We start from the raw sequence: 57671 nt of genomic DNA on the forward strand, positions 1-57671 counted from the left end.
TCTGTTGGTTTTTGATCTTGCGACATAAGAATTCTCAAATATTTTTTAATACATAGCGTGACATCATGGATCATCTGATCTAGAAATAGCCTGAGATCTGTCTAACTGCTATTGAGGAGCTGTTGCTGTTTTTTGAGTTGATAGCGTGTCCAAGCAATATTAAAGCTACTCCAAATCAACAGTAAAATGGCGAAAATTCCATTTAATGCAATCACATCATTATAGGCACGCACTTGCGCTTCTCGTGTCACAATCTGGTTTAAATTGCGATAAGCTTGGTTCTGTTCAAGTGCTACATCTAAAGTATATTTATTGGCTGCTTGCTGATAGGCTGCAAGTCGTTGTACCACCAATGGATCAGTTGGTGACAAGTCACTGACAATTTCAGCCCGATAATTTTGGGTGCGTAATTGTTGATAGGTTGAAAAAAATGAATTTCCAATTAAACCACCAAAGCTTTGTGTTGCAGAGAACAACACCACAAAAGTGACCATGTGTGATGGGCCTTTTTGTAAGGCATTAATAATCCCTGTCAGTAACAATGGTCCAATAAACATACCACTGGCAAAGCCAACGATAAATTGGCTGCGGTAAAAATTTTCTGGTCGTACATCACTGGTGAGGTGATAGTCTAGAGCGCAGGCAATAAGAACCAAGACCACAGCACCGACCAAGTGCCATGAGATGCGTTCTCTTTTAAAGGTCATGGCGCTAAAAACCGTGCCGAGCACAATGCCAAGAAAAATTACGCTATACAAGGTAACGAACTGATCAGGTCCCATGCCCATAGTTTTTAAAAAGTTAACAGCCGCATAACTTTGCTCAGACATAAGCAAACGAATTGCCAATGCACCAAACACAAACTTAAGTGTGGTGGCTGAGCCTAGCCAACGAGTGATGATAAGTGGATTGACACGGTAATGTTCATAAGTCAGTCCTATAATAATAAGACTGAATCCAGCAATTAAGGCATAACCTAACCATTTGACTTCAAACCACCAAAGGATTGGGCCTTGGGTCAAGACGATACATAGCAGCGCAAAACCGGGTGCAAGTAAGGAAAAAGTGAAAAAATCCTGTTTTTCAAAGACTTCGATTCTTAAGCTGCGTGGCAGTTTTAAAGAAACCACCATTGCCAAACAACATATCGCTAAACCTAACTCAAAGGTATAGAGCACAATCCAGTCATTTACATCGACCAGAGATGGGGAAATGATCCATGCTAGTGGAATACCCAATTGCTGAAAGCCCAGTGCGAGATAAATTCCTCGCCCAAAGTTTTCTCGTTTAAAGGCCTGCATGATGTAATACATGCCTAAAGAACTAAGAGGGGCAGCAACTAAACCACTGATCACACGGACAAATAATGCCATTTCAAAGGTATGCACAAAGATATGCAGCAGCAATACACAAATAAAAAGCACTAAACCAATTTCAGAAAAAAGCCGTAATCCATATTGTTGTCGAGCTTTAAACAGAATCATGTTGGAACTAATATTTGCCATCACATAAGCTGCGGGAATCCATGCGGCTTCTGAAGGCGTTAGCGAGTATTCACCCTGAATAAGTGGTAAATTTGCGGTAATAAAACCATTACTTAAACTGCCTGAAATGGCAACAAACAGACCAATAAAAAAATAAATCAGTTTTTTATGTGTTGGATGAGCGATAGCCGCAGGTGAACCTGGTAAGGTTGGACGCTCTTCAGGTGTCCAATCTGGAGCGGGTTCAAGTAAACGTGGCGATTTATCCATAACTGCCTCAATTACGCCTTGATGCCATCAATTAGTAAGTCGACTGCCCGTGCGGCCAGTTGAACTTGCTCTTCATCGGTTAATCCTTGAAAGGAAGCTCTTAGAATACCCGTAATCAGCGCATAATCTTTTGGGGTGAGATCTGGTCGGCAAATATGATGGTTAATGGCTTGATCAATCAGCGGTTGAAGAATTGCATCACGCCGTTGGTAAATATCCACCATACTTGGGTCATTACGATCAATCACGCGCCAATATTCCATCAATGCGGTGAGATAAGGCAGATTCTCGACATGGTTGCGAATTAACCGAATCAAACCATCAGGATATTCTGAAAAGCTTTTTGCACGTTCGTCTAGACGAGTTAATGCTTGTTCCATTAAGGCGATGACCAACTCACGGCGATCTTGAAAATTTCGATAAAAGGTTGCTCGTCCAACACCAGCTTCATCAATCACAAGCTGTAATGGCGCACGAATCCCTTGTTTACGGAATATTTTCAGTGCAGCATTGAGCAAATCTTCGCGATTTTGTGCCGCTTGTTTTTGACGTATACGCATAGGGAAAATTGCATTAAATTTTATTATGATATTTAACGGACATTTTTGTCCGTTGTAAATTACTAACTCTGTGGATTTTTGTAAATAGCAGCTTTAAAGTGAATGAGATTGGTTAGAATGACTTATGGCAATGATTAATAAATCGTATAAATAGGTTTAGATTTCTAAATATTTACCCTTTAAAATAAAACAATAAGTGTGCTGAAATTGTGAAAATTTTTAAAAATATTGTTATTTCGATCTGCTGCATCGGTGTATTAGTTTTCAATGCCTGTACGCCATCTGAGAAAAAAGCAGATCAGGCCACATCTTCAAGAAAATCATCAGATCAACAGATTGAACAACAATTCAAGCTTTGGAAGGCGCAACAAGACCCCCAATTATTGGCAGATTATTATCAGTTTATGTCGCAGTATTTAAAACACCCGCCTAGTCTGATGGAGCTGACAACCAGCCGAAACTATATGCCAGAACAGTGTTACTCAAAACGTTTTGCCATTCCACCTAAAGCCTTTTGGAAAAATGTGGTGAGTAGTTTACAATTGGTAGAAAAATTAAATCGAAATGACTATTTTAAAACATATACGATTTCAGCGATCTATCGTGCCCCTGAATTAAATAAATGCATAGGTGGGGCTGAAAAAAGTAAGCATTTAAGTAATTATGCAGTTGATTTTCATGTGCTATCTCCCAAAGAAACGATTAAAAAAGATCGCGAAGTATTACTTAAAAAAATGTGTCATTTTTGGCAAGTGGAAGGCAAAAGTTATAAAATGGGTTTAGGCGTTTATGGTAATAATCGCTATCATATTGATACTCAAGGATATCGTACTTGGGGTAAGGACTTTAAATCGAAAAGTTCGCCGTGTGTAAAAAGTTAAAATTGTATTTTTTGAGCAAGAATTGAACTTGCATCTATATTAAAAAATGTTGAGATATCGGGAACGTTATTTATGTTGAAAATAATAAAGAGTTGTTTATTTGCTCTGCCTTTTTTGAGTAGCTGTTCTGCTTTTGCGCAAGCTGATACTGCTGTCGAAGTTGATTCTGAATACGAAGTATTGGGGCGTGCAGGAAAACTGAAAATTCAAAAAGAGTCGTGTACTCAGTATGGTTCTAGTTGTGACTATGTGCTCTATGATGCGAAAGGAAAGAAGCAGGTATTAATGGAAAAATGGAGTAAAACCGCAAATGTTTATCAATTTAATCCAAATTTAATGGGTTTTTTGTTGGGGGTAACAGGAAGTGAGTATAATCTCACTGTGATTAACGATAAAAACCAACAAAAAGATTATGGCAGTTTTCTTGCGATGAATGCGCAGCAAAGTTGTTTTACAACTTTTGAATCGAATTTAAAAAATATGCCAAATTCATTGGTATTTTATAGTATTCCTGATTTTCGGGTACGTTTAGTGCTCAATAACAAAGTGCCGCAATTTAAAAAACTGAACTATCCTACAACGGCGAATTTTGAGGATAATGGTGATTTTTCATTTAACTATAATATCAAGATCGGAAACGAGATGGGGGTACAGGATGTCATCATTCAAAACCCGTGTCAGTCTGATTATCGGGTGATCATGAGCTAACAATAAAATAAAGTTATTAATTTTATTAAAATTCATTATTTTTATTTTTAAATTGAGTTGTCTATTGTAGTTTTATTCAACAAGAAGGACACGATAATGACCACTCAACAGCAAGTTAATCAGTCACAATATCAAAATAAATCAGAAGCATACTTAAATAGCCAAGTACATGCACAAGGCATTGAGTTTGAAAAAATGCAAAATTTAATCCAACAGCATCAATTAAAGCGAGTTTTGGATCTTGGCTGTGGCGGTGGGCATGTGACTTATCAGATTGCAGCATTGACTGAGCAAGTGATTGCTTATGATATTACGCCTGAAATGGTCAATCTTGTGACTGCGCAATCTCAAAACAAGGGATTCAATCATGTCATAGGGCAGGTTGGTGCGGCAGAACAATTGGACTTTCCTGTTGAGCATTTTGATTGTGTGATCAGTCGTTATTCTGCGCATCATTGGCAAAGTATCACTCAAGCGATTCATGAAATTTATCGTGTATTATGCGCTGATGGTAAAGTAATCTTGTTTGATATTATTGGTAATTCTAACCCTATTTTAGATACCTTTATTCAGACTATTGAAACCATTCGTGATCCAAGCCATGTTCGAAATTATAGTTTGGCGGAATGGGTAACAATCGTTGAACAAGCGAGCTTTAAGGTAGAAACCATTGAAAAGCAAAGTTTACAGTTAAATTTTCAAAGTTGGGTAGAGCGTATGCAAACACCCGTAGAGGGGATCAATACCATTCGCTATTTACAGTCCAAAGCCGCTGATCAAGTACAACAGTATTATCAGATTCAGCAAGATGGTACATTTACCAGTGAGGCTGTATATTTGGTATTGAGTAAAACTTGATTAGAAGTCTGATGCCAAAAAAAATAATCAATACAATATTTCCGATATTATCTAGCATGATGGCTTATACAAGCAGTAGTTATGCTGAGCAGATTCATCGCACAGTGGCGAAGATAGGACAATTTTCAGTCATTCAGCAAACATGCGATGAAGATGCAAATTATCATTGTGATTTTGTACTCTATGAAGGTGATGATTATAGATTGCCCTTGGTCATGGATTGGGAGCGTGGTTTAAATGTCGAAAACCAAACCGAGGATTTCTTGCATTTAAGCTATGGCTATACTTTTAATGTTCATCATAGTCTTTTCATTTCGAAGGTGGGGATTGTTCAGGCTTTAGACAACGTTGTTGCTGTGGATGAAAACACCGGATGTATCGCTCGATTTGAATTAAAAGATGCGCCTATGATTATTTTCCAAAAAGCATTTACCGCGAAAATTTTAAACAAAATTCAACTTCAGCCAGAGCAACACCCTAAAATTGAGTCTGTAAGTGTAGATGCTTTTCAATATTTTAGTGACATGGAGTTTGATGGAAATGGTGGCTTTCACTACCGTTACAAAAATAAAAATGGTGAAGATCAAGCTGTTTTAATGATACATTCTTGTGATGTATAGCTACTTTCTATAGATAGACACCTTTTGAAATAAAAAATAGCTGTATTTTTAATCAGAACTGTTATGCTCGAACTATAAATAAAACAAAAAATGGAGGAGATGCTATGAAAAAGCTAGCCATCAGTGTGAGTGTAATACTTGCAGTATTTTTGGTTGGGTGTGAAAAGAAACCACCTACACCAACAAAAACTGAAGTTCGTTCAATCCATATTGCAGGTATGCCTGTGTATGAAAAAGATTATCGTCTCAGTGCTCGTTCAGTGGATTCACAACCTTGATTTGTATTCAAAATATAAAAACGAGTGCATCAAAAGAGGATGCACTCGTTTGGTTTTAATTCTATTTAACTCAGTTGATTTTAAATGAATTAATGAAAAACAGTTTCTAAAGCTTTTAATCCGACTTTAGGATCAAGTAATCCATTATAGATCTCAGGAATTTTACGTTCTACGCCAAAGAACTCATAAATTGCAATCATGGCACCACGAACAGAATATTCAACAGTAAAAACCACATCATCTTCAATTTCAACAAATTGGCCCAAGAATGCGAAGTTTTTTGCACCTTGTGGAATAACCTGTGGGCGGTCACCAGGCTTACGACAGGCAAATAACGCCGATGCATAAGGCATCATTGCAGTTGTTACAATGGTATTTGCTAGAACATGCTCAAGAATGTCATCAAAACCGAGTTGTAGAATTAGTTCAGTAAGTATTTCATTACCTGTTGCTTGTGACATTGGTTTTTTGATGTAGTCACCAGTTTGATCAATTTGAAAACCATAACCCCAGAGGGTAAATGTGCCTTTTGGCAAATTTGCAAAATGAGGTTGAGCAGGTACTACAATTGATAAATGCCAGCCCGATTCAAACCAAGTCATCAGTGCCCCAGTACCTGGCTGGTTGCCTGTGTAATCAATGATGCGATTTAACAGAACATCATCTTTCATGGTGAGGGTAAAAGACTCCCATTTATGTTCATCAATGTTGCCATAAAAGGTCATTGGTCGACCAAAGTCAGGTGCTTTTTTCGCAAGGGTTTCCCATAGCGTCCAACCATGATCAAGTCGATCACGAATAAGCGCTGGAACATCATCATTCCCTGCATAACGAGAATCTGCTGTAATTGAACCTAAAGTAAATATGGCTAGATCATTCTCTTGAAGGTCAATTTGCTCTGTACCTTCAGGAAGGTTGACATACAAGCGTGTTGCACGACGCTCTAGGGTTGCTTCATCGGTTTGAAAGTCTGCATCTGTCACATAATTGCTAAAACGAACGTCTACGCCTTGTGCAATCAACCAACGTTGTAGCGGCAAAATCATTGAATCATATTGGTTGTATTTAGTTCTTTTTACTCCAGCTAGGGTATGAATGCGTGGTAACTCTTGGATAAAACGTAAGAAATAGCGACGAAGTTCTGCAGCACTGTGCCATTTTTGGAAGGCAAATGTAGTGCGCCACATACGCCAAAAGTTCGTTTCAAAGAAGGTCTCATCAAAAAACTCATCAATACGACGACTGCCAATTTTTTCTTCTTTCGCTGCCAATAAGCGTAGCATCTGCGCACGATGGCGTGTATTTAAACCCAGTTTAGCGGCGTCTGAAATCACATGTTGCGCATCAATTAAACGGGCTTGTGCATGAGTTTTGACTTGTTCATTGAACTCACGACATTCTTCACGAACAGAAATTTCAGGATTTTCTAAGGATGGAATACTCGAAAATAAGTCCCAAAGGCATAAATATGTTTCATCTGTTAGCATCCGCCCACCACGGGTAACCCATGCTTGCGCAGCATGTGGTGTATGACCGCCATCCATTGAACCACCTGAGACATCTAACTCTTCGAGAATGTGGATATTTTTAGCGGGTACTTTAGCATCACGTATGGCAAATGCGGCAGCTGCCATTCCTGCAATTCCACCACCAATGATCCATAGATGTGCTTGGTTTGCATCTAAACGATTCGTTTTGTTGTTGTGCATTTTTTACCCCTAAGTATAAATATTGATTTTGGATAATTTAAAACCATAGTTTTATTATGGTTTTTTATAGCCTATAAATACATGAAAATGGAAGTTAATTTTTGTGATTAAAATGGTCGATTTCATAATTTTTTAGGATGTTTTATATACGTTGATGATTTTATTGATATAATTAAAATATTGAAAAATAAAATTTTTATTGAGTTTTTGCTCTAAAATAATTTATTTGTTCTGTGCATAATAATACACAAGTGTATTTAAATTCATGATTGAGACTTTAATGAATTTGCATTGAATAAAAGCATGGTCGCGAAATAATAAAGATTTTTATATCTTCAAAAATCGGTTGTAGCGTAAAATATCTATTCTTAAAAATAGTTTGGGTTGGGGTGTCTCTTGGAATCATTATTGATTTTAGGTTCAATTGCATTGGCATTAATGCTAGGCGCAATTAGCCCTGGTCCTACATTTGTTTATGTGGCTAAAAATTCAATTGCGATTTCTCGTAAACATGGTCTGTTTACCGCTTTAGGGACTGGCACGGGCGCAGCTTTATTTGGTTTTTTAGCTGTAATGGGGTTACAAGCAATTTTATTGGCTGTACCTTCTGCATATTTAGCTTTAAAAATTTGTGGTGGTCTGTATTTACTTTGGCTGGCCTATAAAATTATTAAACATGCTAAAGATCCAATGGCACAAGCATCTGACTCATCCACGGTGATGAGTTATCAACAAGCGTTTCGTCTAGGTTTAATTACTCAATTAAGTAATCCTAAAATTGCGATTATTTTAGCCAGTATTTTTACTGCGCTTTTACCCAAAGAAATTCCAACGTATTTTTATTTTGTTTTGCCTATCTTGTGCTTCTTTATCGATGCAGGCTGGTATTCACTGGTTGCTGTTGCGCTTTCAGCGGAAAAACCGCGTCGTGTTTATTTAAAGTTTAAGAAAGTTTTCGATCGAATCGCGGGTGGTGTTATGACATTACTTGGTTTAAAGCTAATTTTTGGTATGAAATGATTGTTTTTACTAACAAAAATAGTTATGCATTTTATCAGTAAATTCTATTTGTTAAAAATTAATTAATGGTATGTTTATTTTTTATTATATATTTATTCATTATAATGGTTCAAACCTTAGAGAGATGTAATTTTGAAAAAAATATTATTGATTGCTGCCTTAAATGGCTTAGTACTTACAGCTTGTTCTACCACTGAAAGTTCTAAAACCATCCAAGCACCCCAAGTGGCTGTAGCGACTTCAGCAGTTAAATATTCAGGTGTGAAAACAGCAGTTTCGATTGGTAAGTTTGATAACCGCTCAAGTTATATGCGTGGAATTTTCTCTGATAATGTAGATCGTTTAGGCGGTCAAGCAAAAACGATTTTAGAAACACACTTGCAACAAACAGGTTATTTTTCAGTCTTAAATCGAGACAACTTATCTGAACTGCAACAAGAGGCTGGTTTTGGTAAAGCATCTCAATCAATTAAGGGCGCACGTTATGTGCTTACTGGGGATGTGTCTGAATTTGGGCGCAAAGAAGTGGGCGACCATCAATTGTTTGGGCTATTAGGGCGTGGTAAAACTCAAATTGCCTATGCAAAAGTCAATATTAATGTTGTTGATGTAAATACAGCAGAAGTTGTCCATTCTGTGCAGGGTGCAGGTGAATACGCGCTCAGTGAACGTGAAATTTTAGGTTTTGGTTCTACAGCATCTTATGACTCAACTTTAAATGGTAAGGTTCTAGATCTGGCTGTACGCGAAGCGGTTAATCACCTTGTCACAGATATTCAAACAAACAAGTGGTCCGTACAATAGGTTTGAATAAATGAAACGGGTTTTATTATTCTTAAGTTTTTTTTCTACGTTAACTTTAGTTGGGTGTGCATCTGGAACACACTCTTTATATAGTTGGGGCGGATATCCACAGCAGACTTATTTAATGCTGGCGGTTCCTGAAAAAACTTCGCCTCAGCAACAAATTTTAGCGCTCGAAAAAGATGTTGAGAAAGCAAAAGCAAAAAATGCTGCAGTGCCGCCAGGTTTATATGCACATCTGGGGCTGTTAAATCTTAATATTCAAAATGGCCCACGTGCAATTCAGTATTTTGAGTTAGAGCGCCAAATTTATCCTGAGTCAACTGTATTGATGGATCGTTTATTGAAGAAAATGACCACTCAATCGACTGAGGTAAATTCCAAATGAAAAATATGAAACAATTATTCATCCTTGGTTTACTGATGATGCTTTTTACAGGTTGTGCGGTGTCACCTAAACAAAATCGTGATTTAGCAGCATATCGTGAGCATATCCCTAAGTCGATTTTGGTACTTCCTCCAATCAATGAGTCTCCTGATACCCGTGCAACCTATGGATACTGGTCAACAGTAACATTGCCTGTGGCTGAGGCTGGTTATTATGTATTTCCAATTTCGGTTGTTGATATAATGTTTAAAGAGAATGGGGTGACCAATGGATTTGATGCTCAAGCAATCCCACCTCAAAAGTTAAAAGAAATTTTCGGTGCTGATGCTGCGTTATATATTAAAGTTAAAGAGTATGGTTCTAAATATCAGGTGATTCAATCTGTAGCAGCAGTTGCAGTAGAAGCCAAACTTATAGATTTGCAAACTGGCACATTACTTTGGCAAGGTGAGCAGAGACTTCAGCAAGCCAATGATAATAGTAATGCTGGTTTGATTGGCGCATTGGTGGGTGCTTTAGTTGATCAAATATCTAATCATCTGTCAGACAAAGCCTATACTTTATCCAATACTGTAAGTTCGCAACTATATTCACCGAGTATAAATCAGCAAAAAGGTCTGTTATATGGACCACGATCTCCAAACTTTAGCCAAAATGCGGCGAAACCTTAAGTACTGGTATTGTTTGTAGGTATTAAATAAAAACCCCAATTAAAAATTGGGGTTTTTATGTTTAATGCATATTGCTGATTAGTGCACCATAGAAATCTTGTCTAAGAAGAATTTGGTTCTTTCGTGACGCTCATCAGGCTTATTAAAAAAGTCATCTGTTGCACAGTCTTCCAAAATCTTACCTTGATCCATGAAAATAACCCGGCTTGAGACTTTACGGGCAAAGCCCATCTCATGAGTTACACACATCATGGTCATGCCTTCTTTTGCCAATTGACTCATTACTTCAAGCACTTCACCCACCATTTCAGGGTCTAATGCAGAAGTAGGTTCATCAAATAACATGCACACAGGATCCATACACAGACCGCGAGCAATTGCAACACGTTGTTGCTGACCACCAGACAGTTGTCCTGGGAACTTGTTTTTGTGGGCTGCCAAACCAACGCGATCTAAATATTGCAACGCTTTTTTCTCAGCCTCTGCTTTAGAACGATTTAATACCTTAAGTTGTCCAATGGTTAAATTATCCAAAACAGTCATATGAGGGAATAATTCAAAATGTTGGAAGACCATTCCCACACGAGAACGGAATTTAGCCAGATCAGTTTTTGAGTCTTTTAACGCAGTTCCATCAACGACAATATTACCTTCTTGGAATGGTTCTAATGCATTCACAGTTTTAATCAGGGTAGATTTACCCGAACCTGAAGGCCCACACACCACCACAACTTCACCCTTTTCAATTGAAGTAGTGCAATCTGTAAGAACTTGAAAATCTCCATACCATTTTGAGATATGTTGTATTTCTATCATTGGCATATTGATTCTCCAATTATCGAATTATTGCTATTTTTTGATGTAAACGCTTCACAAGTCGTGAAAGCGCAAAGGAGATACAGAAGTAAACAACGGCTACAATCAGGTAGAAAGTTGCTTTGGTTTCAGCACCGTAGGTATTTGCTAAGGTATTGGCATTACCCAAGAAGTCTGGCGCACTAATCACGTAAACTAATGATACGTCTTGGAAAAGTACGATAGATTGAGTCAGAATTACAGGGAGCATGTTTCTGAAAGCCTGCGGTAACACCACATTAGACATGGTTTGTCCATAAGTGAAACCAAGTGCATAGCCTGCATTGACTTGACCTTTAGAGACAGACTGAATGCCTGACCGGACGATTTCTGAAAAGAATGCGGCTTCAAAAATTGCAAAGGTCACCACACTTGAAAACAGTGGGCCATAATAAGTATCCGACTGAAATTCAAAAATCTTTGGCAATAAAAAATAAAAAATGAAGATGACTTGAATCAGTGGCACACCACGGAAGAAATCGACATAAACTTTAGCAAAATTACTAGCGACTTTATTGTTAGATAAACGCATCATGGCCAAAGGTGTGCCAATCAGAATTCCACCAATAATGGATAAAATCGTCACAGTAACTGTAAATTTAAACCCTGCGAGTAGCGTTTGAATGACATCTTGATTTTGTAAAATACTAAAATCCATGACTATTTACCCCCCGAGCCTAGGCCAGGAACAGCCATACGTTTTTCAACCCAAGCCATGATCAATTTAATGGTATAGGTAATGACTAAGTAAACTGGTGTCGAAAGAATAAGAATAACAATATCTTGAGATGTTTCTTCACGCATGGTTTTAGTATAAGCAAAGAAGTTCAAAACACTGAGCGCATAAAGCACCGCAGAGTTTTTGAAAATATTCATTGCTTCAGAAGTGAGCGTTGGCCAAACAATACGATAAGCGACAGGGAGAATGACATAGCGATAACTTTGGCTTTGATTTAAACCAATTGCAAAAGCTGCATTTTTTTGTCCATTTGAAACCGTATTAATGCCAGAGCGTACTTGTTCAGCAATACGTGCAGCGGTATACAGACCGAGTGCAAATACCCCAACCACTGCGGGATTGTCATTGAGAATATTTTGCCACCATCCACCATGAACCATCTCACCACTACCCGTACTTAAGCTGAGTGGGAGTAATTGCGGGAATACGAATGCCCAGAAAAACAGTTGTACGATCAAGGGAATATTTCGGAAAAGTTCGACATAGCAGGTACCAATAAATGAAAGCGGTTTATTGGGTAATGTGCGTAAAATCCCGATCAGAGAACCAAGAAGAAATGCAATGAAAAATGCAGCAATCGCGGTCCACACCATTGTCCAAACACCTGAACCTAGGAGTTGTAACCATGTTGGTGCATCTGCAACCGGGGAATAACTTTCACCACCAATTGCTTTACAGACAGATTCAGCCCATGCAGCTTTATCAAGACTATATTCATTCGAGGGGAGACAATAAGCTGTCCAGTTAAGTGAGCCTACGGACATGTGTGCTCCTTGTATTTTTAATTTTATAAAAATTTATAGACCAGACTTTAAATATAATCTGATCTATAAACCGTTGTTTTAAACTACGTTTTTAGTTAATACCAGCATCCGTAGGATTCGCTTTAAGTTTTAAATATGATGAGCTCATTGGCATATTTAAATTGACATTTTTAGGTGCAATTGGTGATTGGAACCATTTTTTATATAGCGCCGCCATTTGACCATTTTTCCACATCGTCGTTACAGTTTTATCAGCAATTGCTTTATATGCTGCATCGCCTTTAGGTAACATAATGCCGTATGGTTCTGAAGAAAGTACTGGACCTACAATTTTAAAATCTTTTGGATTTGATGATTTTGCGATTAACCCTGCAAGAATATTATCATCCATCACAAATGCAGCAGCACGCCCAGAAGCCACCATTGCAAATGAGTCTGAGTGATCTTTACCATAAACATTGTTTACGTTAACTTTTTCGCCTTTCTCACCCATTTTGATATATTTGTCAGATGTTGTACCTTGTGTGGTAACTACCGCTTTACCATTTAAATCTGCAATCGTTTTAATTGGTGCACTCGCTTTAACTGCCATGCGTACTTCTGTTGCATAATAGTTTGTAGAGAAGCTTACTTGTTGTTGGCGTTGAATAGAGTTTGTCGTTGTACCACACTCCATATCAATGTTACCTGCTAACATTTCCGGAATACGCGTAGAAGAAGTGACAGCTTTATATTCAACTTTAAGATTTGGCATTTTGAGCGTTTTTTTCAGCTCATTGGCAAAGTTATTACAAATATCGACTGCATATCCCATTGGTTTACCACCAATAACATAGGAAATTGGATCAGATGACTCACGATATCCAATAATCACTTTTCCTGATTGCTTGATCTTTGCTAATGTGTCTGCTGCTTGAACCTGTGAAAAAGCACCGCCAGCCATAAGTACACCAAGCGCTGTGGTTAAAACTTTTTTTGATAGTGTTTTTGTAGATAGTGTCATTTTGAGTTCTCCATTACATGATTTTTTTGGCAGTTTAAGCCGCTCGTTTCTAAAATTAAGCAGTTATCGTGCCAAACCTTTTCCTTGAAACTACGATTCATCATATTTCTTTATATCATTATTTTTATACTCACTATTCCAATAAGTAAAGGATAAAAATAATAAATTTCAAAAACTAGAAATGTGACTGTTCTCACAAAGTGGAAACTATTTTATTTAAATATTTTGAAATAAATAGCCCTAAAGCCATTTATTTTTGCTTATAAGTTTTAAATCACTATTTATATAATTGATGACTATTTCAGCGCACCTAGAACTGATGATTTTTAAAAAAACTGAATAAAAAAACGACATAATTATAATTTATCTTTAATTGATAAATAACAAACATTTTTATGTAACGTATTCATTTTTTTTACTAGTCCTAATCTATTTCCTGTGATATAAAAAATGAGTAGGCATGAATTTTGCATTGCTTATTCACATAAGATGAAATGAAATAATACAGTGTGGGAACTATGGGTATGAAGTTATCGGTTGGATTAAAAGTTGCAAATTCGTTGTCGCTTACGCCACAACTGCAACAAGCCATTCGATTACTGCAATTATCGAGTTTGGAGCTTGAACAAGAAATTCAAATTCAACTTGATAGTAATCCTTTGCTTGAAAAGGTTGAAGAAGAGACACATGAAAGCCCTGAAAATGTAAAACAAGAACAACAAGAGTATGAACTTTCAGATTCTTTAAATGCCAATCACTTACCTGATGAGTTGCCTGTAGATACGGATTGGGATGATGTCTATACCCATCAAACAACAGCTATGGAGCGCCCTGAGTTTGAAGATCGTGAAGATAATCGTCATTCAGAAGCATCATTAAAAGAGCATATGTTAGGGCAAGTTAATTTATTGCATTTTTCTCCAGTCGATAAATTGATTGCATATTGTATTGTGGATGCTCTAGATGAAAAAGGATTTTTGGCTGCCGATATTGAAGAAATAGTGAGCTCTGTACAACATCTACTACAACAAATGGATTATGACATTGACGTTGAAGAGGATGAGGTTTTGGTGGTTTTAAAACATATCCAACGCTTAGAACCTCTTGGTATTGGTGCTCGTAGTCTTGCAGAATGTCTTTTTGTACAAATTGAGGCTTTACCTACAACTACATTGTTTAGGAAAGAAGCGCTGATGTTGTTGAAACATTATGAGCTTTTGGTGAGTAATGACTTAAATAAATTGATTAAGCAAACGGGTTTAAATGCTGAGTTATTAAAATCAGCAATTGATTTATTGAAAACACTTAAACCTTATCCGGGTGCTGAATTCGACCAAAAAGAATCAGATTATCAAATTCCAGATGTGGTTGTGTCTAAGAAAAATGACCATTGGTATGTCCAACTTAACCCTGATATTTTACCAAAACTTCGAATTAACTCATTTTATTCAGGCATGATTAAACGTGCTGATCAAAGTGATGATAATCAATATTTACGCAATCAAATGCTTGAAGCTAAAAACTTTATCAAAAGTGTCGATGAGCGTCACAAAACTTTATTAAAAGTTGCAAGTTGCATTGTGCAACATCAACGTGAGTTTTTGGAAATCGGCGCTGAAGGAATGAAACCCTTGGTATTGCGCGATGTTGCAGAAGAAGTTGAATTACATGAGTCCACGGTTTCTCGTGTCACCACAAATAAGTTTTTGTTGACACCACGTGGCTTATTTGAGCTGAAATATTTCTTTTCTAGCCATGTGGGAACAACTACTGGGGGAGAGGCATCGTCGACTGCCATTCGAGCAAAAATCAAAAAACTTGTTGCCGATGAAAACCCACGTAAGCCATTGTCAGACAATACAATTGCCAATTTATTAAAAGAAGAGGGAATTGATGTGGCAAGAAGGACAGTCGCAAAATATCGTGAATCGTTACATATTCCGTCTTCATCTGACCGAAAAGTGTTGATCTAAATTTTAAAGTGTGGCTATTCTAATTGTTCATTATGACGAAATAATGAATCGCTTTTTGTCTTTTGGAGTAACTTAAATGATTGCATGATATAGAGCAAAGTTTTCCTTAGCGAAGGCTGTCATGAGATCGTTTGGGTTATGACTTTCATATTCCTATATAAGGAGAGGGATAAAGCTATGCAAATTACAATCCGTGGACATCATTTAAGTATTACACCCGCAATAGAAGAAAACATTCGAGATCGATTTACCCAAATGACCAAGCATATTGATCAGGTGAACAGTATGCAGGTCAAACTCAGTAAAGATCATCAATTGGATAAAAGATCAAAAAAAGGCAGTGCAAATCATATTGCAGAGGCAATTGTTCGTTTGCCAGGTATAGAGCTTTTTGCTCAAGCCACAGCAGATGATATGTATAATGCGATTACAAAATTGACTGACAAATTAAAAAGGCAATTACACAAGCATCGTAAAATGCAGTTGGATTATCAACCTGTAGAGATTTTAGCGACGTAAAATTGATATTTTTAAAAAGAGGTTGCAAAGACCTCTTTTTTTTATCTATATTTTTTGTACGAGTTAATGAATTATTTCGGTGAGTTATAGTAAAATAGCCAGTTTTTACACTGTCAGTCCTATAAGAGGTCGATGCAATGAATAGTGAACAGCTCACTGAAATCTTAAAAGCAGCTTTTCCTGATGCTGAAGTTGCTGTCAGTGGACAAGCAGGTAAATTTGACCTCCGTATTGTCGACAATCAGTTTGAAGGGAAACGTCCAGTTCCTCGTCAACAAGCTGTTTATGCGCCACTTAACTCTTATATTGCCAGTGGTGAGGTACATGCGGTAACTATTCGTGCAATGACTAAAGAAGAATGGCGCAAAGCCAGTATGTTTGGAGCTTAAGCGTCAATGGATAAATTTGTCATTCAAGGTGGTGTAAAACTCGAAGGTGAAGTTCGTATTTCTGGTGCAAAAAATGCGGCTTTACCTTTATTGGCTGCAATGATTCTTGCAGATACCCCGATTACATTAAAAAATGTTCCAGATCTTAAAGACGTTCGTACTTTAGTCAAGTTGATTGGTGGTTTAGGCATCACCATGAGTTATGAGGGGGACACGGTTGTCGCAGATACATCTACACTGGATAATCAATTTGCTCCCTATGAACTGGTTAAAACCATGCGTGCATCTATTTTGGTGCTTGGTCCACTCTTGGCGCGCTATGGTAGTGCAAAAGTTTCACTTCCTGGTGGATGTGCGATTGGCTCACGCCCTGTTGATCAGCATTTAAAGGCTTTAGAGGCTTTGGGTGCACAAATTGAGGTCGAAGCAGGCTATGTACATGCCAAAGTGGATGGCCGTTTAAAAGGTGGCGAAGTCATCTTTGATATGGTGACTGTAGGTGGGACTGAAAATATTTTAACTGCAGCAGTATTGGCAGATGGTGTTACTACCATCCGCAATGCAGCCCGTGAACCTGAAATCACAGACCTTGCACTTATGCTCATTAAAATGGGTGCAAAAATTGAGGGTTTAGATACAGATACATTAGTAGTAACTGGTGTGGAAAGTCTACATGGTTGTGAATATTCTGTGGTTGCTGACCGTATTGAAACGGGCTCATATTTAGCCGCCGCAGCCATAACGGGTGGTAAGGTAAAAACCACACATACTGACCCAAATCTTCTTGAATCTGTTTTAGATAAATTTGAAGAAATGGGTGCAGAAGTCACACGTGGTGAAGACTGGGTCGAATTGGATATGCTGGGGAAACGTCCGAAAGCAGTTAGCTTCCGTACCTTGCCCCATCCAGAATTCCCAACGGATATGCAAGCACAAATCATGGCGGTAAATGCCATTGGACGTGGTTTTGCAACAATTTCTGAAACGATTTTTGAAAATCGTTTTATGCATGTACCTGAGTTAGCTCGTATGGGCGCAAATATTCAGGTTGAAGGTAATGATGCTGTTGTAACAGGTGTGGAAAAACTATCTGCTGCGCCTGTTATGGCAACTGACCTACGTGCTTCGTTTTCTTTAGTTTTGGCTGCTTTAGCTGCTGAAGGGGAAACCATCATCGATCGTATTTATCATATTGATCGTGGTTATGAAGATATCGAAGCAAAGTTACAAGGTCTAGGTGCCCAAATTAAGCGAGTGAGCGAGTAAGTTAATGAGCGATATGAGAAACGATGATCCAAACTTTGACGTAATGGGCAATTTTGATCATGGTTTAACTTTGGCATTGAGTAAAGGGCGTATTTTAAAAGAAACGTTGCCTTTACTTGAAACTGCTGGAATTAACTTATTGGAAGATCCTGATAAATCTCGTAAGTTGATTTTTCCAACCACACATAAATCCGTTCGTATTTTAATCTTGCGTGCTTCTGATGTACCAACTTATGTGGAAAATGGTGCAGCGGACATAGGTGTAGCGGGCAAAGATGTGTTGATGGAACATGGCGCTCAAAATGTCTATGAACCATTGGATTTAAAGATTGCCAACTGTAAATTAATGACAGCTGGTAAAGTAGGCATGGTTCGTCCTAACGGGCGTTTAAAAATTGCCACTAAGTATGTAAATTTAACTCGTCAATATTATGCAAGCTTAGGTGAGCAAGTTGATGTGATTAAACTTTACGGCTCAATGGAATTAGCCCCATTGGTTGGTTTGGGCGATTATATTGTTGATGTGGTGGATACTGGGAACACTTTGCGTGCCAATGGTCTAGAGCCTTTGGAAGAAATTTGTAAAGTCTCTTCACGTTTAATTGTGAATAAAGCGAGCTTTAAGCGTAAGCAAACTTTATTAAATCCAATTCTTACTCAGCTTGAAAAAGCAGTAGAAGAGCGTCAAAAAAACAATTAATCCATTCATGTTTGTTCAATAAAGATGCCGTCTAATTTTAGGCGGTTTTTTATGTAATTTATGTTAAAAAATAACCATGCATGAATCAAAAAAGAGCTTATGAAAACACCTCAACAACGCAAAGAACAGTCTATTTTAAAACTTAAAAATTATTCAATTCCTTATATTGACTGGTTACCTGTGATTGAATCTGCAGAAGATGTTCAAGCACGCAGTGCAGAACAAATTGCAAAACGCGCGATTGCTTGTTTATGGGTGATTCAGGTCGCATGTGACCTGAATAATGATCAATATGATGATGAAACAAAGATATTTATATTTGATGTTTTAAAAAAAATGCAAGTTTTTGATGCTTTAACAGAAAAAGAACAGGCAATTTTAAATCGTGATGCTTCCGCACAAGATGTCATCAATATGGTGTGGAAATATGAAGCATATTGGGTGCTGTTATGGGCTTTGGGTATTGTGGATGATTTGAGTTATCCGGTAGATATCGTTGATTGTGATTTTGCAATTCAAGCCGTTTCATCATGCGATACATTTGCTGCATTTATGGAAAAAGTCCAATTACGAGATATTGAAGAAATCTTAGATCAGGCTGATTTAATTTATCGTTATGATTGGGCATGTGTAAATGCGCGTTTAAAGCAACAGGATGCACCTGAAAATTTAAATTCATCTGTTGTTGTGGAACGGCATGGCGCCTTGAACTGGCTGATTCAGACTGATAGTGACTGGGATTATCCTGATGTGAGTACCTAAATAAAAATTTGCTATATCAAAAGTCATTTGCAATCAAACTTTCCTCTGAAAGTAAATTGAAATGTTGCGGTGATGTTGCCCACAAGATACTTAAAACAAGGTAAACTAAATCTTTCTTAAACAACCTTGTGGGTAAATTGATGCGACGTTTATCGACTCAAGAGCAGAACTTTAAACAAGTCTTTGCTGACTTGTTAGCTTTTGAAACAGTGAGTGATCCTGAGCTTTTAAAAACAGTAGACCAAATTATTGCAGATGTGCGCCTACATGGGGATGCACATGTACTTAAACTCACTCAACAGTTCGATCGACATCCAGCGCATCAATTTTCAGATTTAGAACTGACACAAGAGCAACTTAAAGTTGCATTTGAAGGTTTAACTTCAGAAGTACGTGAAGCTTTGGAAATGGCGGCCAATCGTGTTCGCTCATTCCATCAGGCTCAAAAACAAGACGGTTGGTCCTATGTGGATGAATTAGGAAATACCCTTGGTCAAAAAGTTACCCCTTTAGACCGTGTGGGTATTTACGTTCCAGGTGGTTTGGCTTCTTATCCATCCTCTGTGCTGATGAATGCTCTACCCGCGCACGTGGCTGGGGTAGCAGAAATTATTATGGTGGTGCCTGCGCCAAATGGTGATTTAAATCCTTTGGTATTGGCGGCTGCTTATTTAGCGGGTGTAAGTCGTGTGTTTACGATTGGCGGTGCGCAAGCAGTTGCCGCACTTGCTTATGGAACAGAAACGATTCCTGCGGTAGATAAAATTACAGGACCGGGTAACCGTTTCGTTGCTGCCGCAAAACGTGCTGTTTTTGGTCAAGTTGGTATTGACATGATTGCAGGACCTTCTGAAATTTTGGTTTATGCAGAAGGTCATAATGACGCTAAATGGTTGGCGATGGATGTTTTGTCACAAGCTGAACATGATACGGTTGCGCAAGCGATTTTTATTACGCCTGATGAACAGCTGTTAAATGATGTCGAGCAAGCCATTGAAGAACATTTGGCTACATTACCCAAAGCTGAAATTGCACGAACTTCGATTGCAAATCGAGGTGCTTTGGTCTTGGTTAAAGATCGCCAAGAAGCCATTGATTTGATTAATCAAGTTGCGCCTGAGCATTTGGAATTGTGCTTAGATGATGCTGAGCAGATGTCAGAAAGTATTCGCCATGCAGGTGCAATCTTTATGGGGCGCTATACACCAGAAGCGATTGGTGATTATTGTGCGGGACCTAACCATGTCCTACCTACTTCTGGTACAGCACGTTTTTCATCACCTTTAGGTGTTTATGATTTTCAAAAACGTTCAAGTTTGATCATGTGTTCTGAGCAAGGAGTTAAATCGCTTGCTAAGGCCGCAGATATTCTTGCTCAACAAGAAAATTTAGATGCGCATGCCCGATCAGCTAGATATCGTTATCAATAATTTACCAATGGCCCAGTATCCGTACAAATCCTTCTCCCTTAGGGATAAGGTGAGGATGAGGGCGTAAAAATTTAACTGACTTACGTTTGGGGATTCTATTGAAATGCCCAAACCCTCTCCTAGAGTGAGAGCGCTTATATAAAGTAAGTCATGTGAGAAAAAATACGAGATAAAAATGCCAAATATTAGCCCTGAGCAAATGCGTTTTTGGAGTCCTGAAGTACGTGAGTTAGAACCGTATGTCCCAGGTGAGCAGCCTAAAATCCAAAACTTATTAAAACTGAATACCAATGAAAACCCATATCCACCATCGCCAAAAGTGGTTGCAGCAGTTCAGTCTGTACTTATAGATTCAGCAGATGTATTGCGCCTATATCCAGATCCAGATGCATCAGCACTCAAACAAGCGATTGCTAAGCAACAGCATGTAGCAGTAAAAAATGTCTTTGTTGGTAATGGTTCGGATGAAGTTTTAGCACATATTTTTAAAGCATTTTTTGTTCAAGAAAAGCCAATTCTATACCCAGATATTACCTATAGCTTTTATCCTGTTTATAGTCAGTTTTTTGGAATTTCAACCCAAACTAAAATCTTGCCTTTAAATGAGAATTTTGAAATTGATGTGGCTGATTATAAACAGCCGAATGGTGGGATTATCATTACCAATCCCAATGCACCAACCAGTATTGCATTAGAGATATCTGCAATTGAACAAGTCTTGCAAGCCAATCCAGATTCTGTAGTTGTGATTGATGAAGCGTATGTAGATTTTGGTGCTGAGTCAGCCGTGAATCTGGTGGAAAAATACGAAAACTTAGTCGTTTGTCAAACCACTTCAAAATCTCGCTCTTTAGCTGGTTTACGAGTTGGCTTTGCAATTGCACAGCCACATTTGATCGCCGCATTGGAAGCTGTAAAAAATAGCTTTAACTCCTATCCAATTGATCGTTTTGCAATTGCAGCAGCTGTCGCATCATTTGAAGATCAAGAATACTTTGCAGCACAATGTCAAAAAGTGATTGTAAGTCGTGACAAACTTGTTGCAGATCTAGAGTTGCTAGGATTTAAAGTATTACCATCCTCAGCCAACTTTATTTTTGCTTGTTTACCCTCAAAAGATGCTGGTGAATTGGCAAAAGCATTACGTGAACATGGCATTATTGTTCGATATTTTAATAAGCCACGGATTGATCAATTCTTACGTATCACTATTGGTACAGATGAACAAAATCAACGCCTTGTTGATACGCTAAAGCATGACATTTTAGTCTAGGATTCATTTTGAGGTTGATGCCATGTGTTGAGTAAATCTAGCATGGCAGAAACTTTATCAAAACATTCTTGATATTCTGCATTACAATCTGAAGCAATGGTGATCCCACCACCTGCCCACAATGAAACTTCATCTTGATATTTTTGAATTGAACGAATCAAAATATTCCAAGAACCAGTTCCATCAAAATTAAAATACCCCAGTGAGCCGCAATAAGCACCTCTTGGTGCACTTTCGAGTTCTTCAATAATTTGCATCGCGCGAATTTTGGGTGCGCCGGTAATTGAACCGCCTGGTAGTGCGGTGAATAAAACCTCAAATGGATTTACATCCGATTTTAAGGTCGCAGTGACTTCACTTACCATATGATGTACCTGCTTAAAAGATTCAATATTAAACAGTTTTGGGGTTTTTACTGAACCTGTTTCAGCATATACACTTAAATCATTGCGTAATAAGTCCACAATCATGACATTTTCAGCCTGATCTTTTTCAGAGTGAATCAAGGTGTTTTTTGACTGCTCATCTAAAATTGGATCGTCATAACGAGGCATTGTCCCTTTAATGGGTTTGGTGGTGATTTTACGATCAGTCTCGAAATCAATAAATAACTCAGGTGAACAACTGAGTAACTCAAAATCATCAATTTTTAAATAACCTGAATAAGGGGCATCAGTGAGTTTCCAAAAATTTTCGGCTGTATCTAACAGTGAACCGTTTGCTTTTCCTATGAATTCTTGAGTTAAATTAATCTGATAACAATCACCAGCTTTAATATATTTTTGAATTTGTGCAAATGCTTGATCATATTGTGATTTTGTCCAAGTCGCACTACATTTTGATAAAAGTTTAAATTTTTGATTATTTAAGGATTGTGTTGCTAATAACTGTTGTATAAATTTAAAAAATGCTTCTGCGCAAGCTTCTAAACTATAAAAAAATAATTGCCCTTTTTCTTGTTTAATAAAGGTTTTATAAATCCCCACATAAAAATTGGGTTGAGATTTTGTATTAGCGTCAATGTGTTGCCGACTGGCATAGTTGTAATCAATAAAACCCATATATCCCCCCTGAAAAGTATGCTGTGTTTTTGGGGCAGATTGAGTTGTGAAATTAAAAAAGTGATTCAAAGAAGGATTGGTTTTGTCTTTTTGATAATGTGTAAAATGATTTCTTGAATAGCTAAAAAGTTGTTGCTGGATTGAAATGCAATATTGTTCAGGTGAAAAAGCAATAATGTCTTCACCTGAGTTTTTTAAATAGATACAACCGAATAATGAATCAAGTCGGTGTAATAAATCTGCAATGCCATTTGATGGAAAATCTAATAACTTCCGAAACATAGGGAGGTTTAACTCGAGCGCGAAAAGGGTTTGTAAAGCATTATTCTACCTGAAAATAGGACTTATAAAAGTGTTTACCGTTTATCGGTTTAATTGGCTTTTTGATAAACAGCAGTTGAACAAAAAGTAACATACAGTTAATTTAAAAGGGCAAAACGGACTACTCAAGGATTGGTGTTCTAAGTTGTAAAACAACTAAAACAACAGGGAACTACGGAGAGTGGTTAAAAATGAAAAAAAATGCTCTTGGGAGAGTACAGGTTATGAAATTATTTACTAAACTTGCTTTGGTTTCAGCTATCGCTATCAGTTCAAATGCAATGGCAATGCAAGCAATGGATGATGCAGCACTCAGTGCAACAACTGGTCAAGATGGTATTTCTATTGGAATTGGTATTTCAAAAGTTGAAATTGATAAAGTTCATGTGTTTGATGGTGATGGTTTATCTGCAACAGCTAAATTGGCGGATGGTGTAAATGGTACTACCGATGGGACAGCTATCACGGGTGGTACGGCAACAGCTGGTGCAATAACAATTAATAATATTGTATTAACTGCAAATACTGCATCTTTATTACAAAGCCATAATTTGGCAGATATTACTATTGATACTGATGGTAATGCGGGTAGTCCATTCCTAAATATTGGTGCTGCGGTTTCAGGTTTAAATATTTCTTTGGGTAAAATTGAAGTTAATGATGTAGATGCAACGACTACTACAAGCCCTTATAAAGTGGGTACTGGTACTGCAACTATTTTAAATGGTTTAACTTTGACTACGGGTAAAACTGCTGCAAATATCCAATTGGGTAACACTCCACAAGGTGCGATGATTAAATTGGCTGGTAGCATGACTGGTGGTTTAACAATTAGTAATCTTTCATTGCATGATGCATCAACTGGTGGTGGTGGTGATATTGTTCTTGGATCAATTAAATTGACAGATACAGGTTCTAATAACTTATCTACTGATGCAGCTATTGCTGTACGAGCAACAGGTGTGAGCGGTGCTACTGCAGATGGTCTTCAAATTACAGCGATGACTAAACCGACTGATATTTATATTCAAAAAATTCAACTGGGTAGTGCGTCAGCAGCTTCAATTGGTGATATTGCGATTAGTGGTTTGAAAGTTTATAACGGTAGTGCTGGTACAACTCCAGGTGCTGTGATCACAATTTCTGGTCACTAAGTTTAGTTATTAGAAAATGAAAGACGCATGCAACGCATGCGTCTTTTTTTTACAAAAAAGCTGAGTAAAAGCGACAAAAGTTGAAAAAAAACTGTTTTTTTTTCAAAAAACGTTATCTTCTAATCACAGGGAAGTAGAGTGTTCACTCTAAAAATAAAATCAGCACTTTAGGCAAAATATTGCCGATACTTGATAGTTAAAATTATGTTAGAAATTACTTTAGGTTCGGCATTAATGTATTATTTTGCCAACCATGCCCTAGATGTGAAACCCAAGCCAAAGGATGCAATTTACTATACTGAGCTTGCGGATTCCAGAGATAAATCGTTTACACGTAACCATCGTGAAATGGTACATGTTAAACCCGCCTTGGAAAATCAATTCCGTGGCATTGTACGTCAAGCATATGACTATAGCTGTGGTTCTGCTGCATTAACAACACTGTTAAATGGTTATGTTGGGACAAATTTAACTGAACAGCAAACCATGGAAGGCTTATTACGCTTTGGAGAATACAATCGTATTATTGAGCGTCGAAGTTTCTCATTGCTGGATATGAAGCGTTTTGTTGCTGCAATTGGATATGAGAGTGGTGGTTATAAGGGGGAGTTCACCGATTTAATCAACCAAAATCAACCCGTAATTGTTCCGATTTCTTATGCTGGTTTTAAACATTTTGTTGTATTTAAAGCATATAAAGATGGCCGAGTTTATGTCGCGGATCCTGCATTGGGGAATATTAGTTTTGATCAAGAGCGATTTAAGGACGTTTGGGAAAACAACACATTATTTGTGATCAATGCTCCTAAAGATCAACAACGGAATATGTTGGCCTTACAGGATGCCGATATGCGCCATGTGGATGATGCAACTATTAACCGCTATGCTTTAGTTGAAGCACAATATTCAACCGATTATACCAATAAATTAGCCGATAAGGCTTCTACGATGCGTAAGGTGATTGACCAAGATACCAAGTCTGCGACATACAATCAGCCAATTACATCCTATATGCGACTCTATTATAAACGTAAGTAAAGATGGATTAAAAATTACATAACTGAATTGGATTTTTGGAATAGGAATAATATGAATAATCAATGGATGAAAAGAACTTTACTTGCAATGAGTATTCAGTTTGCAATTGGAAGTTTATATGCAGCGGAGACAGATACAAGTGCTGAGGTTGCAGTAGATCAGGCTACAAGCACAGACAATAACAGTTCTGAAAACACGAGCCAAACAGTTCCTGTTACAGATGTTAAAGAAGATGTAATAATTAATAAAGATGAAACAAAATCTTTAGCACCTAAGCCTGGTACGCAAGCGGCAGAAGCATTACAGAAAAAAGAAGGCGATGCCTCACAAGAAACTAATTTACAAGAAGTTTTTACATCTAATGAGCGTCAATACTCTTTAATTAAAAAGGGTGAAATCTCAACTTTTTATGATTTAGATTATTCATACTATCGTGATTCACAGTTAAATTTAGGGATTAATGAAGGAACAGCCTACCAGCTCCGTGTTGATGAGGATGCTAGCCATACCATCAGTAATACTTTTACTGCGCAGTATGGGGTACGGGATAATTTAACCTTTACCGCATCTATCCCTTTTATTGCCAAATCAGATAGCTTGAAAGATGCCACGGCTGCAGGTTTGGGGGATATTAATTTAGGTGCTCGTTGGGAACCTTTCCCACTGAAAGCAGGACGATTACCTTTAATTTTATTTGGTAGCTTATCGACCAAAACTGGTGACAGTCCATATGAAATAAACCCTGAAAAAGACCTTTCAACAGGTAAAGGGTATTATTCAGTAGGAGTCGGTGCAAGTACCCGTAAATATATCGATCCAGTCGTACTCTTTGCCTCTGTTTCTGCTAATTATGGATTTAAAGAAACTGGCTTGAATCAAGTCCGTGGTGGAGGTAATGCTAATGGGCAAGGTGGGGATCAGACTTATCAACGCGTTTTAGAAGAGTTTGATCCTGGTATGACAGGTGGTTTCTCTTTTGGTTTTGCATATTCATTTAACTATGATGTTTCGATGACTATGTCATACCAACAATCATTTAATATGAATACTTCATTTAAATATAAACCAACAGAGGGACTTGCAGATTCATATAAAGCAGCTGACCAATCTAGTGGAATGTTTTCAATTGCTTTAGGGGTTCGTGTTAATCCAGATACGATTGTAAATGGAACATTGGGTATTGGTTTAACTGAAGATTCACCAGATATTTCACTTGGCTTGTCTTTCCCATTGGACATCTTAGGCTTCGGTAAGAAGAAAGCTCACTAAAGGAGTGTAAAGTATGAAAAACATACGTTTGCGCCCATTAGTTACAGCGATTTTATTAACAGGGTGTTCGACTCAAGTATTTGCACATTTAGGACTTAACCTATCTGTAGATATACGCTCATTAACAATGGGGAATGCGGTAACTGCAGACCCACCGGGGATCAGTGCGATTCATTTTAACCCTGCCGGGTTAACTAAACTCAAAGGTTTGCAAACTGATGTACAGGGAATTATTGCAAACTTTGATGTACAGCGTGAATTTTCAGCCCCTCCTGGTTATAACGTGTTTGGGTATTCTGATGATCCTCTCATCTGTAATGATACGCCAGATAATCCTTCAAGTCTTTGTACAGATTATAAGGATTCAGTGCGTGGGGACGTGGAATACGCAAGTTTATATATTCCTATTCTAAAGAAAGTGGTGGATTTGGGGCCCGGTTGGCCAGTTTTAGCACCAACGGGTGGTATTTCTTATAATCCCCCTGGCTCAAAATTGACCTATGCAACAGCTGCATATGCTCCAATGGTTGCAGGCTTTGGTTCGGAAGATGGCAATCCTGGTAATTTTATGGGGCAACAAGTTGCGATTGAAAGGATAACCTACTTATCTCCATCTGTTGCCTACCAAGTCAGTGATGAACTGTCTATTGGTGCTTCAATAGGAATGTCATATAACGCAATGGCATTAAAAACCGATTTAAGATTTCCGAATGAAATGATCGGCGTTTTACGAATGATTGATGAGTCTGTTTGTGGTCCTTTCCGAAATAATTCAAATGTGATTACTGACCTCCTGCTATTTGGTATTTGTAATGCCGATGAAGGAATGAATCCTTTTGGCCAATTCGGAAAAATGCAGGTTAGTCTGGAGCAGAGTTTAAGTCCAAGTTATAACTTAGGCTTAATGTGGGAACCTACAGAGAATTTTGGTTTTGGTATGGTTTATCAAAGCTCAGCTAAAATGCGTATGAAAGGTAAATACTTTATCGACAATGCTAATGCACCACGAGAGCTGATAAAAGGTTTGAACTCTTCGGCAACAGGGCAAATTCTTGCTGCGATTTTAGGTTTTCCTGGTTATATCCCACCAACTGAATCTGGTTTGATTTCAATGGATTTGGAATATCCAGCTCACTTCCAAGCGGGGATAAAATATAAGGTTTTACCTGATTTACAGGTAAACTTTGACGTGGGCTGGACAGATTTTAAAGCATGGGAAAAGTTTCAGTTCGAATTCGATCGGCAAATTTCAGCATTAAAAATTGCAAAATTATTATCTAATCAAGTTACAGATACATCATTGGCTTTTCCATTGGGCTTTAAGTCTCCATGGAGTTGGGGTATCGGTGTTGAGTATTCTGCAAATGATCGCTTAAAGCTTCGTGCAGGTTATGAACCTCGTGCTAGTGCAATCCCAGATGATAAGCGTAATACCATGGTTCCGATTAACAATGCGCAATTATTTGGTTTAGGTTTGGGCTATCGTTTTGATGAAGATACGGATATTGACTTGTCTGTGGGTTTCCTGCGTAGTCGAGATAATATTCCTGCAAACACAAGTAGTTTGGCAAACAAAACAGGGGTAGATAACTTGCTACTGAACCCTTATGCTGGTTTAAATGTAAAAACCAATACAAAAGTTACAATTCTAGGGATTAACTACAGAACGAGATGGTAATGCGTTTAAACCTTGAAAAAAAAACAGTCGTAACCTCTTTGTGGCTAGCTTTAAGTTTTAGCTCAGCCACATCTGTTTCTTATGCTGCCAATTTTTATACCATTATTGGCCCTGATGGGCATCCAATGATTGTTCAGAAGCCTGAAACTAGTCCCAAAGGGGAAGTAAAGCAAAAAAACAAACAAATACAAGAAACTAAACAAATACAAGAAACTAAAGTTATAAAGCCAAATGTGCAAGGGATAGAAACCCTACCTGTAGTTAAACATAATCAGAAAGAGATTGAGCCGAAGAGTGCTTCATTGACTGTTCCGACTTCTCAGCCTGCCAGCCAACCTCCTTTAATGGATAACAACAAAGCTAAAGCTCAAATGAATCCTGTTCCGGCAACAGATCAGTCTTCATCGTCAGTATCACGAAAAACAACTCCTCAACTTGTCGTCGAACAGTCTTCACGGAAGCCCATTAGTACTGTTCAACAAAAAAATAAAGTCGAAAAACTAGCGAAAGAGAGTACACCACGCCAAGATGAAGTAAAGATCAATCAAGAGGTTGTGCCGAAAAATACTCAACCTGTAGAAGATCAGCATTTTACTGTCATTGATGGTGAAAAATATGTAAATAATGAGTATTTAGAAGATCGCGAATTCAATTTAGAAGGTAAAAAAAGATTTTATATGACGCCAGAAATTGGCGCAGTTCATGGGCGATATGAAACTATTGAACGACAAAAAGGGCTTAGTGCGAGTCTTTTAAACCGTATTCGTGGGAATTCAGAATCTGAAGAAAAGAAGCCCGTTGTTTTATCTTCTACCTATTTTCGTTTAGCTAAAGATGAGGTTGTTCAAAATTTAGAACAATCATGTTTCTCTGGAAAAAAATTAGTTAAAGCGAAAGATTTATCAATAAAAAATCAAGAAATTGGGCTTTGGCCAGTCGCACCAATTAAAGAAAGTTTTGCCTATGAAGTGGTGAAATTAGACCCTAAAGTGCAAAATGTATTATTAACATCGTATGCATCTTCTTCAAAGATCCAAAGTTATTATTGGCCATTAGTTGTATTTTTAGATGGACAAGGTTGTGTCCTTGAAGGTGTGAGTGGTTTTAAAAATGATGAATCTCACGACAATAATTTACAATACGCAGCGATGGAAGGCGTTTTAAGAAAACCTGATCAGGCAGTATATCTATTTTTAACACCATTATCCTCAGCATTAGATGTGGAAAATAAACAGTTAACAAATCATGGACAAATTAAGCTGAGTGTTATTCAGTAAGGATGAAAATATGAAAAAAAGATTATTAGCCCCTTTCGTTTTAACGAGTTTAGGCTTAGCACTCGCAGGTTGTGGCGGTGAAAGTTCGACAGTGAATGAAGATCCTTATAAAGGCATTAAAACGTATTCAAATGGTTGTGATGCTGATACTACAGAAAAATGTTTAGGTTTTTATGTTGACTATCCTGTTGATGGTTTAAATTTTGATTGTAGTACCGATACGAAAAATCATTATGTAACTAAACTTGAGGGTGGGTTAGCACTTGGTGGTTGTTTAATTGGAGATAAAGCGAAGTTCTTTATCCAAGGTTCTGAATCGGAAAGAAAAATCATTTTAGGTGATGTTGATCTTGCAAAAATTCGTCCGTTGAAAGTTCGTGGTCAACCTGCTGCTATTGGCTTGATTGATATTGCAAGTGCCATGACAGGTAAACAACCAGAAAGTATGACCATGAGTGATGATACGTTCAAGGTGATGGTTGGGTTGGTCCGAGTTTTCCAAGCGATAGGATTGGAACAGGATGCCAATCAAATAGGGGATGTACAACCAATTGAATTATCAGATAATATTAAAAATAATTTAAAAGCAGTTGATGCCAATATTGTCGTAACTGATTTTATTAATGGCAGTTATGTTGCAAAACTAAAACCATGGATCAATGTAGAAGCTGTTAATGAGGCTTCGGCAATTGCGACTGCGCAACGTTTGGTTCAACAGTCACTGGTTAATATTTATTCGACAAATTTCCTTATATTTAGTGGTGCGAACGTTGATATTCAAGGCTTTACAGGTAAAAGTGATTTAAGTACCAAGAATGAATCTATTGCCAACATGTATGTTGTTACTGACCGTCAAGGCTATACCTCAGGATATGCTATGCAATGGGTTGGCGTACCTCAAAAAGTGGAAGAGAGTACAATTGCTGACTCACTGTTAAAATTTTTACTGCTAAATCAAGTTGTTCCACAAAAACTTAATGTAAATGCCCAACAAGGTTGGATTAACCCACTCACACGTAAAATTACATCTCCACTTGTGTTTAAAAAAGATCAAAGTTCAACGGATAAACTTGAAATTTATCAGGGAGCTTTGCTGAATAATACCAATGTTGCTGGCACAGAGTATATGTATAAGCGAGCAACAGGCGCAACAACAGCACCTACCGATCCAACAGTATACGGGAAATGGCGTCAAACTTTAAATGGTGATCAGCTTTCTGGGGGGATTGATATTTATAAAACTAATCCTGCTAATTACTTAGATCGCAAAGTTTTCCTGACTAAAAATACAGTAAAAACTGGTGAAAAATATTACTTCCCACTGTATGCAAATATTACATTTACGTTTGATAACAAAGAAGTTTCTCCAAATACGCAAACACTCGGTATTGTGATTGATGAAAATGGAGATATACGTACCAATTTAGGTAAAAATAGTGCTCTAAATTCAGATACATGTGCTGATGTAGATCCAAGCACTTATATTGACAAAGAAACAGGGGTACAACAATATCGTATTGGAACCACAGGTACAGCCTATATTAATGGGAATGTTGAAAAGTCGATTACAATGCGTATGATTTTAGCAAATCCTGTATTTGGCAGCCTTGATGGTGCATTAGCAGGTTTAAATGAAACATTAGTGATTACACCAACTAGCGGTTCATCTAATGATGATTTAGCCAAAGCATCTGTATCTTCTGGTGGTATACGTTTAAATCTTCAGAGATTAATCAATGAACAAAACACATCCAGTGGTGTAAATATTACCAGTTGGAATGGGGATCAAACGATTACTGCAACATGGGTAAATCTACAGGCAGTTTATCAATCAATCTATAACAATGTTGAAGCAAATAAAGAGAAAGTTACAGCTGAGCAAAAAGAGTTAGCGAAACGTTTATCGGGGACATTAACTGTAAGTTTACCGCAGTGTTATAGCATTAAAACCAAGTAATTTATGTCGATTAAAAAGCCTCAATTCAAGTGATTAGAATTGAGGCTTTTTTTACTCATATTTTTAATACTGGGCAGTTGATCAAAGGAATATCTATTCGATATTATCCTGTTTGGTCTAATCGAGTGCCCAAAGTTTCAAGATGCATTGGAAATGTATTGGTTTTACGGTCTTCAAAATAATGTCTTAAGGTGCGTTCTACACTTGGAAAAGCTAAATCGTTCCAAGGAATTTCATGTTCATCAAATAAACGACTTTCAATGGTTTCTTCACCAGCACCAAATACACCATCTTTTATTTGTGTTTTAAATAAAACATAAACTTGCCCAATCCGTGGAATATTATACATGCAGTAAAGCTGTTCAATCTCAACCTCAGCTTCAGATTCTTCACGTGTTTCACGAGCTGCGCCTTGTTCCATGGTTTCAAATAGTTCCATATAACCAGCAGGCAAAGTCCATAGTCCATAACGTGGTTCAATAGCACGCCGACAGAGTAAAACTTTATTTTCCCAGATCGCCAGTGCACCACAAATAACTTTGGGGTTAATATAATGAATGGTGCCACAGTGTGTACAAACTTTACGGATTTTTTGATCACCTAAAGGAATTTTTTCTATGGTTGTATGACCACATGCACTGCAAAAACTCATAAGCTTCATTAAAAATGTGAGATAACTCAGCATAACTGAAAAATTCTACTTTCGCATCATTTATAGCCTTATCGATAAAATTTCCTATATGATAGAACAAGAACAAAAAGATAGAGTGAGATCAATGAAGGATGATGAGCTAACCCAAGTATTGCAAAATAGATTACGTTTTGGCAAAAGAACCTATCCAGCCAATGCCGCAGTGCTCATTGCTATTACTCAAGAAGCTGATCCTAAAATTTTGCTGACAAGACGTTCTGCTTACTTATCAAATCATGCTGGAGAAGTTTCCTTTCCTGGTGGTAAACGCGATCCAAATGATACCAGTAATATCGTTGTGGCTTTGCGAGAAGCATGGGAAGAAACCGCACTCAATCCATTTGATGTCAAGCTGATTGGTGATTTACCCATGGAGCGGGCAAAAAGTGGAATAACGGTAAAACCTGTGGTGGGATTAATCCCGCCTGACATTCAGTTGATTGCTCAGCCAAGTGAAATTGATCGTATATTCTATGCCCCGATTAAAAAAATGATGGAATCACAGCCTATTCCTTATGAAGTACGTTTGGCACATCAATCGGTGTATTTTCCCAGTTTAAGAATTGAAAATGAAATCATTTGGGGTTTAACCGCTCGAATTCTGATTTCATTATTTAAATATGGTTTGGATTATCAAAAAAACTGGCCGTTTTTATTGAACTCTCCATCTTTTAAGTCACAAATATTCAATAAGAAGTAATGCTAAAAAGTTATGATCAAAGTCAATGGTCTCAAAATATCTCAAAGGAATGTAATACCATGATGTATAAATTTAAAGGTTTTGCACCACAAGCTTTACATGCACCTTTTGATGGTTGGATTGCGGATAATGCTACAGTGATTGGCCAAGTGGAACTCGGGCAACAAGTCAGTGTATGGTTTGGTGCAGTCATTCGTGCGGACAACGCTAAAATTCATATTGGGAATTTTAGTAATGTTCAAGAAAATGCCGTTTTACATACAGATACAGGGATTGAATTAATCGTTGGCGATTATGTGACCATCGGGCATCAAGCCATGTTGCATGGTTGTACGATAGGCGATAATAGTTTAATTGGTATTAACGCTGTAGTTTTAAATCATGCTGTGATTGGTAAAAATTGTATCATAGGTGCAAATAGTTTGATTCCAGAAGGTAAAGTTATTCCTGATAATTCCTTGGTGGTGGGTTCGCCGGGTAAAGTCGTGAGAACTTTGGATGAGAATGCGGAGAACTTATTAAAAATGAGTGCTTTGCATTATGCCTCCCATTACAAGAATTTTATTGATTTAGAAGAGTTTAAATTTGAATAAATGATTAGTTTTAAAATTTGTCACTTAAATGCCAAGCACAATGTCTTGGCATTTTTATAGATTATTTTGATCTAATGGATTTTATCTGACAGGCTTTATCTCTAAGCTCTCGCGCTATTGAAATGAGTGGAGTATCATAGGCAACATTTTTAACATGGTAAGGTTGTGCATGAAATTGCTGGCATTGGAAACTGCCAATGAGCAGTGTTCCGTTTCGATTGTTGATGAAACTCAAACACTCTATTTTCAACTTGATACGCGAGCAAAAGCACAAACTCAAACCATTTTGCCGATGATTGAGCAAGGTTTTGAGCAAAATAAAATTTCCAATAAAGACTTGACTGCAATTGCATTTAGTCGTGGACCAGGCTCTTTTAGTGGTGTACGTATCAATGCAGCTGTGACTCAAGCTTTGGCATGGGCAAATGATATTCCTGTGATTCCAGTTTCAACCTTGCAAGCGCTGGCTCAAGCTGCTTATCGTCAGGCCCAATTGACTGAAGTGACCGCTGTTTTAGATGCGCGTATGCAGGAAGTCTATATGGCAAGTTTTAAGCTTGACCAAAATAACATTATGCAACTTGTAGACGAAGAAAAATTATTGGACTATCAACACGCTGCGGAATATCAAAAATATATCTTGATCGGTTCAGGTTCAGCTTTGGTGAATGTTGAGGCAATAGCGTTTCAACAAATTGCTGCTTCCGCTGATGATATTGCCACAATTGCGCGTCAAAATGCACTGCAAAAGCAATGGTTCAGTGCAGAGCAGGCCTTACCTGTATATTTACGTGATAATGCATGGAAGAAAATTCCAGAACAAGGTAAACCATAATCGTTTTTCGCTTTAATTTTTAGGATTTCACAATGGATCTTTTACTGCTACTCAAAGCAGCCATTATGGGTATTGTTGAAGGTATTACCGAATTCTTACCTATTTCAAGTACAGGGCATTTAATTCTTGCATCCGAGCTAATGAATTTCTGGACCAAAGAAAAGAGTGATTTATTTGTTGTTGCCATTCAAATGGGCGCGATCGCTGCAGTGATTTATGAGTATTGGAGCAAGCTTTGGGGCGCAGCAACTGGTTTGTTTTCAGGTGAACCGAAAGGCCGTCATCTTGGGATCAGTATTATTGCGGCCTCTATTCCAATTATGCTTGTTGGCTTGACATTTGGGGATATCGTAAAAGAGCTGCTGTTTAATGATATTTCTGTTGCGATTGGTTTGATTGTCGGTGGTTTAATCATTTGGTGGGTTGAAAAAAATCCTCCAAAAGTCAATGCAGTTGAAGTGGATAATATTTCTATTAAAGAAGCCATTTATATTGGTTTAATCCAAGTATTGGCGCTTATTCCGGGAACTTCACGCTCAGGTGCAACCATTATTGGTGGCATGATGTTGGGTGTATCCCGTAAGGCTGCGACTGAATTTTCATTTTTCCTTGGCATACCTGTAATTGTCGGCGCAGGTTTATTAGATCTTTTTAAGAATTACCATATTTATGAAACGACACAAGATTGGACTGTATTCTTTGTGGGTCTTATCGTTTCTTTTGTTTCTGCTTTAATTTTGATCCGTATTTTGGTGGCTTATGTTTCTAAGCGTGATTTCATGGTCTTTGCTTGGTATCGTATTGCTTCAGGTTTGTTGATTTTATTGTTTGCATTAACAGGTTGGAAATTATGGTAAGCGAAATTCGCTTATTTACTGAATCCACATTTTTTGAGAAAGCACAGTCCTACCAAACTGTGCTTTCTTTACGTGGTGTCATAGTAAACATTGCAACAATTGAAAACCTCAATGCACGGTTTTTAAGGCTGAACCCTGAACTTGCCTTGTGTGTCGATGAACAAGGTTTAAGCCTGTGCGCCAATGGCATGAAAATGCAACCTGACTGGAAAGCTGAAATCCCACGTTTAAAACGTGCCAGTTTAAAATCTGAAATGATTGCACGGGCATGTAGTATTTCAGAAAAACCAAACTTAATTGATGCAACTGCGGGTCTAGGACATGACGCATTATTGATGGCACATTTAGGGGCAAAAATAACCCTGATCGAACGTCATCCAATTTTATTTACTTTACTGGAAGATTCAAAAAAACAGCTAGAAAACGATCCATTTTTAGCCAAAGTTGTTGAGCGTATTGATTTGGTTTTTTCTGATTCAGCTGAATATTTACAACAATTGATAATCACGCATCAAACTGTTGATGTTGTTTATTTAGATCCGATGTTTCCGCAACGGGATCAAAATCAGCAAGCCATAAAAAAACAGGCTCAAGTCAAAAAGCAAATGCAGCTATTACACATGCTTTTACCAGAAGATGGTGAAATGGATTTAGGCGATCATCTTTTAGTCCTAGCACGGCAAATTGCGAAGCGAGTTGTGGTAAAACGTCCTAGACTGGCTGTATTTTTAAATGATCAGGCAACCGATCATCAATGGCAAGGTGATGCTTGTCGTTTTGATGCCTATTTTAACAGCAAACTTATTGAGTAATTTGGTAACTGTTTCAATAATAGTCGAATTATTGATATATAGTTAAATCAAAGATTGATAATTTTTTAGCCAAGCCTAAACTAGATAGGCTGATTGAAGCCACTGCCTTAACAGAATCTTTATGATAGATCTTAAACCCTCGATTAACTTTTGGCATGATTTGAAAAGTAACCAACGTGCAGGGATTTGGTTATTCTTAGGTTCGCGAAAGTCTTTACAAATTGTTCGTCCATCTATTCTTCAACTGATTTTTTGGGGACTGTTGGGTGCAGGTGCCAATACACTGTTTAGCTGGTTAGTTGCTGGTGATGGTGGTGTTTTTAATCGACAGGGTCTTGTCAGCTATGCATTGTGGCCTTTTATTGCGTTGATTGTGGGGATTTTCCTATCACAACGTACCAATAATCCACGCTTGATGTTGGTTCCAGCACTGTTATGGTTAGTGCTTGATACGCATATAATGTTGTTTCAATGTTTGCTTCAATATTTGGGCAACCAAGATCTACTGCCTTATTTCACTTATGATGTGATCCCATTGCTATTTTTTGCTTTGTTTATTTGGCAAAGCCTTGCTGTAGTATGGGTTTTTTCAAGAGAATTACAATGGCCATGGTGGGAACGTGCCTTAATCATGTTTGCTACAATAGCCACTTTGTTCACTTGGCAGGTTTCGATCAAGGAACAGCCAATTTGGAAAGTAGAAGAAGTTCCTCCAAGTCTCAGTGAAAGTGCTTTTTATGCACAAAGTCATTTGCTCAATAAAGCATTGGAACAGGTGCAGTTTGGTGAGTTTGCTCAAACACATTGGTACTTTTTGGGTGTTGCGGGTGCTAGTTATCAAGACGTGTTTAAATTTGAAATTGATCGAATTAAAGAACAATTTGATACCCGTTTTGGAACTTTTGGACGCTCTGTTGAGTTGGTTAATAACCCACAAAGCATTAAAGACACTCCTATTGCATCTAAAACCAGTATCGACCTTGCTTTACGCCGTATTGGTCAACAGATGAATCGCGAAAGTGATGTATTGTTTCTTTATATGACTTCTCATGGCTTACCTAATCGTTTTGAACTAGAAAATGAACCGATTAATTTGGATGATGTCGATCCAAAATGGTTAAGAGAAACCCTAGACAAATCGGGTATTCGTTGGAAAGTGATTGTGATTTCAGCCTGTTATTCAGGTAGCTTTGTTTCAGCACTCCAATCACCAGATACTTTGATTATTACTGCTTCTGCAGCAGACCGTGCTTCATTTGGTTGTTCAAATGAAGCTGATTATACTTATTTTGGTCGAGCTTTCTTTGATCAGGCAATGCGTGAACAAGGCTCTCTCAAAGCCGCATTTAAAGAAGCGACTGAAACAGTTGAGAAATGGGAAAATGCACAAGGCTTTGATCCATCTGAACCGCAATGGGTGATTGGGAAAAATATGGAAATGATGTTACCGCAATTGGAACAACATTTATTTCCACAACAAGGGGCTATTACTAGTGCTCAAACTCAAAATGTAAAACTGAATACACAACAAAAGCCATGATAAATAGCGGCGCTTTAAATGCGAAAGCAAAAGCGCTTTTAATTTATATTTAGGTTGATTGTATTGATGCTTTAAGACTGTAGTTCTAAACAATTTAAAGATCGAAATATGGAGCGATACGTGAATGGAACTTTTAAGTAAAAATATCTGTTTTGATGGTGAACAAAGAATTTACCAAATTCAGTCAAATTATTTAAAAGGGGCAACGAAGTTTGCGACATATCTTCCGCCTCAAGCATTAAAAGGACAGAAATGTCCTGCATTATTCTATTTAGCAGGACTGACTTGTACGGAAGAAACCTTTATTATTAAAGCACATGCGCAACGCTTGGCATCTCAGCTTGGCTTAATCTTGATTACACCAGATACATCGCCTCGTGGTGAACAGGTTGCGCAAGGTGATTCATGGGATTTGGGACAGGGTGCCGGATTTTATATTAATGCAACTCAAGCACCTTGGGCTGAGCATTTTCAGATGGAAAGTTATATTGTAGATGAACTTTATCCATTACTGATAAAAACTTTTCCAATTCAATCTGAGGCAGTGGGAATATTTGGTCACAGCATGGGCGGGCATGGCGCATTAACACTTGCTTGGAAACATCCAAATTATTTTAAATCAGTGTCCGCATTTGCCCCGATTTGTGCGCCTACTGAATGCCCTTGGGGTGAGAAGGCTTTTTCTCATTATTTAGGATCGAATAATCGTTTAGAATGGGCAAAGCATGATGCAACCCAGTTACTGCTTTCTAAAGGTCAGTTATTTGACGAAATACTTATCGATCAAGGCTTAAAAGATCAGTTTTTTAGTCAATTGAATCCTGAGAAATACCAGAAAGCCTGTAATAAAGTAGGGCAAAAAATCACATTAAGATTTCATGAAGGCTATGATCATGGTTATTATTTCATTCAAAGCTTTATTGATGACCATTTACAGTTTCATGCTTTGCAATTGCAAAAATAGTTGGGTCACCTAACAAAAAATTAAATTTTGAGTAAAAGTAAACTATAGTTTACTTTTACTCTATTTCTTTCAGCTTAGAAAAAATATAAACTACTTTTTGAGGTTTTATTTCATATCATTTTAGATTGTCATTAAATAATTTAAATAAAGAGAAGAATATGCAAGAACAAATACCGCCTCCATTTCCAAGTCATTTGAATTTGGAAAAGGGCGCTACACCACCAGAAATACAGCAACCCATAGACCAGCAGTATCCTAAAATTCATCGTTTTAAATTTCACGGTGATGCGATGGAATATTTTGGTATATGGATTGTGAATATCCTATTGACCATCATCACCTTAAGTTTGTATGCACCTTGGGCGAAAGTGCGTCGTTTACGTTATTTTTATGGCAATACTGAATTCTTTAAAAGACGTTTTGACTTCACGGGTATTCCAACCAAGATTTTAGTTGGACGATTGATTGCATTGGGTATTTATGCAGCCTTTTCAATTTCCTCGCAGTATTCCATGATTGCAACGGTAGTTGGTCTAGTTGTGCTATATGCAGCAGTACCTTGGCTTATTCGGGCAACAATGCGCTTTACTGCAAGAAATAGTAAGTTTGGAAATAGTCGTTTTTATTTTGCGGGAACCACAAAAGAATCCTATAAAGTCTTTTTTCTTAGTATTTTAATTTATATTTTTAGTTTAGGTATATTTTCTCCTGTTGCGATCTGGTTGTATAAAAAATACTACATTGATCATTTATATGCAGGTCAGTTGGATTTTAAATTGAATGCCGATTGGTCAGCTTATATGGGTGCAGTCTACATTCCAATTTTTATGTCTTTTGGAATCATGCTTGTATTTGGCATTATCTATTTTGGTATTATCGGTTTTATTGCTGGGTATACACCAAACTTTTTTATCTTTGGTGTCTTTGCAATGTATGCTGTGGCAGGTTTGTTTATTTATCCATTGATCGCAGCACGTATTTTTATTACTACATGGAACAATACAACGGTGGGGAGTAGCCAATTTAAAACAGATTGTAATCAATGGCGTTATGCATGGATTGTGGCATCAAATTGGCTGGTTAAAATTCTAAGCATTGGTTTAATGTCTGCATGGGCGGCAATTCGTATTCACAAATATCAAGTTGATTCGATGAGTTTAATTTTGCATGATGATCCAGATCAAATGATGAATCTTGCACAGCAAGAGCAAAGTGCTTTAGCTGAAGAAATTAGTGACATCTTCGACATTGATATTTCTTTATAATGATATGAGTTGAATAATTTATGTCACGACCAATAGAAGTCATTTTCTATGATGGTGTGGTGTCTAAACCACACCATGCCCAACTTTCTGCTCAATCTGAGTTCGAAGTGCTGATTCAGTATGGTGAGCGTTTAGAGCATCAACGCCGTTATGCATATCGCGATATGGAATTAATTGGCGCACTGGGGCAATTAAATCCTGCGATTGAGCTTAAAGATGACGCTAGGATTGAGTTTCAGGGGGCTTTACCAGAATGGTTTAATTTTGGGACTAAAAATGTTCAGCATTCAATTTGGAAATTAGAACGTTCTCCAAGTTTAATTGTATTCAGTATCGTCTTTGTCGCGGTTTTTGTTTTTGCTTTAGTGAAATGGGGTGTTCCAGCAGCATCACATTATGTTGCTTTTCAGCTGCCTGAAAATAGTTTGAATAAATTAGGTGATGAAGCGGAAAAATATGTATTGAATAATTGGACTAACCCCAGTCATTTGGCACAAGGTCAAAAAGATCTAATTTCCAAGCAATATCTAAATACCATCGCTGAAGGAAAACCTGCAAAATTGGTCTTCCGTGAAGGTGGGCAATTGGGTGCCAATGCAGTGGCTTTACCCAACAATACCATTATTATCACTGATGAGTTGATTGAAATGGCGCATAGTGATCAAGAGATTTTAGGTGTATTGGCTCATGAGCAAGGGCATTTGGTTGAACGGCATAGTTTACAACAAGGCTTGACCAGTCTGGGGTTGAGTGTGTTGTATATTGCCATGACGGGTGATAGTTCAGACCTATTGACCTCGTTACCTGCCGCGATGATCGGTGCAAATTATTCACGTAAATTTGAAGCTGAGGCGGATATGTATGCGCTGAAATTGATGGATCGTAAAGGCATTGAAGTGTCTCATTTTGCGAATTTCTTACAACGCTTAAGTGATGAAACTGCACTGGAAGAAAAACCAAAGCAATCAGGTAAAACAGCAGAAGCTGATAAAAAAGCGGATCCAAATAAAAAACAACCTCAAAATGAATCTAGTGAAAAAGAAAGCTCTCTAGAGATTTTTGATGCCTTATCTTCACATCCTGCAACTGAAGAACGCGTTAAAATGGTTCGTGATTTTGAGAAAAAACAACAGGCTAAACCTTAAGCAGTATAGATAAGCGATGTTTTATCTATAGATTGTGCAAGGTGGTGGTGACTTGATCTAGGGCTTAATGAAGCCCTTTATTTTTTTGTATTTTCTCAAAAGATTAGATTATTCGCTAAAACCCATATCATCAAGTAATAGACAGTCACTCATTCAATCAGATTAATTGCTATGACCTGATAAATGACCAAGATAAGTAAAACTGTTGCTTTTTAAAACAACCCAATAAGGTAAGTTTGTTATAATGGGAAAAATATTTCTCTTTGCCAGGTTGTTTCATGTCCAAGCCATTTCTGATTGCACCTTCAATTTTATCTGCCGATTTTGCCCGTCTGGGTGAAGATGTGGAAAAAGTATTGGCAGCTGGTGCAGATGTTGTCCACTTTGATGTCATGGATAACCACTATGTTCCAAACCTAACTTTTGGTGCGGGTATATGTAAGGCATTAAAGAAATATGGGATCAAAGCCCCGATTGATGTGCATCTTATGGTTTCACCTGTGGATCGTATGATTGGTGATTTCTTAGAAGCAGGCGCAGATATTATTACTTTTCATCCTGAAGCAACACATCATATTGACCGTTCATTACAATTGATTAAAGATGGTGGTGCTAAAGCAGGTTTGGTATTTAATCCAGCAACACCTTTGCATTATCTCGACTATGTTTTAGATAAAGTGGATCAAGTGCTTTTAATGAGTGTAAACCCTGGCTTTGGCGGCCAAAAATTTATTCCAACGACTTTGGATAAATTACGCGAAGCGCGTAAAATTATTGATGCTTCAGGTCGTGACATTCGGTTAGAAATTGATGGCGGTGTTGGCCCAGCAAATATCCGTGAAATTGCTGAAGCAGGAGCTGATATGTTTGTTGCTGGTTCGGCGATTTTTAGTAAACCTGATTATCAAGCTGTGATTAACGAAATGCGTGCTGAATTAGCAAAAGTTGGACAAGTTTCGGCTTAAACTTTTCCACAAGTGTATTGTGTGAATTGTGGATAACTCTGATGATAACTATATGGATAACCATGTTGATAAGCATATGGATAAGCTGGGTATAGATTAATCAAAGGGTGATCAATCGTTTATCATGTATGCAATTTCTGTTTAAAAAGAGCCCAAATGGGCTCTTTTGTTATAAAAATTATCTGCTCTTCATCAATTTGATTATTCATTTTTTATTCAAAGTAGAATTGATGCTAAATTATTCAGTGATATTGGCAATCTTTCCACATGATATTTGCCAAAATCGTTATTATTGGCTATGCTCTTAGCTTCATTATGGATTAAAACATAGGTTTTAGTTTTGTTTAGACAACTGCACAAACAGCTTTGGTTTGTTTGTCTTATGGTTTTTGCCATAGGTTGGAGCAGTGTGTCTATTGCATCTGTAAATATGATGCAACATGCGCAAATGATGAATGCATCACTTTTAGATGAACATCAATCGATGATGAAAAACAGTACTGTAAAAGAAATGAAACAACACTGTTTAGACATACAACAAAAACAAAATGATCAAAAATTGCGTCTCAATCATGAGCAGCAGGTGCAAAATTTAAAAGATTGCCATAATCTACAGGTTCAATCTCAAGATACGCAGCAGAGCAAATGCCTAGACTGTGCTGCCTTATCATGCCAATCTTCAGTGGTTTGGTTCAATCCTGATATTCCCAAATTGATTGCACCCGATCATCTGCACAACACTCAAGCCTATCAAATCAATTACCAAGCTCAGCACCTCGCAGGGCATTGGCAAGAAATCCTACGTCCTCCAAAAGCTTAATCTGATTTTAGACACTTTTTTATTCAAAATTGCTTGTTAAAATTTAGGTTAAGTTATGTTTATTCAGTTATCTCAAAAGCGATTAGCTCAAAGCTTGGTTGCGACATTGTGCTTGGTCTCCTCAACTTGGGGAATTGCCGCAATCAAAGAATATCAACTCAGCATTGATGAAGGAATCGTCAATGTAACAGGTAAACCGGTAAAACGAATTACTGTAAATGGCCAGTTTCCCGCACCACTTTTAGAATTTGAAGAAGGTGATGAAGCGGTGATTCGTGTTAAAAATAATTTAAAGAATCAGGATTCATCGATCCACTGGCATGGCCTATTATTGCCCGGCATTATGGATGGTGTACCTGGCTTTAATGGTTATAACGGGATCAAACCCAACGAAGAATTTGTCTATAAGTTCAAAGTTCGTCAGAGTGGAACCTATTGGTATCATGCCCATTCAAAAGGCCAAGAACAGGATGGTTTATATGGTTCTTTAGTGATTTATCCAAAGAATAAAAAACCGCTGGCAGCGCATGAACGCACAGATCGTGATTATGTGGTGATGTTGTCGGATTTCCATGAGCAAACCAGTGACCAGATCCAAAAAAATCTAAAGGTTTCCGCAGAATATTATCAAAATCGACGTGAAACATTAGGGGATGTTTGGAAACAGTTACAACGTGATGGTTTAAAAGCAACATGGTCTGATCGCAAAATGTGGAATCAGATGCGTATGTTAAAAACAGATATGTCTGATGTGACGGGTTACACCTTTCTTGTAAACGGGAAAACGCCTGAACAAAATTGGACAGGTCAGTTTAAGCCAAATGAAAAAGTTCGACTCCGCTTTGTGAATGCATCGGCAATGTCGTTCTTTGATGTACGCATCCCTCAGCTAAAAATGACAGTGGTCAGTGCCGATGGTCAACCAGTAAAACCTGTGAGTGTGGATGAGTTTCGTATTGGTACAGCAGAAACCTATGATGTGATTGTTGAACCTAAAATCAGTCATTATCAGATCGAAGCAGAGTCTATTGACCGTTCAGGATTTGCGATTGGAACACTCCACAATGAATTAACAGCAAAAAGTGCTGCTATTCATATGCCTGCTGCTCGTCCACGTGCTCTGCTAACTATGGATGATATGGGAGGTCATGGTGGCGGAGGGATGGATCACTCCAAGATGAGTATGGGTGATATGTCAGGCATGGACCATTCAAAAATGAGTGCTGACGATATGCAAGGCATGGACCATTCAAAAATGAATACTGATGCTATGCAAGGCATGGATCACTCGAAAATGAGTGCGAATGATATGCAGGGCATGGACCATTCAAAAATGAGTGCTGATGCTATGCAAGGTATGGACCATTCAAAAATGAGTGCTGATGCTATGCAAGGTATGGACCATTCAGAAATGAATGCCAATGATACGCAAGCTATGGATCATTCACAGCATAGCAATTCATCGGCAGCTCAAAAAAATGACCAAGTGGTTTATGGTTGGGCAAATGCATCGACGCCGCAAGGAGATAAAGCACTGCAATACAGTGATTTAAAATCACTAACCCCTCAACCTGATACTCGTGATGCCACCAGTGAATTGGTGATTCGCTTAGGCGGAACCATGGAGCGTTATGTTTGGACGATCAATGGTAAAAAATTCAGTGATGCTGAACCACTCAAAGTGAAATATGGCGAACGTATCCGAATTAAATTTATCAATGACAGTATGATGGCGCATCCAATGCATTTACATGGCATGTTTATGCAACTGGAAAATGGTCAGCCTGCTGTGGATATGCCCAATAAACACACCATTGTTGTACCACCTGCAAAAACAGTTACAGCATTATTAACCGCTGATGAATTGGGTGAATGGGCAATCCATTGTCATTTGCTCTACCACATGAGTGCAGGGATGATGAATAAATTGATTGTTGCCAATGTGAGTGATGGCAAAGTGTCCACCCAGCCAGTTCAAACAACAAATACCACTCAAAAGGCTGAAGTGAAAGGGGACGAACATGCAAATCATTAATCTTTTTTCTAAATCAGCTCTGGCAAGTTCATTACTTATGCTGAGTGGTTTGGCTTTGGCCCATGAAGGGCATCAGATGCAAAGTGATGAGAGTATTGCGACTGAATCAACTGTAGTGACTGATTATTCAAGCATGGATCATTCAAAAATGAATCAGTTGGATAAGCAAAGCAATGTTGTAGATCATACACAGCATCAAGCGATTACAACCACTAAGGGGGCGGAAAGCGTAGCTTCGCATAGTACCCATGATCATGGTAAAGAACATGGTGCGCAGGTTTATCAGCGAGTGACTATTGATAATGCTTGGATGCTGGATGAAGATGGAAAAGGTACTTTAGATTCATCTTTAGAGTTACGCATAGGTACTGATGAAAATAAGTTATTCATTAAAGGGAGCTCCAGTAAGGCTGAATCAGACAAAATAGAATATGATCTAAGTGCCCTCTATAGCCGTAACATTGCTGATTTTTGGGATGTACAGGCGGGTGTGCGTTACAGTGATAATCCTGAGCGAACCACTGATCAGGAACGTGTAGATGCGGCTTTGGGTTTACACGGCTTGGCGCAGTACTTTTTTGAAACAGATGCTTATCTGTATTTCGGACAGGACAGTCAGGTTGCATTTAGCCTAGAAACTGAACGTGATTTATTATTGACACAAAAGCTGATTTTAAAGCCTTATTTAGATTTAAATGTGGTATTTAGCGATGATTCACGCTATGCCCAAAAAACAGGCCTAAACAGTATTAAAACAGGTTTAGAAACCCGTTATGAAATTACAAAAAAGGTGATGCCTTATGTGAGTGTGGCCTATACATATTCTAAAGGTAAAAAAGAGACAGCATGGCAAACTGCAACTAAGTCCGAATCAGGTTGGTTATATGGTGCAGGTCTGCGTTTTAGATTCTAAGCTTTAGTTTTTTGTATAAAGCAAAAGGTCACTTCTTTAGGAGTGATCTTTTACGTTTCTGCAATGCCAGCGACACATTCAAGCTGATTATTTACAAACTTAAATTCCATTCCATGCTCTGTATCTAAATCATAGTGAATAGAGAGGGTTAAGCTATCGGGTGCGCTCACACGCAAATTTAACATGGTCTGAATATAAGGATTATGGGATTCCACATCCTGAATATTCAATGCAGCCTTACCGGATTTTTCTGGATTTTCATAATAATGTGCATAAAGCTTTTGATAGCGTTCAAAAGCATGTTGCTGAATGGTCTGAATATGTTGTTCAATACTGTTGATAAATAATTGGTAGATTTTTGCAAAAGCGTTGAGTTGATCAAGATTGGGTGCTTCTTCGATCTCTTCGCCATCTTCATCAAACTCTTCCCCTAAGAAAATCTCCCGATCAGCATTTTGATTAAAAAAACAATGTGAAAAAAATGTTTCTGAACTAAACCCAGCCCAGCTCGGGTGGATATCACCCCAATAATCATGTTTCATGGTTTTGATTCCTGATTTTTATATTTAGCATGCTTGATCATAAAGTAAGCCTCACGAAAAAAAATTATTCGAAATGTAAAAAAGGTCAAATTTTGTAAATTTTAATAAACTCCTCAACATGAGTTGATATAATTAGCGTTCTTCAGGAGGAACGACCTCCCTCAATTTGAGAAAAATCGTCAGGACGGCCTGATTCTAATTTAAATTTGGAGCTGGTCATGGCTTGGGTTTTTCTTATTTTCGCAGGTATCTTTGAAATCGTTTGGGCATATAGCATGAAATTGTCCGAAGGTTTTACAAAGCTTACACCAAGTATTGTCACCTTATTTTTCATGATTTTAAGCTTTGGTCTATTGGCATATGCGATGCGTACTTTGCCATTGGGAACTGCTTATACCATTTGGACTGGGATTGGAGCGATAGGCTCATTCTTGGTTGGTATTTTTATTTTAGGCGAACCTGCAACAGCAATGCGTATGTTCGCTGCTGTACTGATTGTTTCTGGCTTAGTTTTAATGAAACTTTCTTCGTCTTAATTTATTTAAATATTTAAGTGCTATTTCTGTAGGAGGTAGCACTTTTTTTATGTGTAGTTCATGGTGTAATCAATATTGGAAACACCCAATAGAAAATGGTGAATATATAATGGCATGGGTTTTATTGGCAGTTGCTGGTTTGTTTGAAGTGGTTTGGGCATATTTTATGAAGGTGTCTGATGGGTTTACTAAATTGACACCTAGTATTTTGACCATCATCTTTATGATCGCAAGTTTTGCTTTACTTTCTTATGCAATGAAAACATTACCACTTGGTACCGCTTATACGGTGTGGACAGGGATTGGTGCGATTGGTTCATTTGCCGTCGGAATTTTCTTTTTAGGTGAACCAGCCTCAGCGATGCGGATGTTGGCTGCTGTATTGATTATTTCAGGTCTTATTTTGATGAAATTATCTTCAAGCTAAGTTAAGCTGTTGCTGAGTTGGAAAGGGAATAAGGACATGCAACTTGCATTTATGGAAATGAGTTCCCCAGTCGGGATATTAAAATTAGTCGCCCATGATCATGCCTTGGTTGCAGTACTTTGGGAAAATGAAAATCCTAAACGGGTTCGTCTGGCTGAATTAATTAAAAACAATACGCATCCAGTTTTGTTGGAGACGGCGAAACAATTGAATGAATATTTTCAAGGAAAAAGAACCCAGTTTGATTTACCGCTAGATTTTGCGGGGACTGAGTTTCAGCAAAAAGTTTGGCAAGCTTTATTGACGATTCCATTTGGTGAAACGCGTAGCTATAAAGAGATCGCAGAACAGATTGGAAATGTCAAAGCGGTTCGGGCAGTGGGTGCAGCGAATGGTAAAAATCCCATCTCTATTATTGCACCATGTCATCGTGTGGTCGGGGCAGATGGTAAATTAGTGGGTTTTGCGGGTGGGTTGGATAATAAGGATATTCTTTTAAAAATTGAACAAGTGCCATAGACTCAACGCTATTTATTATTACATTACAATTTAAAATGCTTGCTCAAATTTTTACATCATTCTTATCAAATCTAGGTTGGATCGTTTTACTTTTCGTTGCGATTACGCTAGTTAAATTATTTAAGCCCTTTTTAAAAGGGAAAATAGGTGAATTTGCTGTCAGTACCCATGTAAAAGTCTATTTAGATAAAGAAAATTATATTTTATTAAATGATTGTACTCTGCCTGATGCGCAAAATCAGACCACCCAAATAGATCATATTTTATTAAGTCTTTATGGTGTTTTTGTCATTGAAACAAAGAATTATAAAGGTTGGATATTTGGTGGCGAGCGTCAAAAGATTTGGACACAAAAGATTTATAAAAAGAGCTATAAGTTCCAAAACCCATTACATCAAAATTATAAGCATCAAAAAGTTTTAGAAAGTGTGCTCACAGATATTGTTGATTCCACTCAGATCCATTCAATCGTGGTTTTTATGTCTGATTGCGAATTTAAAACCAAAATGCCAAACAATGTCTTTCGTGGTGCAGGTTGGACAGATTATGTAAAACAATTTAAGCAAATCAACATTCCTCCAATGAAATTAAAACGTATTCAGTATCGTCTAGAGAAAGAAATTTTAGAAAATTCGTGGAAAACCAATCGCCAACATATACAAAGTCTTAAAGATAAATATACTGAGAAATGAACATATTACGCATAATCAACATTCTACAGATTAAATTATATTTTTTGTATGATTGGATGCTTATATTATATCTATGGCATTAAGTTCAGTAGAGGATGAAGCGAAAATTCATTCATCCTCCACTTTAGACTTTAACCATTTCCATTGCCCATTTTTAAATTGATACGTGTCGACCCACCATCTTGCGCCACCTCGACATGAGCTGGTCATTTGTTTCTTGTGGGTAATCAGTTTGAGATCCGTCAATCCAGAACACTGTGCATGACTAAAATCAATTTTTCCTTGGTTCAACACTTGATAGTCTTTACTTTTAGGTTGATAGAGAAAAATATCAAAAATTGAATAAACCCCCATTCCCATATCAGGTGTAGACACAGCAATATCGGTAAATCCATCAAAATTGTAGTCTTGAAAATGAATTTGTCTTTTACGTTCAAATGGTAATTCTGCAAGATCAAATGCTTGCTGTTTAGCCGGTGTTTGAATGATGAGTTGACCTGATTCGTCATCGCCATCTTTAAAAATAAAATGGGTTTTTTGCCCATTCACTACATCGTTAATATTGCGACTTACAGTTTGTTGTTGAGGTTGGGCAAATGCGAATGGGGTTAAAAGTAAACTTGATAGCATTATTGTCGTGAGTGTTTTATGCATTGTTATTCTCGTTGTCATTCCCATTGTTTTAGGGGATTTCCAAGTTTCAGCTGTTTATTGAAACTTGGATGCTATTTTCAAAAGTGCAGAGTAATATTCAACATTTAAAAGCGCTTTGGAATTTTTTGGCCACCTTCAATCGGCGTTTCGGCATTTTTTAATACACCAAATAACCATGTTTCAGCATGTTGTACCGCGATTTTAAGCGGATCTCCTAGTGCTAAACGTCCTGCAATAAAGCTTGCCAATGAACAACCTGAACCATGGTATTCACCTTCTAAACGGGGACATTTAGATTCAGCGATCATTTCACCGTTCACATATAAGGCATTACGAATATAGTTTGGGGTATCTTCATGACCACCTTTTACCAGAACAGCTTGTGCGCCCATTTCAAACAGCTTGGCTGTGGCTTTTTCTATGTCCTGTTCTGCTGTTAATGCACGTAATTCTACCGTATTTGGGGTAATGATTGTTGCCAGAGGAATCAGTTCGATAAAGGCTTTAACCAAGGTCTCTTGATTACCCAGTGAACCACCACTATTTGCCACTAAAACAGGATCAAGTACATATAGATAATCTGGATGTTCACGTAAAAACTCAGCCAGTGCAGCAATATTATCTGTCGTCCCCAACATCCCCGATTTGATGGCTTTAATGGGTAAATCACCAACAACTGCATTGGCCTGAGCAAGCAGTAGTTCTTTGGAGCTGGCTTTAAAACCAAAAACTTGTTGAGAGTTTTGAATGGTTAATGCTGTACAAGCAATTGCCGCATGTGCGCCACTTTGACCAATCGCTTCAATATCAGCCTGTATACCAGCACCACCAGAAGGGTCTAGACCTGAAAAACAAAGTACAGTAGGGCGCACGATGATGTCCTTAATTCACAAATTTACGTTAGTATAGGCAAGTTTGCGAGAACACTCGATAGTAATTTGATAATTGTTTCAAACACAGATTTAAAGGATTGGATGGTGATAAAGAATATTTTAATTGATCTCGATGGCACATTAACCGACCCAAAAGTAGGCATTACGACATCTGCACGTTATGGACTTGCAAAGGTTGGGCATCCGATTCCTGACAGTGAAAATATCGACTGGATTATTGGTCCACCGTTAAAGGCATCATTGGCAAAGCTACTCAAAGTTGAAGCAAATGATATTTTAGCTGAGCAAGCTTTATTAGGTTATCGTGAACGTTTTGCTGTAACTGGCCTATTTGAAAACCATGTTTTTGATGATGTAGTACAAACCTTGGAAGCCTTAAAAAGTAAGGGCTATCGACTGTTTTTAGCCACTGCAAAACCTGAAGTCTATGCACGGCAAATCTTAGATCATTTTGATTTATTAAAATATTTTGATTATCCCTATGGCAGTGAGTTAAATGGCGAGCGCACCAATAAAGGTGAGTTAATCACTTATATCCTTGAAAAAGAAAAGTTAAATCCAAAAGAGTGTTTGATGGTGGGAGACCGGGAACATGATATTTTTGGTGCACGTAAAAATGGCATTGAAACCATTGCGGTAGAATATGGATATGGTTCAAAACAAGAGTTGGACGAAGCAGTGCCGAAAGCAAGAATTGCAAAGTTTTCTGAATTGTTAAATCTGGTTTAAATCTAGGTTATTGGAGTAATTCGAATCAAATTAATCATCCCCAACACATCGATAAGATATTCTCGGTTGGGGATTTTACTTGTAATCACATAGTGAGTAGCAATCACACATTTAAACACGGACTGAATCCCCCGATAATCTTTTAATGTCATTCACTCAATTGGGTAGAGATACCGCATGATGGGGAAGCGTTAAACTCTTAAGTCCATCACCGCTTAATTTAAGATCTACTTGCAGTAAAATTTGGATCTAATGTGGAGAGATATTCAAATCTGCAATGCACCACATCAATCCATCTAAAAATAAAAAATGATGGATTAGCGAACGTCCAAATACAATGATTCCTTAATTTCTTCCATTACAATATAGCTGTGTGAAGAAGCAGAGGAGGGAAGTTTTTTTAGTAAATCACCCAGTAAGCGTCGGTAAGCACTCATTTCTTTTAATCGGGCTTTGACTAAATAATCAAAATCTCCCGAAATAAGATGGCACTCTTGTACTTCTGGTATTTCCATTAAGTCCTTGGCCACTTGTTCAAACACGTCACCAGACTTTGCTGATAAGCTAATTTCTAGAAAAACCAATAAGTTGCGATCAAGATGTTTCGGATTTAGTCGTGCATGATAGCCCATAATGATGCCATCTCGCTCCAAACGTTTGACGCGTTCAGAACAAGGTGTGGTCGATAAACTGACCCGTGAAGCCAACTCGCTGATGGCAATTCGACCCTCATTTTGAAGAATATCTAAAATCATTCGATCTATACGGTCTAATTTACGCATCAATTATTCCCTTTTTTTTAATCATTTTTCACGACAATAAATTAAAACACCTGAATTTTAGCATTAAAAATAGTGAAATAAACTATTGAACCAAAAATATACTAGTGAAATAAACTAGTAAATGCATAAAGGATAAGAAATGCGTGTAATAGTATTAGGTAGTGGTGTGATTGGCGTAGCAAGTGCATATTACCTCGCGCAGCAAGGAGCACAAGTTACAGTTTTAGACCGTCAAGCAGGTCCAGCTGAAGAAACCAGCTTTGGTAATGCAGGTCAAATTTCTCCAGGATATTCGACACCGTGGGCTGCACCCGGTATTCCGTTTAAAGCGGTTAAGTGGATGTTTCAACATCATGCACCACTTGCGATTAATATCGATGGCAGTATGTGGCAGTTACAGTGGATGGCGCAAATGCTTAAAAACTGTAACTCAGAAAGTTATGCGATTAACAAAGAACGTATGACACGTGTTGCAGAATATAGCCGTGACTGTTTAAGAGAACTGCGTAAAGATACTGGCATTGAATACGAAAACCGTTCAAAAGGCACGTTGCAAGTTTTCCGTAATGAAGCTCAATTAGAAATGGTTCAGCGTGATATTGCTGTACTCAAAGAATGTGGTGTTCCACATGAGTTATTGCTTAAAGATGATCTTGCTAAAGTAGAACCAGCACTAGAACATGCCAAAGATAAATTGGTCGGTGGTTTACATCTTCCAAATGATGAAACAGGCGACTGCTATTTATTTACCAATGCTTTAGCCAATTTAGCCAAAGGTTTAGGTGTCGAGTTTAAATTCAACCAAAATGTTGAAAGATTGGTGGTTGAAGGTGATCAAATCAAAGGTGTAGTGGTTAATGGTGACGTGTTAACTGCTGATCGCTATGTATTGGCTTTTGGTAGCTATTCACGTGATTTCTTAAAGCCGCTGGAATTGAATTTACCAGTTTACCCAGTGAAAGGTTATTCTTTAACGATCCCGATTGTTGATCCAACATTTGCACCACAATCTACAGTTTTGGATGAAACCTATAAAATTGCGATTACTCGTTTTGATCAACGTATTCGTGTTGGTGGAATGGCAGAATTAAGCGGTTTTAATCATGGTTTAAATGCTGATCGTCGTGGCACGTTGGAAATGGTGACCCAAGATTTATTCCCGGGTGGTGATTTGGCACAAGCGTCATTTTGGACCGGTCTTCGCCCAATGACCCCAGACAGCACACCAATTATTGGCGCAACACGTTTTAAAAATTTATTCCTTAATACAGGGCATGGCACTTTAGGCTGGACCATGGCATGTGGTTCAGGAAAATTAATCAGCGATCTAGTACTTAATCATCAAACTGATATTAGTACCGAAGGCTTATCTATTCAGCGTTATCCACACGCTGCTTAAGTCAGCCACATTGTTAAAACAGTAATCAATAAATTGTTTAGCGATAAATAATTTACAACGCCAATCCATATTCAGGGATGAATAAAATGCCTAGACCAATTACTGCTGTCATTCATCAGGATGCTTTGTTGCATAACTTGAATGTCGCCCGTCAATTTATGCCACAAAGTAAAGTTTTTACCGTGGTCAAGGCCAATGCTTATGGACACGGTATTGAGCGTGTCTATGATGCATTCAAATCCGCAGATGGTTTTGCTTTGTTAGATATCGATGAAGCAAAACGCCTAAGAACATCGGGATGGACAGGTCCAATTCTGCTCTTAGAAGGTATTTTTTCAGCAGATGATTTATTGGACTGTGAAAAGTATCAATTAAGTTTTAGCCTACATAATGAAGAACAAGTGAATTGGCTAGAACAATTTCAAAGCCAATCTCTCAAAGACAATCCAGCACAGACTCAATTCGATGTATTTTTAAAAATGAATACAGGAATGAATCGCCTTGGTTTTAAAGCTGATGCGTATCGCGCAATGTGGCAAAGATTAAAGCAATTCGAGGTGGTGAAATCTATCACGCATATGATGCATTTTTCAGATGCAGATGGTGAGCGTTTGGGGCAATCTGGGATTACCTACCAGCAGGCTATTTTTGAACAAACCATTCAAGATTTAGACGGAGAGCGTTCAGTTTCAAATAGTGCGGCCATTCTCCGACATTCACAAGATTTACGTTCAGATTATATTCGCAGTGGGATTATGCTGTATGGCAGTTCTCCTGACTATCCAACACACTCAATTCAAGACTGGAATCTTAAACCAAGCATGAGTTTACGCAGTGAAATCATCGCAATTCAAGATTTACAGCCGAGTGAAACAGTGGGTTATGGATCTAAATTTACTGCAACCCAAGCCATGAAAATCGGAATCGTGGCATGTGGTTATGCAGATGGTTACCAACGTATTTCGATGGATGCACCAGTATTGGTCAATTCTGTACGAACACAAACTATTGGTCGTGTCAGTATGGATATGTTGGCGGTTGATTTAACTCATATCCCAGATGCGCGAGTTGGAAGCGAAGTGGTACTTTGGGGACAGTCTTCAAATGGAACTGTACTGCCGATTGATGAAGTTGCAGCAAGTTCTGGAACCGTAGGTTATGAGCTCATGTGTGGTGTAACTGCACGGGTAAATTTTAAAATTTCAAAATAAGGACATCAACATGTCAAACAACGTTCAACACCCAGACATTCAAAAACTCAACAGCAATCAAGTAATGAGTGCAGTCACCATTTTCAATAAAGTGGTTTATTTGTCAGGCCAAGTTCCTAAAAACACCCAACAGGATATTATTGGTCAAACTCAAGAAATCTTAGCAACGATTGATCAATTATTGCTTGAGGCAAATACCGATAAATCACGTTTATTGTCTGCGCATGTCTACATCAAAAATTTAGATGATTTTGCAACTTTTAACACCATTTGGATTGATTGGTTAGAAGGTTGTGTTGCTCCATCTCGCGCAACAATTCAAGCTGATTTGGTTAATCCAGATTGGTTGATTGAGATCGCAGTTATTGCGGCGCAGGCATAAATTAACCGCTTGTCATAAAGTAGAATTGATTATTGTCAACAATTAAAGCAGTATTTGCCCCGAATTAAAGCTGGTCACATGTAAACCATGTGGCCCAGTTCGCGTTAGGTAGAACAATAGAACGGGAATGTTCTTATGCCACAAGCGGGTTTTACCTCCAAAAAATTGTCAAAAAGGATATTTTTATGACAACTTCAAGCCATTCAGATGACGTACCATCGTCGCCAAATGAGCTACAACGGAAATTATCCAATCGTCACCTACAATTAATTGCGATTGGTGGTGCAATTGGTACTGGCTTATTTATGGGTTCAGGGAAAACCATTTCCCTTGCAGGCCCTTCAATTCTGATCATTTATATGATCATTGGTGCAATGTTCTTTTTCCTGATGCGCGCATTGGGTGAAATTTTACTTTCAAATCTGCACTACAAATCCTTTATTGATATGGCACATGACTTAATTGGTCCGGGTGCTGGCTATTATATTGGCTGGTCATACTGGCTCGGTTGGATCTTAGTGGGTATTGCGGATTTAGCTGCAATTATTAATTATCTCAATTTTTGGCTTCCTGACGGAACCGCCTTTACCCCCATGGGACAAGCCTTAATTAGTGCTGGATGCGTACTCTTGGTATTGGGAATTAATCTCCTCACAGTAAAGTTGTTTGGTGAAATTGAGTTTTGGTTTGCTTTGATCAAAATTTTAGCCATTGTTGGATTGATTCTTATTGGTGGCTATATGGTGTTGAGCCATTTCCAAGCACCGACAGGTTCAGTTGCAAGCTTTAGCAATGTCTGGTCGCATGGTGGCATGTTCCCGAAAGGGGCAAGTGGCTTTTTAGCAGGTTTCCAAATTGCCTTGTTTGCTTTTGTCGGTGTCGAGCTGATTGGTACTATGGCGGCAGAAACCAAAGATCCTGAAAAGAACTTACCTAAAGCGGTCAATGCGATTCCGACCCGTATTATTTTGTTCTATGTATTGGCACTCTTTATCGTGATGTCGGTAACCCCTTGGAATGAAATTCCTGCGGATCAAAGCCCATTTGTCACATTGTTCCTACATGCTGGTATTGGTGCAGCAGCTGTGATTATGAACTTGGTGGTTTTATCCTCGGTAATGTCATCGATGAACAGTGGTGTATTTTCAACCAGTCGTATGTTGTTTGGATTGGCTAAAGAAGGGCAAGCACCGACTAAGTTGGCTGAGCTGTCTAAACGCGCCGTTCCTGCAAAAGGTTTGTTGTTCTCTTGTGGCTTTATTATGGCAGGTGCAGCACTACAATATTTTGTTCCAAATACCGTCGAAGCATTTACCTTAGCCAGTTCTTTATGTGTGATTTTATTCATTAGTATCTGGAGTATTATTATGGTGTGTTATATACGCTACCGTAAATTACGCCCAGAATTACATGAGAAATCAAACTTTAAAATGCCAGGTGGTGTATGGATGTCTTATCTTGTTTTGATCTTCCTTGCCTTTACTTTGGTGATTTTAAGTCTTGAGCCTGATACTTTAAAAGCTTTAATCATCAGCCCGTTGTGGGTGATTATTTTAGCGGTGACCTATCAAATGATGTATAAACCGCGTATGAAAAAACGTAATCAACAGCTTTAATGTTGAATATTCAATTGATCAGGAGATGGTGTTAGATCATCTCCTGAATAACTATGATATGAAAAATTTTGATATAAATTAACTCTAAAAATTAAACGCTTAGATTAAATATAAAATGCTCAAGTTTTTGGTTTTATCCGTGATTGATTACATAGATTAAATGTAGAATTTAACAAATTATTCAAAATAAAATACTGAAATAAAAATAAAAAACACGTTTAATAGCATCATTTATGATAAGCAATAGCAGATATGCGCAATAACAAGATCGATCTCTTACGTGGAATTTCAATTTTATTGGTCCTTCTCCACCATTTTAATATTCCTTATAAACTGCATGACACATTTCTAGGTATACAGATCTTTGGAGAAAGCTTAAGTACTTTAATTGCCCGCAATGGTAATTATGGAGTGACTTTATTTTTTGTGATTTCGGGTTTTTTAATCACTCAACATACTTTACAAAGAAGTGGGACACTTGCACAGATTAAACTCAAAGATTTCTATATTCGCCGTATTGCCCGAATTATGCCTTGTTTGGTCCTACTGGTGGTGCTGGTCACAGTACTGGGTGCAATGGGGTTAAAACCCTTTCTCAATCAAGCGCCAAACGGTATTGAAGTTTCTTACGGCTTAACTGTATTTTCTGCTTTTACCTTTTGGATGAATATCCTAATCATTGAAAATGGCTGGGTGAATTATGCGCTAGGCGTGCTATGGTCTTTATCTGTTGAGGAAGTCTTCTACTTAGCATTTCCAATTTTGTGTGTTGTATTAGGCCGTGGTAAAGGGTTTATTATATTTTTATTGGCAATCATCATTTATGCACCTTATTTCCGTTCATTGCATTTTGCTGAGGAAAGCGGGGCTTATCTTTATCATTACTTCTCAAGTTTTGACGGAATTGCGATTGGTTGCTTAACTGCTTTAATGAATCAGCGGATGGGACAAAAAATTCAGGTTTCCAAAATCGTGGTTCCAATCATTGTCGTGTTGATAGCAGCTGTTTATTTATATGCACCAATCAAAGAGGTTAGTACGTGGGGAATCAGCATTTTTGCCATATTGTCAGCAATGCTGATCTTCTGTTTTGCTCAGAACCCACACACTGAATCTCGCTCTATATTGTCAAAAGGTGTAGCGTGGATTGGGCAACGTAGTTATGAAATGTACTTATTTCATTTGATTATCTTGGGTTTATTTAAAGTTTTTTATTTTCCTCAAGAAACCTTAGCTGTTGAAAAATTAATGCTATTGCCAATTTATTTTATTGCTGTTTTTGTATTGAGTTGGGCCATTGAAAAGTATTATTCAACACCGATGAATGCAAAAATTAGAAATTGGCTAATTAAGAGCCATTGAAAGAAATCCTATATATATATTGAGTTTGCACAAGCAAATGGTTATTCCGGAACGGATCTAATCGGACTTGATGTTGAGCGCAATAGAGTGATTGTGCATTGTTTAAGGTAATA

The 57671-nt window shown here is 37.8% G+C and carries 60 protein-coding genes (1 of these 60 cut by a window edge); 46 read left to right on the forward strand and 14 right to left on the reverse strand.

The annotated features are described in order from the left end of the window. From AC4CVF_RS00835 to AC4CVF_RS00845, 3 genes are all read right to left on the reverse strand, one after another. Window positions 1-26 carry the start of an HlyD family secretion protein gene (locus tag AC4CVF_RS00835; protein ID WP_490788760.1) on the reverse strand. It extends 1102 nt beyond the left edge of the window, so the window shows 26 of its 1128 coding nt (coding positions 1-26); it begins with the start codon at window positions 24-26; its stop codon lies beyond the left edge, outside the window. A 75-nt stretch (window positions 27-101) separates the two neighbouring features. Then, on the reverse strand, window positions 102-1754 hold the full coding sequence (locus AC4CVF_RS00840; RefSeq protein WP_483770670.1) for an MFS transporter: 1653 nt from the start codon (window positions 1752-1754) through the stop codon (window positions 102-104). Window positions 1755-1765: 11 nt separating this feature from the next. Beyond that, window positions 1766-2314 carry a TetR/AcrR family transcriptional regulator gene (locus tag AC4CVF_RS00845; RefSeq protein WP_419328191.1) on the reverse strand — a complete coding sequence of 183 codons (549 nt, stop codon included), beginning with the start codon at window positions 2312-2314 and terminating at the stop codon, window positions 1766-1768. A gap of 209 nt (window positions 2315-2523) precedes the next feature. On the opposite strand from AC4CVF_RS00845, the gene AC4CVF_RS00850 reads away from it, so the two are divergent. The 5 genes from AC4CVF_RS00850 (at window position 2524) to AC4CVF_RS00870 (ending at window position 5659) form a co-directional block, all read left to right on the forward strand. Further along, window positions 2524-3195, forward strand: a complete 672-nt coding sequence (locus AC4CVF_RS00850; RefSeq protein WP_419328192.1) for a D-Ala-D-Ala carboxypeptidase family metallohydrolase — start codon at window positions 2524-2526, stop codon at window positions 3193-3195. Between the two features lie 72 nt (window positions 3196-3267). Beyond that, the gene (locus AC4CVF_RS00855; RefSeq protein ID WP_336952110.1) at window positions 3268-3903 is read left to right on the forward strand and encodes a hypothetical protein; all 636 of its coding nucleotides are present in this window, start codon (window positions 3268-3270) and stop codon (window positions 3901-3903) included. A gap of 96 nt (window positions 3904-3999) precedes the next feature. Next, entirely contained in the window at window positions 4000-4761 is a 762-nt protein-coding gene (locus AC4CVF_RS00860; RefSeq protein WP_490774483.1) for a class I SAM-dependent methyltransferase, read from the forward strand. A 59-nt stretch (window positions 4762-4820) separates the two neighbouring features. Further along, on the forward strand, window positions 4821-5381 hold the full coding sequence (locus tag AC4CVF_RS00865) for a hypothetical protein (RefSeq protein ID WP_419328235.1): 561 nt from the start codon (window positions 4821-4823) through the stop codon (window positions 5379-5381). Between the two features lie 104 nt (window positions 5382-5485). Continuing rightward, window positions 5486-5659 carry an NF038215 family lipoprotein gene (locus AC4CVF_RS00870; RefSeq protein ID WP_336952108.1) on the forward strand — a complete coding sequence of 58 codons (174 nt, stop codon included), beginning with the start codon at window positions 5486-5488 and terminating at the stop codon, window positions 5657-5659. A gap of 89 nt (window positions 5660-5748) precedes the next feature. Here AC4CVF_RS00870 and AC4CVF_RS00875 read toward each other — a convergent pair whose 3' ends face one another. Next, a complete protein-coding gene (locus tag AC4CVF_RS00875; protein WP_419328194.1) occupies window positions 5749-7368 on the reverse strand; it encodes an oleate hydratase in 1620 nt (539 codons plus the stop codon). A 396-nt stretch (window positions 7369-7764) separates the two neighbouring features. Here AC4CVF_RS00875 and AC4CVF_RS00880 point away from each other — a divergent pair, with 396 nt between their 5' ends. From AC4CVF_RS00880 to AC4CVF_RS00895, 4 genes are all read left to right on the forward strand, one after another. After that, window positions 7765-8388, forward strand: a complete 624-nt coding sequence (locus AC4CVF_RS00880) for a LysE family translocator (protein ID WP_336952106.1) — start codon at window positions 7765-7767, stop codon at window positions 8386-8388. A 132-nt stretch (window positions 8389-8520) separates the two neighbouring features. Further along, window positions 8521-9192: a CsgG/HfaB family protein gene (locus tag AC4CVF_RS00885; protein ID WP_336952105.1), complete on the forward strand. Its 672-nt coding sequence runs from the start codon at window positions 8521-8523 to the stop codon at window positions 9190-9192. Window positions 9193-9202: 10 nt separating this feature from the next. Further along, window positions 9203-9580, forward strand: coding sequence for a DUF4810 domain-containing protein (locus AC4CVF_RS00890; protein ID WP_336952104.1), 378 nt, complete (start codon window positions 9203-9205; stop codon window positions 9578-9580). Continuing rightward, the gene (locus AC4CVF_RS00895; RefSeq protein ID WP_336952103.1) at window positions 9577-10251 is read left to right on the forward strand and encodes a DUF799 domain-containing protein; all 675 of its coding nucleotides are present in this window, start codon (window positions 9577-9579) and stop codon (window positions 10249-10251) included. Before AC4CVF_RS00890 ends, AC4CVF_RS00895 begins: the two co-directional genes overlap by 4 nt. Window positions 10252-10329: 78 nt before the next feature. Here the strand turns inward: AC4CVF_RS00895 and AC4CVF_RS00900 are convergent, their stop codons facing one another. From AC4CVF_RS00900 to AC4CVF_RS00915, 4 genes are all read right to left on the reverse strand, one after another. Further along, window positions 10330-11073 (reverse strand): amino acid ABC transporter ATP-binding protein, encoded by a 744-nt coding sequence (locus tag AC4CVF_RS00900; protein ID WP_004723740.1) that lies wholly within the window; start codon window positions 11071-11073, stop codon window positions 10330-10332. A gap of 13 nt (window positions 11074-11086) precedes the next feature. Further along, a complete protein-coding gene (locus tag AC4CVF_RS00905; RefSeq protein ID WP_336952102.1) occupies window positions 11087-11764 on the reverse strand; it encodes an amino acid ABC transporter permease in 678 nt (225 codons plus the stop codon). 2 nt (window positions 11765-11766) lie between these two features. Next, window positions 11767-12609, reverse strand: a complete 843-nt coding sequence (locus tag AC4CVF_RS00910) for an amino acid ABC transporter permease (RefSeq protein ID WP_336952101.1) — start codon at window positions 12607-12609, stop codon at window positions 11767-11769. 91 nt (window positions 12610-12700) lie between these two features. Continuing rightward, window positions 12701-13612 carry an amino acid ABC transporter substrate-binding protein gene (locus tag AC4CVF_RS00915; protein WP_004723734.1) on the reverse strand — a complete coding sequence of 304 codons (912 nt, stop codon included), beginning with the start codon at window positions 13610-13612 and terminating at the stop codon, window positions 12701-12703. Between the two features lie 524 nt (window positions 13613-14136). Here AC4CVF_RS00915 and AC4CVF_RS00920 point away from each other — a divergent pair. From AC4CVF_RS00920 to hisC, 8 genes are all read left to right on the forward strand, one after another. Then, the gene (locus AC4CVF_RS00920) at window positions 14137-15585 is read left to right on the forward strand and encodes an RNA polymerase factor sigma-54 (protein ID WP_419328197.1); all 1449 of its coding nucleotides are present in this window, start codon (window positions 14137-14139) and stop codon (window positions 15583-15585) included. Window positions 15586-15762: 177 nt separating this feature from the next. Beyond that, window positions 15763-16104 carry a ribosome hibernation-promoting factor, HPF/YfiA family gene (hpf, locus tag AC4CVF_RS00925; RefSeq protein ID WP_336952098.1) on the forward strand — a complete coding sequence of 114 codons (342 nt, stop codon included), beginning with the start codon at window positions 15763-15765 and terminating at the stop codon, window positions 16102-16104. A gap of 137 nt (window positions 16105-16241) precedes the next feature. Beyond that, a complete protein-coding gene (ibaG, locus tag AC4CVF_RS00930) occupies window positions 16242-16493 on the forward strand; it encodes a BolA family iron metabolism protein IbaG (RefSeq protein ID WP_004723729.1) in 252 nt (83 codons plus the stop codon). A 6-nt stretch (window positions 16494-16499) separates the two neighbouring features. After that, window positions 16500-17759, forward strand: a complete 1260-nt coding sequence (murA, locus tag AC4CVF_RS00935) for a UDP-N-acetylglucosamine 1-carboxyvinyltransferase (protein WP_490788761.1) — start codon at window positions 16500-16502, stop codon at window positions 17757-17759. 4 nt (window positions 17760-17763) lie between these two features. Continuing rightward, window positions 17764-18459, forward strand: a complete 696-nt coding sequence (gene hisG, locus AC4CVF_RS00940) for an ATP phosphoribosyltransferase (protein WP_490788762.1) — start codon at window positions 17764-17766, stop codon at window positions 18457-18459. A 99-nt stretch (window positions 18460-18558) separates the two neighbouring features. Beyond that, window positions 18559-19221 (forward strand): DUF4272 domain-containing protein, encoded by a 663-nt coding sequence (locus AC4CVF_RS00945; RefSeq protein ID WP_336952096.1) that lies wholly within the window; start codon window positions 18559-18561, stop codon window positions 19219-19221. Between the two features lie 128 nt (window positions 19222-19349). After that, the gene (hisD, locus tag AC4CVF_RS00950; RefSeq protein ID WP_336952095.1) at window positions 19350-20651 is read left to right on the forward strand and encodes a histidinol dehydrogenase; all 1302 of its coding nucleotides are present in this window, start codon (window positions 19350-19352) and stop codon (window positions 20649-20651) included. Between the two features lie 175 nt (window positions 20652-20826). Continuing rightward, entirely contained in the window at window positions 20827-21924 is a 1098-nt protein-coding gene (gene hisC, locus AC4CVF_RS00955; protein ID WP_419328201.1) for a histidinol-phosphate transaminase, read from the forward strand. Here hisC and AC4CVF_RS00960 read toward each other — a convergent pair. Continuing rightward, the gene (locus AC4CVF_RS00960; protein WP_419330486.1) at window positions 21921-23267 is read right to left on the reverse strand and encodes an anthranilate synthase component I family protein; all 1347 of its coding nucleotides are present in this window, start codon (window positions 23265-23267) and stop codon (window positions 21921-21923) included. The two genes, hisC and AC4CVF_RS00960, sit on opposite strands and share 4 nt — an antisense overlap. A gap of 263 nt (window positions 23268-23530) precedes the next feature. On the opposite strand from AC4CVF_RS00960, the gene filA reads away from it, so the two are divergent. The 6 genes from filA (at window position 23531) to filF (ending at window position 31679) form a co-directional block, all read left to right on the forward strand. Next, the gene (filA, locus tag AC4CVF_RS00965) at window positions 23531-24460 is read left to right on the forward strand and encodes a putative pilus system protein FilA (RefSeq protein ID WP_336952091.1); all 930 of its coding nucleotides are present in this window, start codon (window positions 23531-23533) and stop codon (window positions 24458-24460) included. A gap of 204 nt (window positions 24461-24664) precedes the next feature. Further along, a complete protein-coding gene (gene filB, locus AC4CVF_RS00970) occupies window positions 24665-25498 on the forward strand; it encodes a putative pilus system C39 family peptidase FilB (RefSeq protein WP_336952090.1) in 834 nt (277 codons plus the stop codon). Between the two features lie 51 nt (window positions 25499-25549). Next, entirely contained in the window at window positions 25550-26767 is a 1218-nt protein-coding gene (filC, locus tag AC4CVF_RS00975; protein WP_336952089.1) for a putative pilus system protein FilC, read from the forward strand. 13 nt (window positions 26768-26780) lie between these two features. After that, window positions 26781-28445, forward strand: a complete 1665-nt coding sequence (gene filD, locus AC4CVF_RS00980; protein WP_336952088.1) for a putative pilus system OmpP1/FadL family transporter FilD — start codon at window positions 26781-26783, stop codon at window positions 28443-28445. Next, a complete protein-coding gene (gene filE, locus AC4CVF_RS00985) occupies window positions 28445-29722 on the forward strand; it encodes a putative pilus assembly protein FilE (RefSeq protein ID WP_419360698.1) in 1278 nt (425 codons plus the stop codon). The genes filD and filE overlap by 1 nt, the downstream gene beginning before the upstream one ends. Before the next feature lie 10 nt (window positions 29723-29732). Further along, the gene (gene filF / locus AC4CVF_RS00990) at window positions 29733-31679 is read left to right on the forward strand and encodes a putative pilus system protein FilF (RefSeq protein ID WP_419328204.1); all 1947 of its coding nucleotides are present in this window, start codon (window positions 29733-29735) and stop codon (window positions 31677-31679) included. A gap of 103 nt (window positions 31680-31782) precedes the next feature. On the opposite strand, the gene AC4CVF_RS00995 is transcribed toward filF, so the two are convergent. After that, entirely contained in the window at window positions 31783-32331 is a 549-nt protein-coding gene (locus AC4CVF_RS00995) for an NUDIX hydrolase (protein WP_336952085.1), read from the reverse strand. 124 nt (window positions 32332-32455) lie between these two features. On the opposite strand from AC4CVF_RS00995, the gene AC4CVF_RS01000 reads away from it, so the two are divergent. The 13 genes from AC4CVF_RS01000 to AC4CVF_RS01060 all read left to right on the forward strand — a co-directional run bounded on the left by AC4CVF_RS01000 (window position 32456) and on the right by AC4CVF_RS01060 (window position 45814). After that, window positions 32456-33070 (forward strand): CoA pyrophosphatase, encoded by a 615-nt coding sequence (locus tag AC4CVF_RS01000; RefSeq protein WP_336952084.1) that lies wholly within the window; start codon window positions 32456-32458, stop codon window positions 33068-33070. A gap of 59 nt (window positions 33071-33129) precedes the next feature. Further along, a complete protein-coding gene (locus tag AC4CVF_RS01005; RefSeq protein ID WP_336952083.1) occupies window positions 33130-33663 on the forward strand; it encodes a gamma carbonic anhydrase family protein in 534 nt (177 codons plus the stop codon). A gap of 169 nt (window positions 33664-33832) precedes the next feature. Then, a complete protein-coding gene (gene tsaB / locus AC4CVF_RS01010) occupies window positions 33833-34498 on the forward strand; it encodes a tRNA (adenosine(37)-N6)-threonylcarbamoyltransferase complex dimerization subunit type 1 TsaB (RefSeq protein WP_419328205.1) in 666 nt (221 codons plus the stop codon). A gap of 32 nt (window positions 34499-34530) precedes the next feature. Next, entirely contained in the window at window positions 34531-35355 is an 825-nt protein-coding gene (locus AC4CVF_RS01015) for an undecaprenyl-diphosphate phosphatase (protein ID WP_336952081.1), read from the forward strand. Beyond that, window positions 35349-36167, forward strand: coding sequence for a class I SAM-dependent methyltransferase (locus tag AC4CVF_RS01020; RefSeq protein WP_419328207.1), 819 nt, complete (start codon window positions 35349-35351; stop codon window positions 36165-36167). Before AC4CVF_RS01015 ends, AC4CVF_RS01020 begins: the two co-directional genes overlap by 7 nt. Window positions 36168-36288: 121 nt before the next feature. Next, window positions 36289-37707 (forward strand): C13 family peptidase, encoded by a 1419-nt coding sequence (locus AC4CVF_RS01025; RefSeq protein ID WP_490788763.1) that lies wholly within the window; start codon window positions 36289-36291, stop codon window positions 37705-37707. A 124-nt stretch (window positions 37708-37831) separates the two neighbouring features. Beyond that, window positions 37832-38671 carry an S-formylglutathione hydrolase gene (fghA, locus tag AC4CVF_RS01030; protein ID WP_490788764.1) on the forward strand — a complete coding sequence of 280 codons (840 nt, stop codon included), beginning with the start codon at window positions 37832-37834 and terminating at the stop codon, window positions 38669-38671. 158 nt (window positions 38672-38829) lie between these two features. Further along, window positions 38830-39936 (forward strand): YjgN family protein, encoded by a 1107-nt coding sequence (locus AC4CVF_RS01035; protein WP_336952078.1) that lies wholly within the window; start codon window positions 38830-38832, stop codon window positions 39934-39936. A gap of 20 nt (window positions 39937-39956) precedes the next feature. Further along, a complete protein-coding gene (locus AC4CVF_RS01040; protein WP_336952077.1) occupies window positions 39957-41081 on the forward strand; it encodes a M48 family metallopeptidase in 1125 nt (374 codons plus the stop codon). Window positions 41082-41359: 278 nt separating this feature from the next. Continuing rightward, window positions 41360-42046, forward strand: a complete 687-nt coding sequence (gene rpe / locus AC4CVF_RS01045; protein WP_419330484.1) for a ribulose-phosphate 3-epimerase — start codon at window positions 41360-41362, stop codon at window positions 42044-42046. 409 nt (window positions 42047-42455) lie between these two features. Next, window positions 42456-42866 carry a hypothetical protein gene (locus AC4CVF_RS01050; protein ID WP_336952075.1) on the forward strand — a complete coding sequence of 137 codons (411 nt, stop codon included), beginning with the start codon at window positions 42456-42458 and terminating at the stop codon, window positions 42864-42866. A gap of 55 nt (window positions 42867-42921) precedes the next feature. Further along, a complete protein-coding gene (locus AC4CVF_RS01055; RefSeq protein WP_490788765.1) occupies window positions 42922-44901 on the forward strand; it encodes a multicopper oxidase domain-containing protein in 1980 nt (659 codons plus the stop codon). Continuing rightward, window positions 44888-45814 (forward strand): copper resistance protein B, encoded by a 927-nt coding sequence (locus AC4CVF_RS01060; RefSeq protein ID WP_419328212.1) that lies wholly within the window; start codon window positions 44888-44890, stop codon window positions 45812-45814. The genes AC4CVF_RS01055 and AC4CVF_RS01060 overlap by 14 nt, the downstream gene beginning before the upstream one ends. 50 nt (window positions 45815-45864) lie before the next feature. On the opposite strand, the gene AC4CVF_RS01065 is transcribed toward AC4CVF_RS01060, so the two are convergent. Further along, on the reverse strand, window positions 45865-46356 hold the full coding sequence (locus tag AC4CVF_RS01065; RefSeq protein ID WP_419360709.1) for a DUF6985 domain-containing protein: 492 nt from the start codon (window positions 46354-46356) through the stop codon (window positions 45865-45867). 218 nt (window positions 46357-46574) lie between these two features. Between AC4CVF_RS01065 and AC4CVF_RS01070 the strand changes: the two genes are divergently transcribed. The 4 genes from AC4CVF_RS01070 to AC4CVF_RS01085 all read left to right on the forward strand — a co-directional run bounded on the left by AC4CVF_RS01070 (window position 46575) and on the right by AC4CVF_RS01085 (window position 48530). Next, window positions 46575-46892, forward strand: a complete 318-nt coding sequence (locus AC4CVF_RS01070; protein ID WP_004723678.1) for a DMT family transporter — start codon at window positions 46575-46577, stop codon at window positions 46890-46892. A 109-nt stretch (window positions 46893-47001) separates the two neighbouring features. After that, window positions 47002-47319, forward strand: a complete 318-nt coding sequence (locus tag AC4CVF_RS01075) for a DMT family transporter (RefSeq protein ID WP_336952070.1) — start codon at window positions 47002-47004, stop codon at window positions 47317-47319. Between the two features lie 36 nt (window positions 47320-47355). After that, window positions 47356-47838: a methylated-DNA--[protein]-cysteine S-methyltransferase gene (locus AC4CVF_RS01080; RefSeq protein ID WP_336952069.1), complete on the forward strand. Its 483-nt coding sequence runs from the start codon at window positions 47356-47358 to the stop codon at window positions 47836-47838. Window positions 47839-47873: 35 nt separating this feature from the next. Beyond that, window positions 47874-48530 carry a nuclease-related domain-containing protein gene (locus AC4CVF_RS01085; protein ID WP_419328214.1) on the forward strand — a complete coding sequence of 219 codons (657 nt, stop codon included), beginning with the start codon at window positions 47874-47876 and terminating at the stop codon, window positions 48528-48530. Between the two features lie 108 nt (window positions 48531-48638). Here AC4CVF_RS01085 and AC4CVF_RS01090 read toward each other — a convergent pair whose 3' ends face one another. Together AC4CVF_RS01090 and AC4CVF_RS01095 are read right to left on the reverse strand one after the other, a co-directional pair. Then, window positions 48639-49184 (reverse strand): XAC2610-related protein, encoded by a 546-nt coding sequence (locus tag AC4CVF_RS01090; protein WP_336952067.1) that lies wholly within the window; start codon window positions 49182-49184, stop codon window positions 48639-48641. A gap of 104 nt (window positions 49185-49288) precedes the next feature. Next, window positions 49289-50056, reverse strand: a complete 768-nt coding sequence (locus tag AC4CVF_RS01095; protein ID WP_336952066.1) for a hydroxymethylpyrimidine/phosphomethylpyrimidine kinase — start codon at window positions 50054-50056, stop codon at window positions 49289-49291. A 102-nt stretch (window positions 50057-50158) separates the two neighbouring features. Here AC4CVF_RS01095 and AC4CVF_RS01100 point away from each other — a divergent pair, with 102 nt between their 5' ends. Then, the gene (locus AC4CVF_RS01100; RefSeq protein ID WP_419328215.1) at window positions 50159-50806 is read left to right on the forward strand and encodes an HAD-IA family hydrolase; all 648 of its coding nucleotides are present in this window, start codon (window positions 50159-50161) and stop codon (window positions 50804-50806) included. Window positions 50807-51123: 317 nt separating this feature from the next. Here AC4CVF_RS01100 and AC4CVF_RS01105 read toward each other — a convergent pair whose 3' ends face one another. Then, the gene (locus AC4CVF_RS01105) at window positions 51124-51588 is read right to left on the reverse strand and encodes an Lrp/AsnC ligand binding domain-containing protein (RefSeq protein ID WP_004723670.1); all 465 of its coding nucleotides are present in this window, start codon (window positions 51586-51588) and stop codon (window positions 51124-51126) included. A 139-nt stretch (window positions 51589-51727) separates the two neighbouring features. Here AC4CVF_RS01105 and AC4CVF_RS01110 point away from each other — a divergent pair, with 139 nt between their 5' ends. The 5 genes from AC4CVF_RS01110 to AC4CVF_RS01130 all read left to right on the forward strand — a co-directional run bounded on the left by AC4CVF_RS01110 (window position 51728) and on the right by AC4CVF_RS01130 (window position 57558). Beyond that, window positions 51728-52987 (forward strand): D-amino acid dehydrogenase, encoded by a 1260-nt coding sequence (locus AC4CVF_RS01110; RefSeq protein WP_336952064.1) that lies wholly within the window; start codon window positions 51728-51730, stop codon window positions 52985-52987. A gap of 86 nt (window positions 52988-53073) precedes the next feature. Then, window positions 53074-54198: an alanine racemase gene (gene alr / locus AC4CVF_RS01115; RefSeq protein WP_490788766.1), complete on the forward strand. Its 1125-nt coding sequence runs from the start codon at window positions 53074-53076 to the stop codon at window positions 54196-54198. A 10-nt stretch (window positions 54199-54208) separates the two neighbouring features. Beyond that, window positions 54209-54580, forward strand: coding sequence for a RidA family protein (locus AC4CVF_RS01120; RefSeq protein WP_336952061.1), 372 nt, complete (start codon window positions 54209-54211; stop codon window positions 54578-54580). 185 nt (window positions 54581-54765) lie between these two features. Next, on the forward strand, window positions 54766-56196 hold the full coding sequence (locus AC4CVF_RS01125) for an amino acid permease (protein WP_004723666.1): 1431 nt from the start codon (window positions 54766-54768) through the stop codon (window positions 56194-56196). Window positions 56197-56448: 252 nt separating this feature from the next. Beyond that, entirely contained in the window at window positions 56449-57558 is a 1110-nt protein-coding gene (locus AC4CVF_RS01130; protein ID WP_336952060.1) for an acyltransferase family protein, read from the forward strand. The last annotated feature ends 113 nt before the right edge of the window (window positions 57559-57671 follow it).

The sequence above is a fragment of the Acinetobacter sp. LipI_19 genome (assembly GCF_058242925.1).

Bases quoted from the DNA above. Each gene is read 5' to 3' on its own strand.
- AC4CVF_RS00945 (WP_336952096.1), top strand. From the start codon at position 18,559: ATGAAAACACCTCAACAACGCAAAGAACAGTCTATTTTAAAACTTAAA.
- fghA (WP_490788764.1), top strand. From the start codon at position 37,832: ATGGAACTTTTAAGTAAAAATATCTGTTTTGATGGTGAACAAAGAATT.
- AC4CVF_RS01035 (WP_336952078.1), top strand. From the start codon at position 38,830: ATGCAAGAACAAATACCGCCTCCATTTCCAAGTCATTTGAATTTGGAA.
- AC4CVF_RS00900 (WP_004723740.1), bottom strand. From the start codon at position 11,073: ATGCCAATGATAGAAATACAACATATCTCAAAATGGTATGGAGATTTT.
- hpf (WP_336952098.1), top strand. From the start codon at position 15,763: ATGCAAATTACAATCCGTGGACATCATTTAAGTATTACACCCGCAATA.
- AC4CVF_RS01075 (WP_336952070.1), top strand. From the start codon at position 47,002: ATGGCATGGGTTTTATTGGCAGTTGCTGGTTTGTTTGAAGTGGTTTGG.
- AC4CVF_RS00920 (WP_419328197.1), top strand. From the start codon at position 14,137: ATGAAGTTATCGGTTGGATTAAAAGTTGCAAATTCGTTGTCGCTTACG.
- AC4CVF_RS01060 (WP_419328212.1), top strand. From the start codon at position 44,888: ATGCAAATCATTAATCTTTTTTCTAAATCAGCTCTGGCAAGTTCATTA.
- filC (WP_336952089.1), top strand. From the start codon at position 25,550: ATGAATAATCAATGGATGAAAAGAACTTTACTTGCAATGAGTATTCAG.
- filD (WP_336952088.1), top strand. From the start codon at position 26,781: ATGAAAAACATACGTTTGCGCCCATTAGTTACAGCGATTTTATTAACA.
- AC4CVF_RS00890 (WP_336952104.1), top strand. From the start codon at position 9,203: ATGAAACGGGTTTTATTATTCTTAAGTTTTTTTTCTACGTTAACTTTA.
- hisG (WP_490788762.1), top strand. From the start codon at position 17,764: ATGAGCGATATGAGAAACGATGATCCAAACTTTGACGTAATGGGCAAT.
- AC4CVF_RS01015 (WP_336952081.1), top strand. From the start codon at position 34,531: ATGGATCTTTTACTGCTACTCAAAGCAGCCATTATGGGTATTGTTGAA.
- AC4CVF_RS01005 (WP_336952083.1), top strand. From the start codon at position 33,130: ATGATGTATAAATTTAAAGGTTTTGCACCACAAGCTTTACATGCACCT.
- AC4CVF_RS00960 (WP_419330486.1), bottom strand. From the start codon at position 23,267: ATGTTTCGGAAGTTATTAGATTTTCCATCAAATGGCATTGCAGATTTA.
- AC4CVF_RS00895 (WP_336952103.1), top strand. From the start codon at position 9,577: ATGAAAAATATGAAACAATTATTCATCCTTGGTTTACTGATGATGCTT.
- AC4CVF_RS00875 (WP_419328194.1), bottom strand. From the start codon at position 7,368: ATGCACAACAACAAAACGAATCGTTTAGATGCAAACCAAGCACATCTA.
- AC4CVF_RS01085 (WP_419328214.1), top strand. From the start codon at position 47,874: ATGCTTGCTCAAATTTTTACATCATTCTTATCAAATCTAGGTTGGATC.
- AC4CVF_RS01020 (WP_419328207.1), top strand. From the start codon at position 35,349: ATGGTAAGCGAAATTCGCTTATTTACTGAATCCACATTTTTTGAGAAA.
- AC4CVF_RS01055 (WP_490788765.1), top strand. From the start codon at position 42,922: ATGTTTATTCAGTTATCTCAAAAGCGATTAGCTCAAAGCTTGGTTGCG.
- filA (WP_336952091.1), top strand. From the start codon at position 23,531: ATGAAATTATTTACTAAACTTGCTTTGGTTTCAGCTATCGCTATCAGT.
- AC4CVF_RS01120 (WP_336952061.1), top strand. From the start codon at position 54,209: ATGTCAAACAACGTTCAACACCCAGACATTCAAAAACTCAACAGCAAT.
- AC4CVF_RS01105 (WP_004723670.1), bottom strand. From the start codon at position 51,588: ATGCGTAAATTAGACCGTATAGATCGAATGATTTTAGATATTCTTCAA.
- AC4CVF_RS00910 (WP_336952101.1), bottom strand. From the start codon at position 12,609: ATGTCCGTAGGCTCACTTAACTGGACAGCTTATTGTCTCCCCTCGAAT.
- filF (WP_419328204.1), top strand. From the start codon at position 29,733: ATGAAAAAAAGATTATTAGCCCCTTTCGTTTTAACGAGTTTAGGCTTA.
- AC4CVF_RS01070 (WP_004723678.1), top strand. From the start codon at position 46,575: ATGGCTTGGGTTTTTCTTATTTTCGCAGGTATCTTTGAAATCGTTTGG.
- AC4CVF_RS00870 (WP_336952108.1), top strand. From the start codon at position 5,486: ATGAAAAAGCTAGCCATCAGTGTGAGTGTAATACTTGCAGTATTTTTG.
- AC4CVF_RS00840 (WP_483770670.1), bottom strand. From the start codon at position 1,754: ATGGATAAATCGCCACGTTTACTTGAACCCGCTCCAGATTGGACACCT.
- AC4CVF_RS01125 (WP_004723666.1), top strand. From the start codon at position 54,766: ATGACAACTTCAAGCCATTCAGATGACGTACCATCGTCGCCAAATGAG.
- AC4CVF_RS01090 (WP_336952067.1), bottom strand. From the start codon at position 49,184: ATGCATAAAACACTCACGACAATAATGCTATCAAGTTTACTTTTAACC.
- AC4CVF_RS01040 (WP_336952077.1), top strand. From the start codon at position 39,957: ATGTCACGACCAATAGAAGTCATTTTCTATGATGGTGTGGTGTCTAAA.
- AC4CVF_RS00855 (WP_336952110.1), top strand. From the start codon at position 3,268: ATGTTGAAAATAATAAAGAGTTGTTTATTTGCTCTGCCTTTTTTGAGT.
- AC4CVF_RS00905 (WP_336952102.1), bottom strand. From the start codon at position 11,764: ATGGATTTTAGTATTTTACAAAATCAAGATGTCATTCAAACGCTACTC.
- ibaG (WP_004723729.1), top strand. From the start codon at position 16,242: ATGAATAGTGAACAGCTCACTGAAATCTTAAAAGCAGCTTTTCCTGAT.
- AC4CVF_RS00865 (WP_419328235.1), top strand. From the start codon at position 4,821: ATGGCTTATACAAGCAGTAGTTATGCTGAGCAGATTCATCGCACAGTG.
- AC4CVF_RS00915 (WP_004723734.1), bottom strand. From the start codon at position 13,612: ATGACACTATCTACAAAAACACTATCAAAAAAAGTTTTAACCACAGCG.
- AC4CVF_RS01080 (WP_336952069.1), top strand. From the start codon at position 47,356: ATGCAACTTGCATTTATGGAAATGAGTTCCCCAGTCGGGATATTAAAA.
- hisC (WP_419328201.1), top strand. From the start codon at position 20,827: ATGCCAAATATTAGCCCTGAGCAAATGCGTTTTTGGAGTCCTGAAGTA.
- AC4CVF_RS01000 (WP_336952084.1), top strand. From the start codon at position 32,456: ATGAAGGATGATGAGCTAACCCAAGTATTGCAAAATAGATTACGTTTT.
- AC4CVF_RS00995 (WP_336952085.1), bottom strand. From the start codon at position 32,331: ATGAGTTTTTGCAGTGCATGTGGTCATACAACCATAGAAAAAATTCCT.
- filB (WP_336952090.1), top strand. From the start codon at position 24,665: ATGTTAGAAATTACTTTAGGTTCGGCATTAATGTATTATTTTGCCAAC.
- AC4CVF_RS01100 (WP_419328215.1), top strand. From the start codon at position 50,159: ATGGTGATAAAGAATATTTTAATTGATCTCGATGGCACATTAACCGAC.
- murA (WP_490788761.1), top strand. From the start codon at position 16,500: ATGGATAAATTTGTCATTCAAGGTGGTGTAAAACTCGAAGGTGAAGTT.
- AC4CVF_RS01110 (WP_336952064.1), top strand. From the start codon at position 51,728: ATGCGTGTAATAGTATTAGGTAGTGGTGTGATTGGCGTAGCAAGTGCA.
- filE (WP_419360698.1), top strand. From the start codon at position 28,445: ATGCGTTTAAACCTTGAAAAAAAAACAGTCGTAACCTCTTTGTGGCTA.
- AC4CVF_RS01025 (WP_490788763.1), top strand. From the start codon at position 36,289: ATGATAGATCTTAAACCCTCGATTAACTTTTGGCATGATTTGAAAAGT.
- AC4CVF_RS00860 (WP_490774483.1), top strand. From the start codon at position 4,000: ATGACCACTCAACAGCAAGTTAATCAGTCACAATATCAAAATAAATCA.
- tsaB (WP_419328205.1), top strand. From the start codon at position 33,833: ATGAAATTGCTGGCATTGGAAACTGCCAATGAGCAGTGTTCCGTTTCG.
- AC4CVF_RS01065 (WP_419360709.1), bottom strand. From the start codon at position 46,356: ATGAAACATGATTATTGGGGTGATATCCACCCGAGCTGGGCTGGGTTT.
- AC4CVF_RS01130 (WP_336952060.1), top strand. From the start codon at position 56,449: ATGCGCAATAACAAGATCGATCTCTTACGTGGAATTTCAATTTTATTG.
- AC4CVF_RS00845 (WP_419328191.1), bottom strand. From the start codon at position 2,314: ATGCGTATACGTCAAAAACAAGCGGCACAAAATCGCGAAGATTTGCTC.
- alr (WP_490788766.1), top strand. From the start codon at position 53,074: ATGCCTAGACCAATTACTGCTGTCATTCATCAGGATGCTTTGTTGCAT.
- rpe (WP_419330484.1), top strand. From the start codon at position 41,360: ATGTCCAAGCCATTTCTGATTGCACCTTCAATTTTATCTGCCGATTTT.